General features: G+C 64.4%; 50 protein-coding genes and 1 pseudogene (1 of these 51 running past the window's edge). 15 read left to right on the forward strand and 36 right to left on the reverse strand.

Annotation, left to right across the window (positions count from 1 at the left end; all coding sequences use genetic code 11):
- Positions 1–1,121, forward strand: a pseudogene (locus tag N799_RS05925) (DEAD/DEAH box helicase); the annotation flags it as partial.
- 180 nt (positions 1,122–1,301) lie between these two features.
- On the opposite strand, the gene N799_RS15920 reads toward N799_RS05925, so the two are convergent.
- From N799_RS15920 to N799_RS05935, 3 genes are read right to left on the reverse strand one after another with little or no spacing between them, the layout of a single operon-like run.
- Positions 1,302–1,547: a GDCCVxC domain-containing (seleno)protein gene (locus tag N799_RS15920; protein ID WP_081974720.1), complete on the reverse strand. Its 246-nt coding sequence runs from the start codon at positions 1,545–1,547 to the stop codon at positions 1,302–1,304.
- The gene (locus N799_RS05930; RefSeq protein ID WP_036209372.1) at positions 1,507–1,794 is read right to left on the reverse strand and encodes a heavy-metal-associated domain-containing protein; all 288 of its coding nucleotides are present in this window, start codon (positions 1,792–1,794) and stop codon (positions 1,507–1,509) included. The genes N799_RS15920 and N799_RS05930 overlap by 41 nt, the downstream gene beginning before the upstream one ends.
- A gap of 10 nt (positions 1,795–1,804) precedes the next feature.
- Complete coding sequence (locus tag N799_RS05935; protein ID WP_036209374.1) at positions 1,805–2,161, reverse strand: mercuric transporter MerT family protein; 357 nt, start codon at positions 2,159–2,161, stop codon at positions 1,805–1,807.
- Positions 2,162–2,202: 41 nt separating this feature from the next.
- Between N799_RS05935 and N799_RS05940 the strand changes: the two genes are divergently transcribed.
- The 3 genes from N799_RS05940 (at position 2,203) to N799_RS15210 (ending at position 5,912) form a co-directional block, all read left to right on the forward strand.
- Entirely contained in the window at positions 2,203–2,631 is a 429-nt protein-coding gene (locus N799_RS05940) for a MerR family transcriptional regulator (RefSeq protein WP_052101283.1), read from the forward strand.
- A gap of 110 nt (positions 2,632–2,741) precedes the next feature.
- Positions 2,742–5,312 carry an SPW repeat domain-containing protein gene (locus N799_RS05945; protein WP_036209375.1) on the forward strand — a complete coding sequence of 857 codons (2,571 nt, stop codon included), beginning with the start codon at positions 2,742–2,744 and terminating at the stop codon, positions 5,310–5,312.
- A gap of 138 nt (positions 5,313–5,450) precedes the next feature.
- Positions 5,451–5,912: an EF-hand domain-containing protein gene (locus N799_RS15210; RefSeq protein WP_036209378.1), complete on the forward strand. Its 462-nt coding sequence runs from the start codon at positions 5,451–5,453 to the stop codon at positions 5,910–5,912.
- Positions 5,913–6,027: 115 nt separating this feature from the next.
- On the opposite strand, the gene N799_RS05955 is transcribed toward N799_RS15210, so the two are convergent.
- A complete protein-coding gene (locus N799_RS05955; RefSeq protein ID WP_081974722.1) occupies positions 6,028–7,953 on the reverse strand; it encodes a glycoside hydrolase family 15 protein in 1,926 nt (641 codons plus the stop codon).
- Between the two features lie 507 nt (positions 7,954–8,460).
- Here N799_RS05955 and N799_RS15215 point away from each other — a divergent pair.
- The 3 genes from N799_RS15215 to N799_RS05965 all read left to right on the forward strand — a co-directional run bounded on the left by N799_RS15215 (position 8,461) and on the right by N799_RS05965 (position 10,825).
- On the forward strand, positions 8,461–8,751 hold the full coding sequence (locus N799_RS15215; protein ID WP_152597834.1) for a hypothetical protein: 291 nt from the start codon (positions 8,461–8,463) through the stop codon (positions 8,749–8,751).
- Positions 8,752–9,080: 329 nt separating this feature from the next.
- On the forward strand, positions 9,081–9,476 hold the full coding sequence (locus N799_RS05960; protein ID WP_203225029.1) for a DUF4440 domain-containing protein: 396 nt from the start codon (positions 9,081–9,083) through the stop codon (positions 9,474–9,476).
- Between the two features lie 338 nt (positions 9,477–9,814).
- The gene (locus N799_RS05965; RefSeq protein WP_036209516.1) at positions 9,815–10,825 is read left to right on the forward strand and encodes an SDR family oxidoreductase; all 1,011 of its coding nucleotides are present in this window, start codon (positions 9,815–9,817) and stop codon (positions 10,823–10,825) included.
- Positions 10,826–10,983: 158 nt separating this feature from the next.
- Here the strand turns inward: N799_RS05965 and N799_RS15225 are convergent, their stop codons facing one another.
- The 7 genes from N799_RS15225 to N799_RS05995 all read right to left on the reverse strand — a co-directional run bounded on the left by N799_RS15225 (position 10,984) and on the right by N799_RS05995 (position 19,225).
- Positions 10,984–11,238 carry a hypothetical protein gene (locus N799_RS15225; protein WP_152597835.1) on the reverse strand — a complete coding sequence of 85 codons (255 nt, stop codon included), beginning with the start codon at positions 11,236–11,238 and terminating at the stop codon, positions 10,984–10,986.
- A 198-nt stretch (positions 11,239–11,436) separates the two neighbouring features.
- Positions 11,437–12,186 (reverse strand): MBL fold metallo-hydrolase, encoded by a 750-nt coding sequence (locus tag N799_RS05970; protein ID WP_036209382.1) that lies wholly within the window; start codon positions 12,184–12,186, stop codon positions 11,437–11,439.
- A gap of 160 nt (positions 12,187–12,346) precedes the next feature.
- A complete protein-coding gene (locus tag N799_RS15925) occupies positions 12,347–12,796 on the reverse strand; it encodes a copper-binding protein (RefSeq protein WP_081974726.1) in 450 nt (149 codons plus the stop codon).
- Positions 12,797–12,955: 159 nt separating this feature from the next.
- Complete coding sequence (locus N799_RS05980) at positions 12,956–16,108, reverse strand: efflux RND transporter permease subunit (RefSeq protein ID WP_036209385.1); 3,153 nt, start codon at positions 16,106–16,108, stop codon at positions 12,956–12,958.
- Positions 16,105–17,505, reverse strand: coding sequence for an efflux RND transporter periplasmic adaptor subunit (locus N799_RS05985; protein ID WP_238978789.1), 1,401 nt, complete (start codon positions 17,503–17,505; stop codon positions 16,105–16,107). Before N799_RS05985 ends, N799_RS05980 begins: the two co-directional genes overlap by 4 nt.
- On the reverse strand, positions 17,502–18,794 hold the full coding sequence (locus N799_RS05990) for a TolC family protein (RefSeq protein WP_238978791.1): 1,293 nt from the start codon (positions 18,792–18,794) through the stop codon (positions 17,502–17,504). The genes N799_RS05985 and N799_RS05990 overlap by 4 nt, the downstream gene beginning before the upstream one ends.
- Before the next feature lie 74 nt (positions 18,795–18,868).
- On the reverse strand, positions 18,869–19,225 hold the full coding sequence (locus N799_RS05995) for a hypothetical protein (RefSeq protein ID WP_052101285.1): 357 nt from the start codon (positions 19,223–19,225) through the stop codon (positions 18,869–18,871).
- Between the two features lie 183 nt (positions 19,226–19,408).
- Here N799_RS05995 and N799_RS06000 point away from each other — a divergent pair, with 183 nt between their 5' ends.
- Positions 19,409–20,236 carry an alpha/beta fold hydrolase gene (locus N799_RS06000; protein WP_275040608.1) on the forward strand — a complete coding sequence of 276 codons (828 nt, stop codon included), beginning with the start codon at positions 19,409–19,411 and terminating at the stop codon, positions 20,234–20,236.
- Here the strand turns inward: N799_RS06000 and N799_RS06005 are convergent.
- The 3 genes from N799_RS06005 to N799_RS06015 all read right to left on the reverse strand — a co-directional run bounded on the left by N799_RS06005 (position 20,226) and on the right by N799_RS06015 (position 24,877).
- A complete protein-coding gene (locus N799_RS06005) occupies positions 20,226–22,061 on the reverse strand; it encodes a 2Fe-2S iron-sulfur cluster-binding protein (protein WP_036209387.1) in 1,836 nt (611 codons plus the stop codon). The two genes, N799_RS06000 and N799_RS06005, sit on opposite strands and share 11 nt — an antisense overlap.
- Positions 22,058–22,753 (reverse strand): PepSY domain-containing protein, encoded by a 696-nt coding sequence (locus N799_RS16065; RefSeq protein ID WP_036209388.1) that lies wholly within the window; start codon positions 22,751–22,753, stop codon positions 22,058–22,060. The genes N799_RS06005 and N799_RS16065 overlap by 4 nt, the downstream gene beginning before the upstream one ends.
- An 81-nt stretch (positions 22,754–22,834) precedes the next feature.
- Positions 22,835–24,877, reverse strand: coding sequence for a TonB-dependent receptor domain-containing protein (locus N799_RS06015; protein WP_203225030.1), 2,043 nt, complete (start codon positions 24,875–24,877; stop codon positions 22,835–22,837).
- A gap of 10 nt (positions 24,878–24,887) precedes the next feature.
- Here N799_RS06015 and N799_RS14645 point away from each other — a divergent pair, with 10 nt between their 5' ends.
- Positions 24,888–25,235, forward strand: a complete 348-nt coding sequence (locus N799_RS14645; protein WP_238978793.1) for an arginase family protein — start codon at positions 24,888–24,890, stop codon at positions 25,233–25,235.
- Positions 25,236–25,319: 84 nt separating this feature from the next.
- Here N799_RS14645 and N799_RS15935 read toward each other — a convergent pair whose 3' ends face one another.
- The 15 genes from N799_RS15935 to N799_RS06080 all read right to left on the reverse strand — a co-directional run bounded on the left by N799_RS15935 (position 25,320) and on the right by N799_RS06080 (position 39,695).
- Positions 25,320–25,817 (reverse strand): DUF305 domain-containing protein, encoded by a 498-nt coding sequence (locus tag N799_RS15935; RefSeq protein WP_081974728.1) that lies wholly within the window; start codon positions 25,815–25,817, stop codon positions 25,320–25,322.
- Between the two features lie 24 nt (positions 25,818–25,841).
- Positions 25,842–28,319 carry a heavy metal translocating P-type ATPase gene (locus N799_RS06025; protein ID WP_081974730.1) on the reverse strand — a complete coding sequence of 826 codons (2,478 nt, stop codon included), beginning with the start codon at positions 28,317–28,319 and terminating at the stop codon, positions 25,842–25,844.
- On the reverse strand, positions 28,316–28,714 hold the full coding sequence (locus N799_RS06030; protein ID WP_036209390.1) for a heavy metal-responsive transcriptional regulator: 399 nt from the start codon (positions 28,712–28,714) through the stop codon (positions 28,316–28,318). Before N799_RS06030 ends, N799_RS06025 begins: the two co-directional genes overlap by 4 nt.
- Before the next feature lie 223 nt (positions 28,715–28,937).
- Positions 28,938–29,294, reverse strand: coding sequence for a four-helix bundle copper-binding protein (locus N799_RS06035; protein ID WP_036209392.1), 357 nt, complete (start codon positions 29,292–29,294; stop codon positions 28,938–28,940).
- Positions 29,295–29,366: 72 nt separating this feature from the next.
- Positions 29,367–29,861: a DUF411 domain-containing protein gene (locus N799_RS06040; RefSeq protein ID WP_425476971.1), complete on the reverse strand. Its 495-nt coding sequence runs from the start codon at positions 29,859–29,861 to the stop codon at positions 29,367–29,369.
- Positions 29,862–29,907: 46 nt separating this feature from the next.
- Entirely contained in the window at positions 29,908–30,429 is a 522-nt protein-coding gene (locus tag N799_RS06045; protein WP_036209397.1) for a YybH family protein, read from the reverse strand.
- A gap of 17 nt (positions 30,430–30,446) precedes the next feature.
- Positions 30,447–31,307, reverse strand: coding sequence for a c-type cytochrome (locus tag N799_RS06050; protein WP_425476960.1), 861 nt, complete (start codon positions 31,305–31,307; stop codon positions 30,447–30,449).
- Between the two features lie 23 nt (positions 31,308–31,330).
- Positions 31,331–32,446 carry a copper resistance protein B gene (locus tag N799_RS06055; protein WP_036209545.1) on the reverse strand — a complete coding sequence of 372 codons (1,116 nt, stop codon included), beginning with the start codon at positions 32,444–32,446 and terminating at the stop codon, positions 31,331–31,333.
- Positions 32,447–32,451: 5 nt separating this feature from the next.
- Positions 32,452–34,293: a copper resistance system multicopper oxidase gene (locus N799_RS06060; RefSeq protein WP_036209403.1), complete on the reverse strand. Its 1,842-nt coding sequence runs from the start codon at positions 34,291–34,293 to the stop codon at positions 32,452–32,454.
- A 108-nt stretch (positions 34,294–34,401) separates the two neighbouring features.
- Positions 34,402–34,836 carry a CopL family metal-binding regulatory protein gene (locus N799_RS15230; RefSeq protein ID WP_152597836.1) on the reverse strand — a complete coding sequence of 145 codons (435 nt, stop codon included), beginning with the start codon at positions 34,834–34,836 and terminating at the stop codon, positions 34,402–34,404.
- A 153-nt stretch (positions 34,837–34,989) separates the two neighbouring features.
- Positions 34,990–35,886 (reverse strand): cation diffusion facilitator family transporter, encoded by an 897-nt coding sequence (locus N799_RS06065; RefSeq protein ID WP_036209406.1) that lies wholly within the window; start codon positions 35,884–35,886, stop codon positions 34,990–34,992.
- The gene (locus tag N799_RS06070) at positions 35,886–36,506 is read right to left on the reverse strand and encodes a cation efflux transmembrane domain-containing protein (protein WP_036209408.1); all 621 of its coding nucleotides are present in this window, start codon (positions 36,504–36,506) and stop codon (positions 35,886–35,888) included. Before N799_RS06070 ends, N799_RS06065 begins: the two co-directional genes overlap by 1 nt.
- 58 nt (positions 36,507–36,564) lie before the next feature.
- Entirely contained in the window at positions 36,565–38,508 is a 1,944-nt protein-coding gene (locus N799_RS06075; RefSeq protein WP_238978798.1) for a cytochrome c/FTR1 family iron permease, read from the reverse strand.
- Complete coding sequence (gene lspA / locus N799_RS14650; RefSeq protein ID WP_152597843.1) at positions 38,505–39,044, reverse strand: signal peptidase II; 540 nt, start codon at positions 39,042–39,044, stop codon at positions 38,505–38,507. The genes N799_RS06075 and lspA overlap by 4 nt, the downstream gene beginning before the upstream one ends.
- A 24-nt stretch (positions 39,045–39,068) precedes the next feature.
- Positions 39,069–39,695, reverse strand: coding sequence for a cation diffusion facilitator family transporter (locus tag N799_RS06080; RefSeq protein WP_052101301.1), 627 nt, complete (start codon positions 39,693–39,695; stop codon positions 39,069–39,071).
- Positions 39,696–39,783: 88 nt separating this feature from the next.
- Between N799_RS06080 and N799_RS06085 the strand changes: the two genes are divergently transcribed.
- Positions 39,784–40,188, forward strand: coding sequence for a MerR family transcriptional regulator (locus N799_RS06085; RefSeq protein ID WP_036209411.1), 405 nt, complete (start codon positions 39,784–39,786; stop codon positions 40,186–40,188).
- 116 nt (positions 40,189–40,304) lie between these two features.
- Here N799_RS06085 and N799_RS06090 read toward each other — a convergent pair whose 3' ends face one another.
- Genes N799_RS06090 through N799_RS14655 form a run of 5 tightly spaced genes read right to left on the reverse strand, consistent with a single transcriptional unit; the run spans position 40,305 to position 46,870 of the window.
- On the reverse strand, positions 40,305–43,487 hold the full coding sequence (locus N799_RS06090) for an efflux RND transporter permease subunit (RefSeq protein WP_036209414.1): 3,183 nt from the start codon (positions 43,485–43,487) through the stop codon (positions 40,305–40,307).
- 25 nt (positions 43,488–43,512) lie between these two features.
- Positions 43,513–44,790 carry an efflux RND transporter periplasmic adaptor subunit gene (locus tag N799_RS06095; protein WP_425476961.1) on the reverse strand — a complete coding sequence of 426 codons (1,278 nt, stop codon included), beginning with the start codon at positions 44,788–44,790 and terminating at the stop codon, positions 43,513–43,515.
- Complete coding sequence (locus tag N799_RS06100; RefSeq protein WP_036209417.1) at positions 44,787–46,067, reverse strand: TolC family protein; 1,281 nt, start codon at positions 46,065–46,067, stop codon at positions 44,787–44,789. Before N799_RS06100 ends, N799_RS06095 begins: the two co-directional genes overlap by 4 nt.
- A gap of 56 nt (positions 46,068–46,123) precedes the next feature.
- On the reverse strand, positions 46,124–46,516 hold the full coding sequence (locus tag N799_RS06105; protein ID WP_036209420.1) for a hypothetical protein: 393 nt from the start codon (positions 46,514–46,516) through the stop codon (positions 46,124–46,126).
- Between the two features lie 30 nt (positions 46,517–46,546).
- Complete coding sequence (locus N799_RS14655; protein ID WP_081974736.1) at positions 46,547–46,870, reverse strand: helix-turn-helix domain-containing protein; 324 nt, start codon at positions 46,868–46,870, stop codon at positions 46,547–46,549.
- 1,051 nt (positions 46,871–47,921) lie between these two features.
- Between N799_RS14655 and N799_RS15235 the strand changes: the two genes are divergently transcribed.
- Both N799_RS15235 and N799_RS15240 read left to right on the forward strand, forming a co-directional pair.
- On the forward strand, positions 47,922–48,605 hold the full coding sequence (locus N799_RS15235; RefSeq protein WP_152597837.1) for a hypothetical protein: 684 nt from the start codon (positions 47,922–47,924) through the stop codon (positions 48,603–48,605).
- Positions 48,602–49,318, forward strand: a complete 717-nt coding sequence (locus tag N799_RS15240; RefSeq protein WP_152597838.1) for a hypothetical protein — start codon at positions 48,602–48,604, stop codon at positions 49,316–49,318. Before N799_RS15235 ends, N799_RS15240 begins: the two co-directional genes overlap by 4 nt.
- Here N799_RS15240 and N799_RS06110 read toward each other — a convergent pair.
- Entirely contained in the window at positions 49,263–54,338 is a 5,076-nt protein-coding gene (locus tag N799_RS06110; RefSeq protein ID WP_152597839.1) for a hypothetical protein, read from the reverse strand. The genes N799_RS15240 and N799_RS06110 overlap by 56 nt on opposite strands.
- A gap of 672 nt (positions 54,339–55,010) precedes the next feature.
- On the reverse strand, positions 55,011–55,373 hold the full coding sequence (gene fdxA / locus N799_RS06115; RefSeq protein ID WP_052101302.1) for a ferredoxin FdxA: 363 nt from the start codon (positions 55,371–55,373) through the stop codon (positions 55,011–55,013).
- Between the two features lie 144 nt (positions 55,374–55,517).
- Here fdxA and azu point away from each other — a divergent pair, with 144 nt between their 5' ends.
- From azu to hemN, 3 genes are all read left to right on the forward strand, one after another.
- Complete coding sequence (gene azu / locus N799_RS06120; protein WP_152597840.1) at positions 55,518–55,988, forward strand: azurin; 471 nt, start codon at positions 55,518–55,520, stop codon at positions 55,986–55,988.
- A gap of 111 nt (positions 55,989–56,099) precedes the next feature.
- Positions 56,100–56,525 carry a group III truncated hemoglobin gene (locus tag N799_RS06125; protein WP_036209427.1) on the forward strand — a complete coding sequence of 142 codons (426 nt, stop codon included), beginning with the start codon at positions 56,100–56,102 and terminating at the stop codon, positions 56,523–56,525.
- A gap of 44 nt (positions 56,526–56,569) precedes the next feature.
- Positions 56,570–57,671, forward strand: the 5' portion of a protein-coding gene (gene hemN, locus N799_RS06130; RefSeq protein WP_036209430.1) for an oxygen-independent coproporphyrinogen III oxidase. It continues 311 nt past the right edge of the window; 1,102 of the gene's 1,413 nt are visible here — the first part of the coding sequence; its start codon is at positions 56,570–56,572; its stop codon lies beyond the right edge, outside the window.

Consider the following 57,671-nt stretch of genomic DNA (forward strand, 5'->3'; position numbering starts at 1 on the left):
TAAGTGTCCGTGAAAACGGGGGTGAACCCGAGGATGCCCTGGATAAGCAGTCGGGCCTAGCGGCGCGCTTGCGGCTTGATACGGTGCAAACCGCCGCAGTGATCTCGCTTTTGCTGGAAAACTGGTTCGAGCCCCCCGTCATCCACGGCGCCCACTTCTCGACCTTGATCCAACAGTTGCTCTCTGCTATGGCGCAATATGGCGGACTGCAGGCCGCGCAAGCCTACAAACTCCTCTGCGCGCCCAACGCCCCCTTCTCCGGCGTGTCAAAAGAGGCTTTCGCCGAACTCCTGCGCCACCTGGGCCAAGAGGAGATCCTCACCCAAGACAGCTCTGGCTTGCTGCTTCATGGGCGCGTCGGCGACAAGCTCGTCAATCACTACTCCTTTTATGCAGCCTTTACGTCGGACGAAGAATTCCGGGTCGTTGCAGGCGGAAAGACGCTCGGCACGCTGCCGGTGGAACAAATGCTCACCGTCGGCCAGCGCATCCTGTTTGGCGGTCGCACGTGGCTCGTAGAAGACATCGATGAGGCACAAAAAGTCATCCACGTCTCGCCAGCCAAGGGCGGTGCACCCCCGTTGTTCAGTGGCGGCATGGGACGGGTCCACACCCGGGTTCGCCAACGCATGCGCGAGATCTACGAGGCGACCGACCCCCTCCCCTTCCTAGATTCGACTGCTCAGCGCTTCGTGGAAGAGGGGCGGCAGACCTATCAGCAGGCCGATCTCGGTCAACGACTGATGCTCGACCAAGGCAGCAACACACTGCTCCTGACGTGGCTAGGGGACAGCGCGAACGAGGCCCTCGCTTGCCTGATGATGTCTCGTGGATCCCAAGCTGCGGGGGGACGATTGGGCGTGGAGATCACCAAGTCCGGCAAAACGCTCGGCGATATCGAGGACATGTTGGCCGACGCGGCATCGGAGTTGCCGCCACCCCCTGTCGAGGCGATGCTGGCCAGGGCTGGAAACCTTGCGCGTCAGAAGTGGGATTGGTTGCTCTCCCCTCAGTTGCTCCGCGCTTCCTATGCGAGCTTGAACCTCGATATGGGTGAGGCGGTGGAGTGGCTAAAAGGCCTTACCAGAACCTCCTGTCCGGTAGACACCCGCGAGATATGAGATACCGAGCGATTTGCGCTGCAGTAGTAATCGGGGCAGGCCCGACATCAAGCGCAAGTGCCGGGGTCGATGTCCCCTAGGCTGGAATAGCGCACCGGTCGTAGATCACCTTAGGGTGGCTCGGCGGCGTAACGCGGGTGTGTCAGTGAGGCTCATGCACCGGCCGCGCATGACCAGCCGTTATCCGCAGCAGGGCCTTTGTTGCTGAATCGGTGGGCACGGCACTGTGCCGTATGAACAGAACACGCAGCAATCGCCTTGTTTGGGGCGCATCACGATGCTGCAGCCGGGGCACTCGTAGAAAAACTGGCAGGCAGTCGTGGGCATCGTCTCACTGGCCTGATGTCCGCACTCCGGGCATGTCAGGGTGCTGAGTAGCTGCAGGTCAGTCACCGTTCGCCCTTGCCTTGGCCGGGAACCCGGCATCGGTGATGGCGCGTGCCACGGCCGGGATGCTCGTACGTTCCGAATCGAAGGTCACCGTCACCGTGGCGGCCTTGGTGTCAATCTGCGTATCGGTTACACCGGGTACCTTTTCAAGTGCCTTCTCGATGGTGATGCTGCATGCCGGACAGGTCATGTTCGCAGCGTCGAGCACCACCTTCTCCGGCGTGCTCCCTGTCGCCGTTCCCGCCAACATCATGAGCATCAGGCCCAAAGTCCACTTGCGCATAGATCACCTCCTAGAAAAACCAGATCACGTAATAAGGAAACAGCAATAGCATCGCGATCACGAGCGTCGCCAGCCACAACCAACGCCGCCGGCGTTTCAAAGTACGCGGATCGATGCATGCACCGTCAGCGCGACATTGGGAGGTCGGCCCATACAGGCTCCAGAAGGCCAGTCCCAACAAAAGCAGGGTGGCTCCAGTGAACCAGGGCCGCCAAGGATCCAAAGCGGTCAAGTTGCCGATCCAGGCGCCACTGATCCCCAGCAGGACCAGCACCAACGGCACGACACAGCAGATCGACGCGCCGATGGCGGCGAGGCTTGCGCCCAGGATGGCGGGCACCGAGGATTTGGCGGGATTCGTGCGCATGGGTGCATACTAGCTTCCGTACTTGGGTACGGAGTCAAGCGATGAGTCCAAGAACGTTCACCATCAGCCGACTGGCGGCTTCGGCCGGCGTGCACATCGAGACGGTGCGCTACTACCAGCGTCGCGGCCTGCTGCATGAGCCGGAGCGCCCGGCCGGCGGCGTGCGACGCTACGGACCGACCGATGTCACCCGACTTCAGTTCATCCGGCGGGCGCAGACAATGGGCTTTGCCTTGGACGAGATCGCCGATCTGCTGAAGCTCACTGGTGAGCGCTCCTGCGAACAGACCCGGCAGTTGACGGAGCGAAAGCTTGCCGATGTTCGTTTGCGCCTCGATGAATTGCGGCAGTTGGAGCGCGATTTAGACCAGATGGTGGCGAAGTGCAGCCAAATGCCCGTGGGAGCGTGCTGTCCTACGCTCGATTTGCTGGAGCACGCGAGGTGCCACGTGTCAGCCAGGCTTGAATAGGGCTCAGCAGCACGTCCACGCGTTGCAGTGCCTCGACACGGCACGAACAGGATTTATGAAACTGTGACGATTCAGTCTCACCGGCATGAGGCGACTCAGCGGCCTGAATTATGGAAACGCGCAAGCCCGTAGTCCTCGTCACCGGCAGCAGCGGCTTCATCGGGTCGGCGGTGATCGAGAAGTTCACCGGTCATTTCGACCTGGTCGGGCTGGACCGGCAGACCTCGCCGGAGCCGCCGGCTGCGGCCGAGTTCGTCGGCATCGACCTGACCTCCGATGCCAGTATCGAAGCTGCGCTGGCGCGCGTCCGTGCCGCGCACGGCGACCGGATCGCGTCGGTGATCCATCTGGCGTCTTACTTCGATCTCACCGGCGAGCCCAGCCCCAAGTACGAAGAGGTAACCTTGGGCGGCACCGAGCGCCTGCTCAAGGCGCTCAAGGCGTTCGATACCGAGCAGTTCGTGTTCGTCAGCACGATGCTGGTGCACGCACCGACGCAGCCGGGCCAGCCCATCGACGAAGACGCGCCGCTCGATACCGAGCCGCTGCCGTACCGCCAGTCCAAAATTCATACCGAGCAACTGCTGCGCGAGCAGCATGGGGACATTCCGGTGGTGCTGGCGCGGCCGGCCGGGATCTATGACGACATGGGGCACTCGGCGTTCCTGGCCCAGCAGATCGCGCGCATCTTCGAACGGCAGGTGGCGAGCCACGTGTATCCGGGCTCGCTCGAGACCGCGCAACCGTCGCTGCACCTGGACGACCTGACCGACGCACTGCTGCGCATCGTCCAGCGCCGCGCGGAGCTGCCCGCCGAACTGCCGTTGCTGCTGGCGGAATCCGAGGGACTGAGCGTCGACGAGATGCAGCGCACGCTGGGACGGTTGATCCATGACGAGGCCTGGGAGACCAAGGAGATTCCCAAGCCCGTCGCCAAGGCCGGCACATGGGTGCAGACCGATGTCCTCGACGAGGATCTGTTTATCCGGCCATGGATGGTGGATATCGCCGACGACCACTACGAGGTCGACACCTCTCGGGCGAAGCAGTTACTCGACTGGACACCCGCGCATTCATTGCACGAGACGCTGCCGGGGATCATTGCCGCGCTCAAGGATGACCCCGTCGGCTGGTACCGCGCCAACAAGCTCAATGCCGCGCGGGTGGCGACACTGGCGGTCGAGGCCAAAGCAAACGAAGCCGGCAGCCAGGATGACACCGGAGCCGACGCAACTTCCGATGATTCGGCCGCGCCTCACGAGATGCAAAAGCACATGCAAGGCATGCGCAAGATGCATTTCAGCATGCTTTGGGTGCACTACCTCAACATCATGCTGGGCGCGTGGCTGATGTCGAGCCCGTTCGTGTTCGGCAGCTTCGAGGCCTCCGGCTTCAGCGATGCGGTGCTGCGCGTCACCGCCGATCGCGGCCTGGCCGACCCGGCGCTGCGCAGTGCGTGGCTCGGCCGCAGCGACGTGATCAGCGGCTTGCTGATCATGCTGTTCGGCGCGCTGTCGCTGTCGCCGCGGTTCTCCTGGGCGCAATGGGCCAATGCCGCAGTCGGCGTCTGGCTGCTGTTCGCCCCGTTGGTCTTCTGGACGCCGAGCGCGGCGGTCTACGCCAATGACACCCTGGTTGGCGCGTTGGTCATCGCCTTCGCGATCCTGGTGCCGATGATGCCGGGCATGGGCATGGCCGGCATGATGGACAAATCCGACGTACCCCCGGGCTGGAGCTACTCGCCCTCCACCTATCTGCAGCGCTTACCGATCATCGCTTTGGGGCTGTTTGGGCTGTTGCTGTCGCGCCACCTGGCCGCCTACCAGCTGGGGCACATCGACACCGCTTGGGAGCCGTTCTTCGCCGGTCGGGCAGGACTCAATGGCACCGAGGACATCATCACTTCGGATGTATCCAAGGCCTGGCCGGTCGCCGATGCCGGTCTCGGCGCGGTGACTTACATGTTCGAGGTGCTGATGGGCGTGATGGGCGACCGCCGGCGCTGGCGCACGATGCCGTGGATGGTCGCAATGTTCGGCTTCGTGGTGGTGCCGCTGGGCGTGGTCAGCATCTATTTCATCATCATCCAGCCGATCATGCTCGGCACCTGGTGCACGCTGTGCCTGATCACTGCCTTGGCGATGCTGATCATGATTCCCTACAGCCTCGACGAGCTGGTCGCGATGGGCCAGTACCTTGTGCAGGACCATCACCGCGGCGGGCGCTTCTGGCGCACGTTCTTCCGCGGCGGCGCACAGCCCGATGGCGGCCGCGACGACAAGCCGGGCTTCGATGCACCGTTAGCGGCGGCGTACGCATCCGCGGCACGCGGTATCACGGTGCCGTGGACGTTGGCGGTGAGCGCGCTGCTCGGGGCAGCGCTAATGTTCACCCGGCTGCTGTTCGACACCCGCCCCCCGATGGCCGACAGCGATCACTTGGTCGGTGCGCTGATCGTCACCTTTGCGGTCATGGCAATGGCGGAGGTGGGCCGGACCTTGCGCTTCGTCAACGTCGCGCTAGGGGTGTGGCTGGTCATCGCGCCTTGGGTGCTAGGCGGCGCCGGCACGACAGCGTCGTGGGTGGGCGTGGCGATCGGCGTCGCCGTGATCGTGCTGAGCCTGCCGCGCGGCACGCGCAGTCAGGAGCACTACGGCAGCTGGGACCGCTTTGTCGTGTAGCCAAACCGCCGGCCGTCGAGGACTGCCGGCGGGTCGCTCATTGAGCGTACACGTCTGCGGTGGACAATAAATCCTGAGCACCATGGCGCGTGTGTATCCCCCATCCGCCACCCCCGTTTGCTCAATCCAGGAGATTCCATGCGTAATTCCCAGATACTTTTGCTCACCGCGATTATCGCAGCGGCGCCGGCGGCGTTTGCCCAGAATCCTGCCCCTGCAGCCGATCAGGAGACAGCGGGCAAGCAGGACATGAAGCCGTTTGCCCAGCTGGACAAAAATCAGGACGGTCAGCTGACCCAGGCCGAACTCCCGGCCACTAGCATGCACAGCCAGCATTTCGCCAAGATCGACGTGGACGGCAATGCCAGTTTGTCGAAGACGGAAGTCGACAGGCACCTCGTCGAAGACATGGGCATGAAGCCCGGCGATATGGAAGGCATGAATCACGACATGAAATGCATGGAGGGCATGGAGGGCATGGAGGGCATGGAGGGCATGGAAGATATGAAATGCATGGAAGGTATGAAAGGCATGAAGGACATGAAAGGCATGGAGCATGGCGACATGGACATGGGCGCCGATGAGGACGACGGCAACTAGAGCCACTCTGCAATTGGACAAGGCGTCCGACGACCGCCGGCGTCTTGTCCAGTTGGGCTTCGCCTAAATTCACACGCAGTTTTTTTCAACTGGTGGCGCAGGTGAAGGTGGGTACTTACCGCGCGATCTCCGAGTCGCGCTTGCCACGCCGGGCCTCGGCCAGCGCATAGCCGGCGATGACCAAGCCGACGTGCGAGAACGCCTGGGGAAAATTTCCCAACGGCACCTGACTGCGGACATCCACCTGCTCCGAGAACAGTCCGACGTGGTTGCCCAATCCGATCAGCCGTTCGTACAGCGTTTCTGCGCGCTCGAGATCGCCGCGCCGGGCAAGGTAGTCGACCAGCCAATAGCTGCAGATAACGAACGCATTCTCGTCTCCCGGCAACCCGTCGTAGCCACTGTCGGGCGGATAGCGGTACAGCAGTCCGTCGACGGACAGTGTCTGCTCGATGTAACGGCAGGTGCCGACCATGCGCGGGTCGTCGGCCGCCACGAACCCGTAGCGCGCGAACAGCAGCAGGCTGGCATCGGCGGTCTCGCCGCCGTAGAAGCCCACATAGCTGTTGTGACCGGTGTGGAAGCCGTTGCTCTCGATATCGGCGCGGATTGCATCGCGCTCGACTGTCATTGCCGCTTCGTCGATGCCCATGCCGATGCGACGGTGCAGGTCGATCAGTCGGTCCAGTGCTACCCAGCACATCAGCTTGGAGTAGGTGTTGTGACGCGCGGGACCGCGGATCTCCCAGATTCCACTGTCGGGCTGACGCCATAGCTCGCAGACCGTTCGGCCTATGTCAGCCAGCAACTCGCGCTCCTCCGGTGCCAATACGCCGCCGCGGGAGACGAAACCGCAAGCCGTCAGCAGCATCTCGCCGTAGATATCCAGTTGCAGCTGATCGTAGGCGCCGTTTCCAATCCGCACCGGGCCTAAGCCTGCGTGCCCGCGCAGCGAAGACAGGCTGGTCTCCTGCAGTTGATCCCGGCCACAGACGTCATACATCACCCGCAGGCGAGGACGCGTCGATCCGGTGGCATGCAGCAGCCAGTGCAGAAACGCGTCGGCTTCGCCGCGGAAGCCCATGTCAGCGAACGATTGCAGCACCATCGAGGTGTCGCGCAACCAGCAATAGCGGTAGTCCCAGTTGCGTGCGCCGGTGTCGCTCGCCGGGAGCGAGGTGGTCGCGGCCGCGACGATGGCGCCGGAAGGGCTGTAGGTCAGCAGTTTGAGTGTCAGGCAGCTGCGCATCACCACATGCCGGTATGAACCGTCGAAGCAGCATTGGCTGCACCAGTCGCGCCACCAGCGCATCGTCGCGGCCATGCGCTCACGTACCGGCGCGCCCAGCGACACGCCATAGTCAATATCGCTTGCTGCGTGGACCACCGCGCACTGGCGCTCGTTGCCGGCAGTCAGCGTCTCGTTGGCGTAGAGCGTCCCGGCGTCGAGCGCGGCGAACGGCAGATCGCTGCGCAGCAACGCGGTGCCGTCGCACCCGTCGCAGAGCCAGTCGGTGTCGCCATGGCGTCGCAGCGCCGGCTGGCTCCGGGCGTAGTCCGGACGCGGCGCATACAAAGCTTCCAACTGCACCTGCCCCTGGATGCACCGCGCGACGCGCAGCAGCTCATGCGGCGACTTGGCGACCGAACCTGGCTCGCCGGCCGGCATGGTCATAGCGTCCGTCAGTTGCAGTACGCCGCCGCTGCAATGAAACGTGGTTTCCAGCACATTGCTATCGTGCAGATAGCGCTGCTCGACGCGCTCGATGGCGCGCGGCCGCAGCGCGAACCGGCCGCCTTCGCGGCGGTCCAGCAGCGCTCCGAAAATCGACGGGCCGGAGAAGTGCGGGAGGCACCACCAGTCGATCGAGCCCTGCTTCGACACCAGTGCAAGCGTGCGGCAGTCGCCGATCGCAGCGTAGTCGCCGATCGGTTGTTGCGGTGCATCTTCGAGCAGTGGCTGGTCGGGACGAGGCTGAGGGGCCATGAACTGCGATCTCCAGCTGCGAGCCTGGGTTCGGCTCAGGATGCCCGCGAACATGTCCAGTGGATGTGCATGCCGTGTGCACACCGTCCAGCCCGTAGATATATATCCCCGTCACGGCTCGTAAGGTACGGGCATGAGCTTGCGAGACAACCTTCCGCACCGCCTCGCGCCAGTGCTGCAGCACTTGATCGGATGCATCGGAAGCTCTAGGAATCCCCCGACGTCGCAACCAGATGGAAGACGGCAGGCAGGCTGCTAAGGCGCAGCCTCATATCTTGAACCCCTCGACGAATCGTTGATCCGCGCTCGCTTAAGTTCGACGTTTGATAGGCGTAATTTGTACGGCATCCGGGTCGAAGCCACTCTAACGCTCTTGGAGGCGCCAGCTGAAATGCTCTCAATGAGCCTAAGGCTCAACCACGCGTTGTTTCGGGGCAAGATGCCGTCCAGACGGCAGAGGTTGCTACAACAGATCTGTCTGAGCTCGACGAGGCGGAGGTCGAGCGTGTGCTCGGCCGCACGTCCTACTGCAGCTTCAGTTACGCCAGTACTGCTGGGCCGATGCTTGCTGCAACAATGCCGACCGGGGGCACCAGCAAGGGCGTCGTAAAGATCCACGGCCGTCTGGTCGAGATGCAAGCCCGCTACGAAGGTTCGCCAGAACTACCCTCAGCGATGGGACTGACGTTGGTAGCAGATGGGATTCGCATCATTGTCGAACCTCCGACCGATGGCAACGCGGCGGTGTCCAACGGATCGCAATTGCGCAAGACCACTGCGCAACTGCAGCTGGAGGCCGGTCTACGCGTCGGCTATCGCGGGTTCTATGGCTGCAACTCGCAAGGGGACTAAAAATCTCGACGGCCGTCGCTCTGAGGCTGAGCAGCACTCGTCGACCATGGGGCTTTGAGCGTCTGTCGCATACGGTCACTGCTATGTCGGGGCTCCTGTCGCTCGTGGCGGCATTGGGATCCACCATGTAAGCTCGGTGCCAGTCTTCGAGCACGCTGAGCTGCTCGACGACTGACATCCTCATGAGGCGTCGGGCTGCCGACGCCGCCTATTCCTGATGCGAGGCGCCAATGATATCTGCCCTGCTCCGCCCATTGATGCTGTCCGTGCTTATGTTGAGTGCTCCTCTCCATGCGTCAGAGCGATCGGAGGCTGCGGATGAGGCAGCAGTGAAGTCCGTGCTGGGCCAGTACAAGCAGGCGCTCGAGCGGCTGGACCTGACGGGGGTCGACACGCTGTTTGCCCCAAAGAACACCGTGGTGGAGTCCGGCAAGGTGGAAGGCGGCTATGCGGACTATCTGGCCAATCACATCGGACCGGAACTCGGTCACTTCCGGTCCTTCGAGTTCTCCGACTACGCCGTCGACGTGCGCATCGAAGGCGACACCGCACTCGCCACCGAGACCTATCGCTACACCATCGAGCTGAAGGACAAGCCTGAGCCGATCGTTCGGCAAGGCGTGGCGACAAGTGCACTCAAACGGTCGGGTGACACGTGGCAGATTCTCTCCATGCACAGCTCGTCCAGGACGCCGAAGGCGGCCGCCCCTTCATCGAGGAAGTAAGCCCCGCGCGTTGGACAGATGGCCGGTAAACGCCGGCCATTACGCATCTGCCTTCGAGCAGTGGCTAGTCGGGACGGGGCTGGGGGGCCATGAACTGCTATCTCGAACTGCGAGCCTGGGTTCGGATCAGGATGCCCGCGAACATGTCCAGTCGATGTGCATGTCATGTGCGCGCCGTCTAGCCCCGGCGAAACCCGTCACATGGCCTGGATGTTCGGCTCGTAAGGTACGGACATGAGCTTGCGTGACATCCTTCCGCATCGCCTCGCGCCGGTGCTGCAGCGCTTGATCGGATGCATCGGATCATTCACCCGCGCAGTGGGTGCGCCGGGGTCGCCGTGAGCACCGAAACCGGCGGGAGGGTCGTGGTACTGACGGGCGCGTCGGCCGGCGTCGGTCGCGCCACCGCCATCGAGTTCGGCAAGCACGGGTGGCGGGTCGCCTTGCTCGCGCGTGGGCGGGACGGACTGGAGGGGGCCCGGGAAGACGTCGAGCGGGTCGGCGCCCAGGCCATGATCGTCGAAACCGACGTTGCCGACCACGCTCAGATCGAGGCGGCCGCAAAGCACATAGAACAGGAATGGGGGCCGATCGAGGTCTGGGTCAACAACGCGATGGCGACGATCTTTTCCGAGTTCCTCGATGTGTCGCCCGAAGACTTTCGTCGCTCCACCGATGTCACCTACCTGGGCGCGGTGTGGGGCACTCGCACCGCCCTTCTGCGAATGAAGCCCCGCGACCGGGGCGTCATCGTGCAGGTCGGTTCGGCGCTTGCGTACCGCTCGATCCCGCTGCAGGCGCCTTACTGCGGCGCCAAGAGCGCTTTACGCGGGTTCACCGACTCCATTCGCAGCGAGCTTCTGCATGCCCGCAGCGGCGTGCACATCACCATGGTGCATCTGTCGGCGTTCAATACGCCGCAGTTCGAGTGGGGACGCACGACCATGGGTTGCCGACCGCGCCCGATGGGAAAGATATTCCAGCCGGAGGTGGCGGCGCGGGCGGTGTACTGGGCGGCAACGCATCGCCGCCGTGAGCTGTGGGTCGGGTGGCCGGCGGTGCAGGCAACCCTCGGCACCCGGATCATTCCCGGCTATCTCGACCGCATGCTGGCCAGGACTGCCGTCGACGGCCAGCACACCGATGAAGCGTTGCCCGCTGGACGCGAGGACAACCTCTACACCCCGGTCGACGGAGACCACGGGGCGCATGGCCGCTTCGATTCCGTGGCGGTCGCTACCAGCGTGCAGCTGTGGTTGACGACGCACCGCGGGGCCATAGCCGCAGTGACGCTCATCGCGTTGGCCATCATCGGCACGTGGCTGGCGCTGTACTTTCGATCGGCCTGATCGCCCGATCTGATAGCAGCGGTGACGCCACATGCCGATGACCGAACGTTCTACTCAGTCGAGGGACAGCCGAGTGATCGCCGCGCCCCACGCGGCCAATGCCGCGGTGAGCACAATGACGCACGGGTGAGGCTGGCCAGCGCCGGGCTGCAATCGGCTCAGGGTCGGGGATGCCGATCGCTCCGTAGATACTTGATCAGCGCGAATACCGCCAGCACCAGAAAAATGATGAGCAGCACGCCCAGCAACATGCAGCCGGCCATCATCCAGCCGCCCATCATGCTGCTACCCATCATGCTGCTACCCATCATTCCGTCACCCATCATGCCGTGGCGAGATCCGGGGCTCGCATGCGTAGTAACCGGGGCCAAGACTAACCACATCGGAAATAGCGGTGTATGCGACAACTTCATGTTATCTCTCTCCAGTGGGCCGACTGCCGTCGGCAACGGTGCTGCGGGCAGCAGCTGAGCAGGCGATCCAATCAAGGTCCTCGCTACAATCGCGCGAGCCGCACGCTACATGGGTTTAGGTGAAGGGTCTGCGTCATCAACGCACACCGAAGTACAGCGGGGATGCCGAGCGAGTGCCGCTTCAATAGAGGCAGCAGGCTAGCCCTGACGGTTCGGCTGCATTTGCTCCCGATACTTTTCCAAGTGAGGGGGAAGCAGTTCTGGACAGCGGCCGCACTGCCTGTTGGCAGGGATGGCGTAGTCCATGAACTCGGGGTAAGGCAGACCGAGCCCCGCCATGATCTCCAGAAACTCTTCCAGCGTGCGGTCATCCCCCAGGCGGGGGTTGCGGTTGCGCTCCTGCGCGATCGTCGAGACACGCCGCTGTTTGTAGTCGTGTGCGGGGTACACCAGCGTTTCACCTGAGAGCCGAAAGAGCATGTCGCGCACGCTGGAATAAAGGGTTCGTGCGTCGCCGCTCTGGAAATCCGTACGGCCACAGCCGTCGATCAGGAGCGCATCGCCCGTGAAGACCCGGTCCCCGGTCAGGACGCTGAAATGGTTGTCGGTGTGCCCCGGAGTGTGCAGAGGGAGCAGTTGCAGGCTGCCGATTTGCAAAGGTACGCCGTCATCCATCGCAACATCGGCACACGGCAAGCCATCAAGCCCGGGCGTCGCAATCCGACTGCCCACCTCGCGCTTGAGTTGCAATGCGGATGTGATGTGATCGGCGTGTATGTGGGTGTCGATCGTCATCACAAGGCGGAGTTCCAAGTCACTGATTACCTCCAGATCCCGTCGCCACGCAGGCAACACGGGGTCAATCAGGGCCGCCTCCCCGGTTTCCGGGCATCCGATCAGGTAGGTGTATGTCGATGAAACCGGTTCGTACAGTTGGCGAAAGATCATCAGTGGAACTCCTATCCCGCAAGACGGGGCCTCTTCAACGTAGTTCGCTTCTTTCAATGTTCGAGTCCGCGACCGAGCTGACCCCGGGGTGTCGGGAGCAAACCGGCGGAGATCCCGCAGCGCGATGGCCTTGAAGACCTTCGCGCTGCGGGGTGTTCACTTACTGGGCCGGCGTGATGCTCGTAATCGTGTTGTTCGCGCCTTCCGACAGGAATTCGAAGTTCACCTTCTGGCCGGCCTGTACCGCGTTGACCTGCTCAGGCGTAGCGGTGAACCCCATGGTCATGGCAGGCCACTCCAGGGCCTCGACCGGACCGTGCGCGATGACGATCTTGCCGGTGGCCGGATCGACAGATTCGACCGTGCCACTCGCCGTGGCCGTGGTGCCGGCCGCAGCCGCGTCACCGGTGGCCATGCCCATGGCCTGATGATCGGCCTCGGACATGTCCATCGACTGAGCGTCAGCGCCCGCCACTGGTGTCGTGGCCGGCTCGGCGGCGGCAGGAGCCGTGGTTTCGGACGGGGTGACGGCGGTGTCAGCGTTGCCGGACTCTTCGGAGCAGCCAGCCAGCAGCGCAATCGACAACAAGGGAGCAATAAGCATTTTCATATGAGTTTCCTCAGGAGTGGTGGGATGGAGCGACTGCGGGCGATTCGGCGACGGCACAGCAGTCGACATGCCGCCGGATGATCAACATTGAAAGGAGCGGAGCCGTAACCATGCCGCCGATCATCGGGGCCGTTCATGGCGTCCTCGCAGAGTTGGTCTTCATGAAGTCTTCCTCGAATTGCTGGATCGGTTGCGAACCAGTTCGCGGCGTCGCAGCAGCCAGTACGCCGCCGGGATTCCCAGCATCGACAGCAGCGGCGCGGTAATCATGCCGCCGACCATCGGTGCGGCGATGCGTTGCATCACTTCCGAGCCCGCGCCGCCGCCGATCAGGATCGGGAACAGACCGGCGAGGATCACCGCCACGGTCATCGCCTTGGGCCGGACGCGTTGTACCGCGCCTTCGCGGATGGCGTCGGCCAGCTCTGCGTCGCCGGCATCCGGATTGGCCGCCAGCTGCCGTTCCCAGGCTTGGCGCAGGTACAGCAGCATGATGATGCCGAACTCCGCCGCCACACCCGCGAGCGCGATGAATCCGATCAGCGTGGCGACCGAGATGGCATGGCCCAGCAGCCAGATCAGCCACAATCCGCCAATCAGCGCGAACGGCAGGCTGAGCATGATGATTCCCGCCTCCGAGCCGCGCCGGAACACCAGCCAGATCAGTCCGAAGATGATCAGCAGCGTCGCCGGCACCACCACGCGAAGGCGTTCGGCCGCGCGTTGCATGAATTCGTACTGGCCCGACCAGCCGACCGAGTAACCCGCCGGCAACGGCACCTGTGCGGCGACCGCCTCTTGCAGGTCTTCGACCACCGAACCGAGATCGCGCCCGGCGACATCGACGTAGACGTAGCTGGCCAGGCGGGCGTTGTCGCTTTTCAGCATCGGCGGACCGGCCTCGTAGGACAGCTCGGCCACCTGCCCCAGCGTCAGTTGCACGCCGTTGGGCGCTATCAACGGCAACCCCGCCAGCTCCGCCGCCGAGTCGCGCAGCGGGCGCGGGTAACGGACCACCACGGGGTAGCGTTCGCGGCCCTGGATGGTCTGGTCGACCGGCTGGCCGCCGATGACCGTCGCGATCAGCCGCTGCACGTCGGCCTGGGTGAACCCGTAACGCGCGGCGGCCTGCGGCTTGACCTCGACATCCAGGTAGCGACCGCCGGTGATGCGCTCGGCCACCGCGGAGCTGACGCCCGGCACGGTGCGCGCGACCTGTTCGACGCGGCCACTGATCTCCGCCAGCACCTCGATGTCCGGTCCGAATACCTTGATCCCGATCGGGCTTTTGATTCCGGTGGCGAGCATGTCGATGCGGTTGCGGATCGGCGGCACGAACAGGTTGGTCAGGCCGGGCACCTGCACGGCTGCGTCCAGTTCCTGCTGCAGCTTCTCCATGGTCATGCCCGGCCGCCACTCGCTGCGCGGCTTGAACGTGATCGTGGTTTCGAACATCACCAGAGGCGCCGGATCGGTCGCGGTATCGGCACGCCCGGCCTTGCCGAACACGTGCGCGACCTCGGGCACGGTCTTGAGCATGCGATCGGTCTGCTGCAGCAGTTGTCCCGCCTTGCCGGCCGACAGCCCCGGTAGCGCGGTCGGCATGTACAGCAAGGTGCCCTCGTCGAGCGGTGGCATGAACTCGCTGCCCAGCTTCGACAGCGGCAGCAGGCTGAGCAGCAGCGCCGCACCCGCCAGCGCCAGGGTGATGCGCGGATGGCGCAGCACCGCATCCAGCGCCGGTCGATAGACCGCGATCAGCACGCGATTGATCGGATTCTCCGCCTCCGGACGGATCCGTCCGCGAATCAGGTAGCCCATCAACACCGGGACCAGGGTGATCGACAGGATCGCGGCGGCGGCCATCGAATAGGTCTTGGTGAACGCCAGGGGCGAGAACAACCGACCCGACTGCCCCTCCAGCGAGAACACCGGCACGAATGACAGCGTGATCACCAGCAGGCTGACGAACAATGCCGGCCCGACTTCGCTGGTCGAGGCTCCCATCAGCTGCCATCGCTCCTGGCCCTTGGGATCGCGGCCGTTGTGCTCGCGAAATTCCTCCAGGCCCTTGTGCGCGTTCTCGATCATCACCACCGCCGCATCCACCATCGCGCCGATCGCGATCGCGATGCCGCCCAGCGACAGCAGGTTGGCGCTGATGCCCTGGTAGCGCATCACGATGAACGCAGCGAGGATGCCCAGCGGCAGGCTGATCACCGCGACCAGTGCCGAGCGCATATGCCACAGGAACAGTGCACAGACCAGCGCGACGATCAGGAACTCTTCGCCCAGCTTGACCGCAAGGTTGCGCACGGAGGCCAGGATCAGCTCGGAGCGGTCATACACCGGCACCACTTCGACGCCCGCCGGCAGGCTGTCCTGCAACTGCGCGAGCTTGTCCTTGACCGCGTCGATCGCGGCCAGCGCGTTCTTGCCCGAGCGCAGCACGATGATGCCGCCGACGACCTCCCCTTCGCCGTCGAGTTCGGCGATGCCGCGGCGCAGGGTCGGCCCGCGTATGACCCGAGCGACCTCATTCAGCAGCACCGGCACGCCGCCGGTGGTGACCGGCACGTTCTCGAAGTCCTCGCGGCTTTGCAGGTAGCCCTCGCTGCGGACCATCAACTCGGCTTCGGCCTGCTCGATCACCGAGCCGCCGGTCGCGCCGTTGGCGGCGCGGATCGCCTCGACCAGTTGCGTGACGGTGATGCCGCGCGCGGCGAGCGCCTGCGGGTCCGGCACGATCTGCCACGCCTGCACCATGCCGCCAAGACTGGCGACCTCGGCCACATCGGGGACGGTCTTGAGCTCGTAGCGCAGGAACCAGTCCTGCAGCGAGCGCAGCTCGCCGAGGTCGTGCTGGCCAGTATGATCGACCAGCGCGTACTGGTAGACCCAGCCCAGCCCTGTTGCATCTGGACCGAGCGACGGCGTGATGCCCTCAGGCAGCCGGTCGCGCACCTGGCTCAGGTACTCCAGCACGCGCGAGCGCGCCCAGTACAGATCGGTGTCGTCGTCGAACAGCACGTAGACGTACGAGTCGCCGAAGAACGAATAGCCGCGTACGGCCGTCACTCCGGGTACCGACAGCATCGTCGTGGTCAGCGGATAGGTGACCTGGTCCTCGACGATGCGCGGCGTCTGCCCGGGCCATTCGGTGCGGATGATGACCTGGGTGTCGGACAGGTCGGGCAACGCGTCCAGAGGCGTGCGAAAGACCGACAGGATGCCCCACACCGTCAGCAGCAGTGCGGCGAACAGCACGATCACGCGGTTGGCGATCGACGCGCGGATGATTGCGGCGATCATAGCTTCGGCTCCACAGCGGATTCGTCAGTGGACGGAACGGCAGCTTCGGGTGCTGCTTCGGCCTCATCATCTGCAGCCTCTGTCGCGTCCATTCCTGGCATGTCATCCATGCCCTCCATCTGGGACTCTGGCGCTTCCTTGCCGCTCGGTTGGCTCTGGTCAGACGCATTTCCGCCCAGGCGCTCCAGCGCGCCGGAGAGATTCGCTTCGGAGTCGATCAGGAATTGTCCCGAGGCGACGATGCGCTCACCGCCTTTCAGGCCGGACAGGATCTCCGTGAAGCCGCCACCGCTTTGCCCGGTCTGCACCGCCACCGGGCGGAACTGACCGCCCTCCTCCATCACGATCACCCGTGCTTCGTCGCCGGCGCCGATCACCGCGTCCGAGGGCACCAGCGGTTGCTCCGCCCCGCCCGTCGGTTCCAACGTGATCTGCGCGAACATGCCCGGTGCCAGCACACCATCGGGATTGTCGAGCACGATGCGCGCCTGTTGCGTGCGGCTGCCGGTCTCGATCTGCGGCAGCAGGGTTTCGACCCGCCCCTCGAACACGCGCCCGGGCATCGTGCTGACCCGCGCCTCGACCGGCGTACCGGGCACGATCGCGCCCACCGCCGCCTGCGGGATCGCCGCCTCCAGCCACACGGTATCGGTACCGTTGACGCGAAACAGCAGCGTGCCGGTCGACGCCGCCTGACCCTCACGCACACCGATCTCGCTGACCACGCCGTTGACCGGCGCGGTCAGCACGATGCGGCCGTCGCGTATCGCCGCGCCCGGCGGCACTCCCAGCACGCGCAGCCGCTCACGCGCGGCTAATTGCAATGCCTGCGCCGAGGACGAACTGGCCTGCCCCAGCGCCCGGACTTCGGCCAGCGCGGTGCTCCATGCCGGCGCCAGGATCGACGCCAGCGGCTGGCCGGCACGGACCGGCTCGTACGGTGCCTTGACGAACAGGCGATCGACCACGGCGTCGACGCGGGCGCTGACTACGTGCTCCTGACGCAGATCCCAGCCGATCGTGCCGGGCACACTGACGGTGCCGGCGAGGCTGCCACGCTCGACCTCAACAGTGCTGATGCCGAGATTCTGGCGTGTGCCGGGCGCGATGCTGATGCCGCCCTCGCTGACTTCGTCGGCGTACTTGGGCACCAGTTGCATGTCCATGAACGGCGACTTGCCGGGCTGGTCGAAACGCTGGCCGGGCACCATCGGGTCGTACCAGTACAGGACCTCGCGTTCGGAGCTCGCGGGTGTGGTTGCACCGCCGGCGGCCGCGGCTGGTGGCGAGACGGCAGGATCAGCGGAACGACTTGCCCACCAGTAGCCCATTCCAATCCCGCCGGCCAGCAGCGCAAGCGATGCCACGACGATGTAAATACGTTTGCTGTGGTTCATTGCTGCGGCTCCTGCGGAAGCAAATAAGCGAGCGCCGCCCAAGCACGTCCAAGCGCCCCCAGCCGTTGCGTGTGGTCGATCAGGATGTCGATCTCGTCGCGCCGGGCATCCAGCCATGGCCTGACCGGAGCGCCGGCGCGGTAAGCCGCCAATGCGGTCGCGGTGCGGTCGCGTGCCAGCGGCAGCAATGCCTCGCGGTCACGCGCCACCTGCCGCTTGAACCCTTCCCATCGTGCGATGTCGGCGCGGATGCGGGCGGCTTGCTGGCGACGCAGATCCTCCCGCGTCGCCAGCGCGGCGTCGTACTCGGCCTGGCGCGCGGCAACGCCGCGGTCCTGCCGGTTGCGAGTGAACAGCGGCAACTCGATCCCGAATTCCAGCATGAACATGTCGCTGCGGCCGCCGTCGCGCTGGCCGTACGAGGCGGCCACGCTCCAGTCCGGGCGTTTTTCCGCACGGGCGACATCCACCGCCGCCGCCGCGGTTTCAATTTCCGCGGTCGTCGGCAGCAACGGTCCGAGTCGATCCAGCGCAGCCAGCAGCTGCGCCTGGGAGACCGGCAGCGCGGTGAAATCCGGCGTCTGTTCCGTAGGCAGCAACATCTCGTCGCCGATCCATCGAGCCAGGCCCACCTGGGCGGCCTCCTCGGACGCGCGGGCCGCTTCGATGCGGTTGTCCAGCTCCAGCAAAGCCGCTTCGGCCGCCAGCGCGTCGGCCACGGGGTCGGCACCGCCCGCCACACGTGCGCGGGCCAGGCGACTGGCGAGTTCGGTTTCCTCGCGCAACGCCATCAGTTCGTCGAGCTCCCGCTGCGCGGCCCACAGATCGATCCACGCCTCGGCGGTCTCGCGGCGCACTTCAAGCCGCTCCGCTTGGGCATCGGCCTGAGCTTTGTCGATATTTCGAGCCGCCAGCGAGCGTTCCGCTTCGCGCTCGGCCCGTGCTGGAACCTCCTGCCGCAGGCCGATGCGCTTCATGGTCATGAAGTCGGCCTGGACATCGAATGCATCCGCACCGGTGACGGGGAGGTTGTCGATGCCGACCGTCAGCATCGGATCCGGCAAGGCGCCGGCACGGCGGGATTCCTGCTCCGCCGCTTCGATCTGCGAGCGACGGGCATTAAGCATGGGCGCGCGCTCGACGGCGAGGCGGGTCGCCTCCTCCAACGACAGCGCAGGTGAGGCGGCGAAGCTCGCCACCGGCATCGCCAGCAGCAGGAGCAACGGACACGCCCTTGTCGCGCGAGCAAATGAACGCGCAACACAGACAATCTGGGTGTGGAACAGCATGGGACCTCCGAAACGAAATCGTCAGAAACGCACGACACACATGGCCGGCGCAGATTCGCGACGTCGTTCGGGGTCTAGATCAGCAAGCTGCAGTAGCGCAGTCGCGGTGGTGGACCGGAGTGGTCAATCGGTCCGTGGGCTGCGAATGCAATTTGGGCGTCCGGCGAAGCGAGCACCGGCTCGAACAGCAGCGGCGGCAATGCCAAGGGGGGTACATGCAGTGCGCCCAAATCGGCAGTAACGGCGTGGCCGGGCGAGCAATGCTTGGCGCAGAGCGCCGGCGCCTCCTGCACCACTTCCATGTCCATGCTGCTGCAGTCCGCGGTCATGGCGACCGGATCCGGCGGCATGTCCGGAATGGTGCAAGCATAGGCCGCCACCGCGATCTGCTGGAACAGCAGACACAGGACCACCGCAAGGGCGATGCGCATGCAATGGCGTCGACGGAACGGCATAAGCGTGATGCTACTACGGGACATCTGAAAGTGTGAGGATACTGGCTCGCCAGACCACCTGAACGGGGCGGCCCTTGACCCAGGTCAAATTGGGCGGCTCAAGCGCCACTCCAGCCAAGGTTGCAGGTGCGGCCTCCCAGACTGAGTTCACGCGACATGATGCCCATCAGATACACCGGTCACGACGGATGGCCGCTGACCGCCTTCGTTCCAGAAGATGCCTCCCCTGATGCACCCGTCCTGGTGCTCATGCACGGAGGTGGACCGGATCACCGCAGCCTCGTTCCGCTTGCACGGCGGCTGGCTGGCAGCGCCCACGTGATCCTGCCCGACATCCGCGGCTATGGCCGTTCGGTGTGTGCGGATCCCGCGCGGCACACCTGGGCGCAGTACGCACAAGATGTCATTGCCTTGCTGGACCATCTCGGCGTGGATCGTGCTCTCGTTGGGGGCGCGGGGTTGGGAACGACCATCAGCCTGCGCACGGCCTTAGCTAATCCCGAGCGCGTCGCTGGCTTGGTGTTGATCAGCTTGGAAGACATCGAAGACGCCGCCGCGAAGCAAGACGAAATCGCGTTCATGGAGGCTTTCGCGGCGCGTGTACGCGAGGGCGGGCTGGACGCGGCTTGGGATCCCATCTTGCCCCACCTCTCCCCGGTGATCGGCGCGATGGTCCGCGAAGCGCTGCCGCACGCTGATCCCGCCAGCGCCGCGGCCGCAGCCGCTATCGGCTACGACCGCGCATTCTGCAGCGTGGACGAACTCGTGGCGATCGATGTCCCCACCCTGATCATTCCTGGGGCCGACTGGCGCCACCCAGCCGGCCTCGCGCGACAACTGGCGGAGGCCCTGCCCTACGGTCGCCTAGCGGCGGTTGCCATGTCTACCGATCTCCAGAGCTCTGGCGATTTCGGGCGCTCATTTGCGCCCGTCATCCAGAAGTTCCTGATCGAATTTTCCGACATCTTCTCCAACATCAAATCTTAAAATCGTCGTACGCCGCCATGGCTTCATCGACGCCCAGTTTGTTCAACAACTGGCGCGTCGCCGAGAGCATCGCAGGCGGTCCGCACAGATAGAATTCGCAGGAATGGATGTCGGGGTGGTCGCGCAGCAAGGCATCGTGCGTTGCTTCGTGCACGAGACCCTTTATCAGCCCTGCGCCATGCTCCGCTTCCTCCGACAGCACCAGGTGCCAAGTGAAATTTGGATGGCGTTCAGCCAATTCAGCCATCTCCGCTACATACGGCGCTTCACGCAGGTTTCTCGCGCCGTACCAGAAGTGAATACGCTCGTTGGCACCACCGTCGAGAAGCGCATGGACCATCGCTCGCAGCGGCGCCATGCCGGCGCCACCACCGATGAAGATCTTCTCGCGATTGCCCGGCTGGAGCGCGAAATCACCGAATGGCCCGCTGAAGCGGACGGTGTCGCCCGGTTTGAGTGAATACAGGTAAGTCGAGCCCTTGCCAGTGGGATGACGCTTCTTGCCTTGACCACCCGGACTGAAACGCGCAAGCAGCGTCAGATGCCCTCCTGCCTTTTCGACCGGCAGAGCCAATGAATAGGACCGTCGAACCGGTTCTTTGTTGGCCAGGGTTGTCGGCAGGTCGAGGGCCGCCCAATCACTGCGATGATGTTCGGGGTGGTCGATGTCGTGGCGCTGCAGCGTATAGTCCGGCACGTGCACCTGAAGGTAGGCGCCCGGCTGGAACTCCGGTCCGGGTGGTGTATCGGTCGCAAGCACGATCTCACGCAGGAACGGCGTCACCGCCGTGACTGTCTCGACCTTGGCCGTACGCTCGGTCCATAGTCCGGCACCACCAGCGACCTCGATCTGCGTATTGGCAGCAACCGTAAGATTGCAGGCCAGTCGATGGCCCATCTTCAACCGGCTCTGCGAAAGATGCTCCCGATCGGAACTCGTCGGTGCTGGCGCGATGCCGCGGACGCGTACTTCGCAAAGTCCGCAACTCTGGCCGCCCCCGCAATTGGACGGCAGCTGCAAACCATTTCGCGCCAATGCCAGGTAGACGCTGTCGCCGGTGTGTGACTCGACCGACCGTAGTTTGGTGCCGTCGGGATCGAACACCGTCAACTCGCGAGCCGGACGCCAGCGCTTCGGAACAAACTCGCCCAAGCGGAAGCTCGTGACCAGCAGCCAGAACCCTGAAAGCGCAATCCACAATCCGCCGGAGCCCGCCATGATCACCAGTGGGTTGTTGAAATCCTGTCGCCCGGTGTAATCCATGATGTGCAACATCCATACGAAATCGAAGATGCGCCACGTGTCATTACGGCGCTCAAGGACGCGGCCGTCCTGCCCCGAAACATAGAGCGTGGTGTCTTCGCTATCGCTGAACGGCACACGCCACATCGGTGCTTGGTGGTCGCGCACTTCCAAAGTGGCAGCCTTCATCCATTCGGGCTCGCCCGCTGCACCGTTGCCTGAATAATCTTCAGCGGCGATCTCGCTCGCAGTCACCGAATCAACCAATACAGGTTGCCCATCGGCTGCGTCGACGAGCCATGCGGTGGACTCGTAAACCAAGCGATATACCGGGCGATCCTGCAACCAGAATGCCTCGACGGTCTGAACGGGCCGCTCGGCCACCGCCACGATCTGCGCCGGCGACAGCATGCCCGTTGGCCACATCCGGGGCTCATCCAGGTTTTTGGTCCGATGCTGCTGCCCCGCCACGGTATCGGCATCGAGCAGGCTCATCGTCAGGCCGCTCGCCGTCCAGATGACGAATTGCAGGGCGATGATCAGGCCCACCCATTTGTGCAGCTTGCGGGTCCAGGGCGTCATGCGCTGCGCCTTTTCTTGCTGAAACTGTAAAAGAGCAACCAGACCCCGCTGAGCGCGAATATCAGGCCCAGCGACGCGGCCACGCGCAACAGCGTGTTGTTGACGTCGGCGCGCTCTTCGTAATCCATGATGTGGAACATCCAGAGAAAGTCGAACCAGCGCCACAGGTCGTGGCGCTTGGCGATCAGTTCGCCGGTTTGCGGTGAGAGGTAGAGCGTGCTTTCGCTGTTGTCGGCAAATTCCACACGCCACATCGGCACGGGTGCGCCACCGACTTCCTGCGGTGCCTCCGTAACCAACTCGGTCTTCAGGATCGGTGCGTCGCCGGTATAGAGCGACTGCGCCAGCTGACGCGCGGTCCTCTCGTTCAATGGACTGAGTCGAACGCCGGACCGCGCGTCGATCAGCGTAATGGTGTCGGCCTGGTGCAACTCGTACACCGCGTCGCCCATGAACCGTTTCAGCCGGAACGAAGTCAGGCCGGCGTATTGCTGCGCCAGTGCATCGGAATCGATAAGCGGTCCGGATGCCGACAGCGGCTTGGCCCCGGCGTGGGCGAGATGGTCACCGTGGATGATGTCGATCGAGATCACGGTCATGTAGACGCCGCTGAGCATCCACAGCAACGCTTGAACGCCGATCACGAGGGCGATCCATTTGTGGGCACGACGTGCCCAGAATGCGGGTTTCATGGGAGGTAGCTATCCATTACAGGGCGGACCGGAACGACCCGATCCCGCCGGCGTCTCGGCGCCGACGGGATCGCGGACTGGCTACCAGCGGTAGGCCAGCTTGGCGTTCCAGCGACGGCCCAGCAGATCGTAGGTCATGGTGTCGGTATTCGCGTCCGTCCAGCTCTGGATGAACGGCGGCTCCTTGTCGAACAGGTTGTCGACGCCAACGGCGATATCGAACGACGGGCTGAACGCGTATTTCACCTGTGCATTGTGGTAGGCCACGCTTGGCGAGTGATCGCCAATGTCGCCGGGCGATGCGTTGATGTCTTCCGCCGACCCGATGTACTGGAGGGTGTACGTGCCCGACCACGGTCCTTCGACCAGGGTCAACCCACCGAATGAACGCCATTGCGTGTAGCTGCCGCTGCCGCCCGTGATCATTCCCGCGTAGCTGATCTCATCCGCGCCCAGGAACGGACGCACGTCGTAGTTCTTCAGGTACGACACATCCCAGTTCACGCTGGCGTCGATGCCGGCCATGGTGAACCGATAAAGCATGCCCAGGTCGACACCGGAGACGCGTTCGCTCGCCGCGTTGACCGGCTGCGACGAGAGGAAGTTGATCTCGCCGGTCTGCGGATTACGGGTGAAGTTGGAGCCGTCGCAGAACGGATGAGTCAAACCCGGTGTCTCATAGCAGATCGCCAGTTTGGTCGAGCCTTCGATACGCTGGATCGCGTTGTCGATCTTGATGTTGAAATAGTCGAGCGTCAGGGTCAGGTCCGACAGGAATGTCGGGGTCCACACCGTGCCAATCGTGAGGGTCTCGGCATTTTCCGGCTGCAGGTTCGCATTGCCGCCGACCGTGGTGAGGATCGAGTTGCCCAGCTGGGTATAGCCGGCGGGAACGCCGGAAGCCTGACAGTTCTGGTAGACCACGGACGATGGCGGCAGGCTGCTCCATCCGCTGCACGGATCGGTCGTGGTCAGGTTGCCTTCGGCGACACCACCGAAAAGCTCCGGCACGTTCGGGATGCGGAACGCGGTTGCGTAGTTGGCGCGGACCTTCAGCGATGGCACGACCTGCCAGTCGAGGCCCACCTTGTAGTTGGTGTCGGCGCCGAACAGGTCGTAGTCCGAATAGCGCACCGCCGCATTGAGGGTGAGCATCTCTGCGAACGGCACGTCCTTCAGCAACGGCACCGCAACTTCCGCGAACGCTTCCTTGGCGGTGTATTCGCCCGCGATCGGATCCTGCTGGTTGGTGTTGGCGATACCGAGCACGGTGAGCTGGTCCGGATCGCGCCAGCCCCGCTCGGTGCGAACCTCGATGCCGGTCGCCACGCCCAACCAGCCGGCAGGCAGTTCGAACGGCTGGCCGCTCAGGTTGGCGGTGAAACTCTTTTGTTCGTTACCGCCGTTGTCACGGGTGGTGAACAGGATGTAGTCCAGCACCTCCGGGGTGATATCTCCATAGCCCAGGTAGTCGGCGCACGGGATGGCCGCTCCGGGCGCATTGCTGCAGACCGACGTATCGAGGGTCTGGTCGACGCGGTCGAGGTTGGCGACATTGGTCGACCCGTCGATGCCGGTGTTCCGGCCCCAGTTCAGGGCTGTGCTCCAGTCCCACCAACCCCCGCCCGCTTCGAACTGGCCTTCCAGTCCCAATACCGTGCGGAACGTGTTGGTCTCCTGGTAGAAATCGCGTACACCAGCTTCCAGCAGGCGGCGGCGCTGCAGCAGCAAGTCCTGCCCGGTCGGATTGGTCGGATGCGTTGCGGCGATGTTGATCGGACGGTATTGGCCAATGCCGCCGGGAGTGGCGACCTGGTCGGACTGGCGATTGGTGAACATCAGTTCGCTGAACAACGTCGTATTTTCAGTCAGCGACAAATTGCCGAAGCTGCTGAAGCTCAGACGCTTGATCGGATTGACCGCGTTGAGGTACGGATTGGAGTTGAAGTTGTGCAATGCCGGCGAATAGATCTCGTAGGCATCGCCGTCGCCGCTCGGGTCCTGGTTGAAGTTGACGCGACTGCCGTCGGCGAGCACCGCGCGGCCACCGATGGTGGTCGAACTGCCTACGCAAACCAGCTCGCCGTCGACTTCGCCCAGGCCGCATGCCGCGCGGTCGGCCATGTTGGCAAGCGTGGACGCGAAGATCGCGCAGCTGTTGCAATGGCTCGAGCCCGCCCAGGTCATCTATTTGACGATTTGCTTGGATGTCCTGCCGCCGTCCACCGCGCCGGGCGTCAGCGCTCCGAGTGCTCGGGGCGTGGCTATCGAAGTCGCCGAAGCGCTGCTGACTGGAGTCGTCGGCACTGGCCGGGTCAAGCTATGCGACGTCGCAGAACTTTCTCCCGCGTTTGACCGTGACGGCACTACAGCCCGCGTAGCCGCACGTCTGTTGCACCAAGTCACGTCTTGTCATCCGATGGCCATCGAAGGCTGCGTCTCGGTCCCTGTGGATCGCCACGCATTCAGTAAGCATCTCTAGGTCGTGCGGCACGGCGACAACAGAGATCCCTCAGTTCCCAAATGTTTGATCCTGACCACGCCGGGCCGGACCCTCTCCACGCGGTTAGTACCGCTCCAGCATGGCCTCCATCTGCGCAATCTCCCGACGCTGCGCCGCGACGATTTCGCGGCACAGTGCCTCGATCTCCGGATCGGTAATCGAGGCCTCCTGGCACATCAGAATCGCGCCGGAGTGATGGGGAATCATCGACTTGAGGAACTGCTCGTCCCCGACCGCCCACTGCGTGCGCATGCCGTAGTAGCTCACGCCGAAGACCACGAGCGCGCCCGCGACGACTAGAAGATTGCGGTTCCGCGAGGGAAACATGCTTCGCATGGCCACCATCATCACCAGCGCCATGGGCGTCACCATCATCAAGGTCATCCAGACGTTGTTGATGTTTAGGTAGAAATGATCGAGTGAGCGGATCATGGTGTACATCACCAGGTACATGATCACGAAGTCGATCGCCAACTCGATAGCCAAGCGGAGATAGTGATTCGGATCTCCTCGTTTCATGCTGGCGTGTGATCCGGACGTGTGCTCCCGCTGCGTTTGCATGACGTGCCTCCGTTGAAGTCGAACCTAGTCCTGGGCTGCTCCCGGTGCGCGTTCGGGCGATCGGGAGGTCGATGGCGCAACTGACAATGACGTCTTGGCCAGGCGCAAGGCATTGGCGACCACGGACACCGAGCTCAGGCTCATGGCCAACGCCGCGATCATCGGGCTCAACAGCAACCCGAACACTGGATATAGCACGCCGGCTGCGATCGGCACGCCAAGCGCGTTGTAGGAAAACGCGAAGCCGAGGTTCTGCTTCATATTGCCGACCGTCGCCGCGGACAGCTCGCGGGCGCGCAAGATTCCGCGCAGGTCGCCCCTGACGAGAGTGACTTGGGCGCTGGACATGGCGACATCGGTGCCGGTGCCCATGGCGATGCCGACGTCGGCTGCGGCCAACGCGGGAGCATCGTTGATGCCATCGCCGGCCATCGCCACGCGGCGACCTTCCGCCTTGAGCTTCTGGACCAGCTCGGCCTTGCCCTGCGGGCGCACTTCACCATGCACCTCGTCGAGGCCGAGTTCGGCGGCCACGGCGCGAGCGGTGGTTTCACCATCGCCGGTGGCCATCACGATGCGCAGCCCGGCGGCCTGCAGGGCGTCGATGGTTGCAGCGGCACTCTCCTTGATGGGGTCCGCAACCGCGACGATGCCGGCCAAGCGGCCGTCGATGGCGAGGAACATCGCGGTCGCGCCCTGCTTGCGCAACGTCTCGGCGATATCGTGTTGCGCCTGCAGTTCGATATCCAGTTCGCGCATAAGCGCGCTGTTGCCCAAGGCCAGTTCGTGTCCGTTGACGCGACCACGCACACCGAGGCCGGTGACGGAGTCGAACTCCTCGGCCTTGTCCAGCTGCAGGCCACGCTCGCGCGCACCGGCGACGATCGCGGCGGCCAATGGGTGCTCGCTTCCCTGGTCTAGGCTGGCGGCCAGTTGCAGCACCTGCGCTTCGACAAAGCCGTTAAGTGCGATCGCCTCGCGGAAGGCCGGGCGCCCCTCGGTCAGGGTGCCGGTCTTGTCGACGATGAGTGTGTCGATCGTGCGCAGTCGCTCAATTGCCTCGGCGTCGCGGAACAGAACGCCATGCTGTGCGGCGCGGCCGGTGGCCACCATGATCGACATCGGCGTCGCCAATCCAAGCGCACACGGACAGGCGATGATCAGCACTGATACCGCGTTGAGCACCGCGAACGTCCACGCCGGTTCGGGGCCAAACAGCCCCCAGACGAAGAACGTCGCTGTCGCGGCCGCCAGCACGGCGAGAACGAACCAATACGCGACCTTGTCGGCCATGCGCTGCATCGGCGCGCGCGAGCGCTGTGCCTGCGCCACCAATTGCACGATCTGCGACAGCACGGTGTCGGAGCCGACCTTGCCGGCGCGGATCACCAGTGCACCGGTAGTGTTGAGGGTCGCGCCGATTACGCTGTCGCCGGTGGCCTTCTCGACCGGGATCGGCTCGCCGGTCAGCATCGACTCGTCGATGCTGGAACGGCCCTCGACCACGTCGCCATCGACTGGCACCTTCTCACCCGGGCGCACGCGAAGACGGTTGCCTACGTGCACATGCTCAAGCGGGATGTCCTCTTCGCTGCCGTCGTCGTTGATGCGCCGCGCTGTCTTCGGGGCCAGCCCGAGCAGCGCCTTTATCGCCGCTCCGGTCTTGCTGCGGGCGCGCAGCTCCAGCAACTGGCCGAGCAGCGTCAGCGAGACGATGACAGCTGCCGCCTCGAAATAGACCCCTACCCGTCCGTGCTCGCGGAACGACGCTGGAAATAGGTCCGGCGCGATGGTTGCCACCACGCTGTAGCCGAACGCGGCAGCCACGCCAATGCCGATCAGCGTGAACATGTTGGGGCTGCGGTTGCGAATCGATGCCACGCAACGCTCGAAGAACGGCCAGCCGGCCCAGAGCACCACGGGCACGGCCAACGCGAGCTCGATCCAGGTGCGAGCCGTTACCGACAACGCCGGCCAGTAGTGGCCGAACATCGCCAGTACCAGAACGATCAGGGTCAGCGGCAACGTCCACCAGAACCGGCGCGAGAAGTCGCGCAGCTCCGGATTCTCCTCGTCGTCCAGGCTCGGCATTTCCGGCTCCAGCGCCATGCCGCAGATCGGGCAGGTGCCGGGGCCGATCTGGCGCACTTCCGGATGCATCGGGCAGGTGTAGGTGGCGCCGGCCAGCGCCGGGTCGGGTTCGGAATCGGATGGCGAAAGATATTTGTCGGGGCTGGCGAGGAAGCGCTCAAGGCAGCGAGCCGAACAGAAGTAGTAGTCGTCGCCATCGTGCCGTGCGTGGTGTTGGCTGGTCGCAGGATCGACCTGCATGCCGCAGACCGGATCGGTGACCGTGCCGTCGCTTCCGGGCGACCGCGGCGGCGTCGAGCCGCCGGATGCGCAGCACGAATGCGCGCCCTGCCCGTCCGCGGCCCCACCGGTGCTGCAGTGCGACTGGCCCGCCTTGTGGTCGTGCTTGTGTTGATGGTCGCGAGCGTTCATGCCGACTCCTCCGACAGGGCCGCCAGGATCGGGCAACGTGCCAACGCGCCGTGGCCGGGACAGGACCTCACCAGCGTCTGCAGACCATCGCGGATGCGGGTCAGCTCGGCCAGCTTGTGCTCCACATCGACGAGCTTCTCGTTGGCCGCGGCCTTCAGCCCTGCCATGTCGTCGGCCGGGCGGCTGGACAAGGCCAGCAGGTCGCGGATCTCGGTCAAGGTAAAGCCCAGCCCCTTCGCACGACGGACAAAGCGCAGCCGCGCAACGTCGTCCTCGCCGTAACGACCGTAGCCGGACGCCTGTCGTCGCGGCTCAGGCAGGATTCCATGGCGTTCGTAATAGCGCACGGTGTCGATGGCGACCCCGGCGTGCTGGGCGAGTTGTCCGATTTGCATGAGCCGCGCTCCTGACTGGATACCGGCAGTCTGCGGTCTTGACCATGGTCCAGAGTCAAGCCTTTCTCGTTCATTGAGCGTGGTCGCAGGACGCCTGCCGAAGTCACTGCGCGGCTTGAGTGGGCGGATGTCGATGCGAAAAACCTTCCCTTCAAGGATGCCGTATAGCCGCTTCGTGTATTGCAAAGCGCCCTTGAAGGGAACCAGCGGTTCACGCAAACCGTTATTGGCTTGCCATCGCCGCACAGCTCTCCGCACAACGGCGGCAGGCATCGGCACAGCGCTTCATCTCGCTGTCGTCGTTCATGCGGTCACAGGCATCGGCGCACTGACGGCAGATCTCCGCACACGCGCCGCAGGTAATCGTGTGAACGGCAGCGCCGCGCAGCATGGCGTCTGCGCTGGTGGCGCAGATGTCTGCACACGTCGCCAGCAGGCCGATGTGCTCGGGCGCGGCATGCTGGCCGCCTTGGCCGAGGCAGTAGTTGATGGTCTCCAGGCAGATCGCATGGCACTGGGTGCAGTTATCGATGCAATCGTTCATGGCCTGGGGTCGATGGGCTGCAGTGTGGTGGGTCATGTCCTACTCCTTGTTGCGATAGCGGGCGAGAATCGGCGCGCCCGCATCACCGCCCCCTTTTAACTGCCTGCTTCAATGCTGGGCAAATGCCTCCGTGGTGCCATCGCGGGTGACGAGTTCGACCGTATAAGACTGGGTCTGGCCATCGGGCATCTCCATGCCGGGCGAACCCAGCGGCATGCCCGGAAGGACCAGCCCCCTCGCGTCCGGTCGCTGCGCCAGCAGGCGCACGATGTCCCCAGCCGGCACGTGACCTTCGATCACGTAGCCCGCCACTTCCGCGGTGTGGCAGGAGCCCTTACCGTACGGTACGCCTAGCCGTTGCTTGATCGGATGAAGGTTCTGGACGTTGCGCACATCGACCGGGAACCCGGCCTCGCGCACGTGTTCTACCCATAGCTCACAGCAGCCGCAGGTCGGGCTTTTGTGGACGACCATCAACGGCAGCGCGTCGCCGGCAGGAACATCGGCAGCGGCTGGAGCCGCCTCCGAGATAGTGGATGTCGAGCCGTTCGGTGGCGAGGGCTGTTGATCGCAAGCCGCCAGTGCTGCACTGGCGGCAAGCATGATCGCGATGCCAGCGGAATGCCGAAGTTTCAAGACCACCTCCGAGTCAGCGCTTCGGTCGCGAGGACCAGTGGATGTGCGCGATGCGCCAGCCGTCCGGCGTCTGCTTGAGCACCATGGTCTCGGTGCTGAGTAGCACCAGCGGCTTGCCGTCCTTTTCGGCGTGCAGTTCGCTCTCACTGCCGATCCAGACGAGGTCGCCGGCAGCGCGTGCGCGCCGACGCAGCAGTTGCCGGTGCGCGCCCTTGAGGAACTTCGCGTCGCTGATGGCGTGATGGCCCAGGTATTCCTCGCGGCTGCGTTCGGCACCGCCCGACTCCAGGATCAACACGTCCGGCGCCAACAGCTCCCCCACCGTTTCCAGATCGCCGCTGGACAGGGCGTCGCTGAAGCGCTCGGCCACCGCCGTAGCTGCTTCTGCTTCGGCCGGGACGTCCAGTTGCGGCTGGTTCGGTGGTGCGGGCGCGTGATGCGCGTGCGAAGCCGCGTCCGGCTGCGTCTGGGCGGATGCGACGCTGAGCCCGCCAGCGGCGAGGATGAGGACAAGAAAGGTTGCGACAGATTTCATGGGTCGTGGCTCCGTGGTCAATGTTCGTGGCCGTCATCCGCCGGCGGGTTCTGCGGTGCGGGGTGCGACTCCACGGTGCCGTCGGCATGGTGGTGCTCGACCATCTCCGGCTGCGCATCGGGTTGCGTCCCGGTCTCGTGGTGATCGGCAGGCGTGTCCGAATGCGGCGCGTCGCCGCCAGCGCCTTGGTGGTCGTCCATGCCGGTCTGGGGTTCGGCCGCCGCATCGTCGTGCGGCGGCGTACCCGGTGGGTGCTCATGCCCTCCGGCACCGTCGGCCGCGTCCGCGCCTGCTGCGGGGTTGCCATGATGGTCCGGCGCGGCGTTTTCCCCGTCGGCATGAGGCTGCGTTTCACCGCCGCCGTGCGAATGGCCACCGCTGCTGTCGACCATGGCCCGGTACTCGGCTGCGTCGAGTGTCGGCAGCACCTGCAGGAACCCAGCCATGTTCCAGATGTACTCGTCGGCCATGCTCTCGCCCCAGGCCGGCATGCCCGATGCCTTGATGCCGTGCTTGATGACCCAGAACGCTTCGGCGGCGTCGACCCTATGCTCGGTCAGGTTCGGCGGCGCTGGATACAGGCCCCGGCTCATCTCGGTTTCCGACATGCCCGGTGCCAGGTGGCAGCCGGCACACATGGCGGCGTAATTACCCGCGCCTTGAACAATCCGAACCTGATCATCCAGATTCGGCACCTGCAACTCATTGGCCCGAACCGCGATCGAGCGTTCGCGCAGGGTTTCCAGCGCCGCGTAGACCGGCCCGGTATGCGGATCATCGGCACCAATGTTGTACAGGCCCGACCAGATGAATCCCGCCACCGCCAACACGGCGATGACGGACAGTCCGACCAGGATGAACAGCGTTTTGCGTTTCACGACTGCCATGGTGGTGGTCTCCCCTAGAACCAGATTCGGACGCCGGCGACGACGCGGGTGTCCTCGATGTCGTCCAGTTGTTCACGCCGGTAGTCGGCAGTACCGCCGTAGGCGCGCTCCCACACCACGCCGATGTACGGCGCGAACTGGCGATGGAACTCGTAACGCAGGCGGAAGCCGGCCTCCAGTGTGCTGAGGCCATCACCAATACCCCGCACCGGATCGTCCTGGCCCCAGGCTTCGGCTTCGACCAGCCACTGTCCGATCAAGCGATTGGTGAACAGCGTCTCGTACTCGGCCTCAAGCGCGAGACCGGTCTGGCCTGACTCGCCGAGATAGGCGGTCGCATCGACCTCGAACATGTACGGCGCCAAACCCATCACGCCGAAGGCGGCGAACGTCTGCGACGGCCCTTCTCCAAAATCGTGACGAACGCCGGCGACCAAGTCCCACCACCGTGCGATTGCGCGGCCGTACAGGACCTCGACATCGGCAGACTCTGTAGTGCCATCCACGCGCTCGCCTTCGCTGCGCAACCAGACGCGATCAAGATCGGTGCCGATCCAGGCCAGCGCCTCCCAACCCACGCCGGTGCCTTCCTCGTCGCCGTCCCAGGTCTCCAGCCGGTCGAGCAGCCAGTACGAATGGATCGCCGTGTCGTGCACCGCGTGCCCATCAACATCCGGAAACGCCGCGGCGCGATCGCCCGGTGTCACCGGCGGAATCGGATCGAGCGGCGGTGCGGTCGCGGGCAGGTCCTGGTCCATGGCAGTGCCATGTCCCATGGCCGCATGGTCCATCGGCTCGGCTTGCGGGGTGGCCGGTGCCATGTCGTGGCCCGCATGGGGATCAACCGGCGCGTCCGCTGCTTCAGGTGCTGGCTGAGCCTGTTCGGCAGGCGCATGCATGGAGTGGTCTACAGGCTGCTCCCGTTCCTGCTCAACGGGTTCGGCAGGCGGCATTTGGTGGCCAGCGTGGAGATCTTGCGGTTCGGGCGCTTCCTGTGCCGGCGCGGTGAGCTCCACCGGCTGGTGCATGGAATGGTCCATCTCTTGGGCCCAGGCCGGTGCCAGGCCGAGCGCCAGCAGCGTGGCGGCGGCAATGGCGGCAATACGTGGACGAGGGACGGATAGGTTCATGGCGATCACTCCTTCACCTCCACTTCCCGGAACATGCCGGCTTCCATGTGGTAGAGCAGATGACAGTGGTATGCCCAGCGGCCGAGCGCGTCGGCGCGCACGCGGTAGCTGCGCTTGCTGCCGGGCGGCATGTCGATGGTGTGCTTGCGCACCTGGAAGTTGCCGTCGGCGTCCTCCAGGTCGCTCCACATGCCGTGCAGGTGGATCGGGTGGGTCATCATGGTGTCGTTGACCAGCACGATGCGCATGCGCTCGCCGTAGTTGAGTCGCAACGGTTCCGCGTCGGAGAACTTCATGCCGTCGAACGACCAGGCGAAGCGTTCCATGTGGCCGGTCAGGTGCAGTTCGATTTCGCGGCCGGGCTCGCGGCCGTCCGGGTCTGGAAAGGTGCTACGCAGGTCGGCGTAGGTCAGCACCCTGCGCCCGTTGTCACGCAGGCCGATGCCGGGGTCGTCGAGCTTGGGCACCGGGTTCATGGTCTGCATGTCGACCAGTGGGTTGCCAGTCTCGCTGGCGGGATGCGCCTGCATGCCCGCGGCGCCGTGATCCATGGTCGCCATCGGTCCGGGCTTCATCGACGTGGTGCCGTGCTGGCTGTGATCCATGCCGCCATGATCCATGCCGGCCATCGCGCCGACCGACATCGCCGACATGTCGTGCCCGGCCCCGCCCATCATCCCGTGGCCCATGTCGTCCATAGTCAGGATCGGCTTGGGGTCGACCGACGGCACCGGCGCGCGCAAACCTTCGCGCACGGCCAGCGTGCCGCTGACATACCCCGTGCGACCCAGGTCCTGCGCAAAGATGGTGAACGCATCCTGCCCGGTCGGCTCGACGATCACGTCGAACGTTTCGGCGGTGGCGATCCGGAACTCGTCGACGGTCACCGGGTGCACATACTGGCCGTCGGCGGCGACCACCGTCATCTTCAGCCCCGGGATGCGCACGTCGAAGTGGGTCATCGAGGAGCCGTTGATGAAGCGCAGGCGCACCTTCTCACCGGAGCGGAACAAACCGGTCCAGTTGCCAAGTGAGGTCGTGCCGTTCATGAGGTAGGTGTACGTGTTGCCGTTGACGTCCGACAGGTCGGTCGGCGTCATCCGCATCTCGCCCCACATCTTGCGGTTCTGAAGCGTCGCCGACAGCCCGTGCTGCTGCACGTCGTCGAAGAAGTCGCCAACGGTCTGCTTGGCGAAATTGTCGAAATCGGACATCTTCTTGAGACGATCGAACAGATACGTCGGGTCGAGATCGGTCCAGTCGGTCAGCATGACCACGTAGTCGCGGTCGTAGCGGAACGGCTCGGGCTCCAGCGGCTCGATCACCAGCGGGCCGTACAGGCCGGCCTGCTCCTGGAACGCGGTGTGGCTGTGATACCAGTAGGTGCCGCCCTGCACCACGTTGAAACGGTAGTGGTAGGTCTCGCCGCGGTTGATGCCGTCGAAGCTCAGTCCCGGCACGCCGTCCATGTTGGCCGGCAACAGGATGCCGTGCCAATGGATCGAAGTTGAATGGCCGTGGATCGAACCGGGTGGCAGCGCGTTGGTGACCCGCAGGTTGACCGTGGTGCCTTCGCGCCAACGCAGCAACGGCGCCGGAATGGAGCCGTTGACGGTGATCGCGGTGCGGGTCACGCCGGTGAAATTCGCAGGCGTCTCGCCAATGGTCAGGTCGAACTCGGTGCCTGACAGGACGTTGGGCACACCTTCGGTGCGCACAGCCCAACTTTGCCGGGGCCACAGCCCCAGCCCGGCAATGGCGCCACCAGCGGCCAGCCCCTGCACGAAACGGCGCCGCGACGGCTGCGGCAACCCGCTGGCCCCGCGGCCAAAAGGATCGGATGACATGAACAGGACTCCGGAAAACGTCAGGAAACTCGCCCGATACGCAGGCGACGGAACGGCCTGTCCGGGTTCCGGTCAGGCCGAAGAGCGCCTTTGTGGCGCTGGGGACGTTTAGCCGATGGGTGGTCGGATCAAGTGAGGCAGCGCGGGCGAGGCGTGCACCGAGAACATCGGGCGCACGCTGTCGCTGCGCTCGATCGACCCGAGACCTATTACCGCGTCCACGGTGGCTGCCTGGGCCGGGTGCATGCACGCGCAACTGCAGATGCCCGATTCGCAGCAATCCGGCGATGGTGTGCCTGCGTCGGCGGGGCCGTGCGGGTGTCCGCCGGAATCGGGATGGGCGGTCGCGACTTTCGTCTGATCAGCACCGTGACACGGCGCCTCGTCCTCTCCGTCGGCGTTCGCGGAGAACGCCGCCACTGGCGAAGTTGCTGCGAGGATGTCGGCATGGCTCATGTGTACCGCCGCCATGGCTGTCGCGGTCCCGTTCAGTACAAGAACGAGACCGAGGAACAGCCGCAGTAGCAGTGACCGGATCGACATAGGGCTACTTTACCAGCACGCGTAAACCACGCGTGATGGTCTGGATTTCACTCCAGAGTTGCTGGGAATTTCTCATCGGAGTCCCATCCCTAGGGCGTTTGCCACAATGTGGCGAGCCCGTGTTCCTTGTGGGTTGTCATAACAAGCCCGCAGCTAGACATGGAAGGTCTCTGTGGTGCAGGCGAACCGTTCTACCTGCAGGGTGGCATGCGCGATACCGAACTGCTCATCGAGCGCAGCGGCCAACGTCCCTCGCACCTGGTCGACATCGTCTGTCGCACTGGCAAGGACGATATGAGCGGTAAGAATCGGCTCTTTGGATGCCAAGGCCCATGCATGCACGTCATGGATGGCCTCGACGCTTGGATGGCTGAGCATCATTGCCCGCACCGCTTCGAGATCCAGCCCGTCAGGGACACCCTGCATCAGCACCTGCCCGGCCGCGCGCAGGAGCGTCCAGGTGCGCGGCAACACCCATAGTCCGATCAGCACCGCGATGATGGGATCGGCGATGTAGAAGCCGGTGAACTGGATGATCAGCGCGCCGATGATCACTCCGACCGAACCGAGCATGTCGGCCCAGACTTCCAGGTAGGCGCCCTTGACGTTGAGGCTCTCGCCGCTCCCGGCTTTTAGCAAGCGCATGGCAATCAGGTTGATCACCAATCCCAGTGCCGCAATCACCAGCATCCCGGTCGAGGCTACTGACGGGGGCTCGCTGAAGCGGCCGACCGCCTCCCAGAGGATGTAGCCGGCAACAAGGAACAGCATGCCTCCATTGACGAGCGCGCCGATCGCTTCCATGCGCGCATAACCGTAGGTGCGTTTGGCATCAGGTGGTCGCCGGCTCAGGCGCACGGCGACCAACGAGATCGTCAAAGCGATCACGTCGGTCGCCATGTGCGCCGCATCCGACAGCAGTGCCAGGCTGTTGGTCAGAAGGCCGCCGATGACCTCGGCGACCAGGAAGGTGGCGGTAAGGCCGAGTGCCCACCACAAGGGCTTCTCGTGCTTGACCTCGCCACCGCCATGATCGTGTCCGGCGCTCATCACGCATCTTCCCGCTTGTAGCTACGCCACGCCGAGCGCAGCACCCGCCACGCCGAGCGCAGGAACATCACCAGCAACGCCGCGGCGATGAGCAGATCAGGCCAGCCAGCGTCGAACAGCCAGACGCCCACGGCTGCCAGCAGAACCGCGAAGCCTTCGAACACATCGTTGCGCGAACACTCCCATGCCGAGGCCATGTTCACATCTCCATGGCGATACGGAGTCAACAACCATAGGCAGATGCCATTGAACGCTAGGTTGAGCAGCGCGGCGATGCCGATGGCTTCGAAGATCGGCACCTCCGGATGCGCGAGACGCCAGCCGACTTGGACCGCCACCGCCATTGCGGCCCCAAGGATGAGCAATCCCTTGAGCAGCGCGACTTTGGCCTTGGCCCGTGTGCTGGCGCCGATCACAGCGATGCTCAACAGGTAGGTGAGTGCATCGCCCAGGTTGTCGAGGCTGCCCGATAGCAGCGACGACGATCCGCTGTAGATGGCCGCCGAAAGCATCATCACGAACGTGGCGATGTTGATCTCCAGCACGATCATCAGCACCCGCCGCTGCCGCGCCTCCATGGCGCGGATATCGACAGTGCCGCTGCAGCATGAATCGCCCATGGGTCAGCCCTCCAGGACTTTCTGACTAGACTCGGTGTCGCGGTGCCAAGGTGAAGGGTTAGCGCTCTGCCGCGGCGGCAGTTCGGCGGTTGTAGATCAACCCGGCTATCAGGAGGAGCAGCGCGGCCGCTTGCGCAAGAACCACCTGCAGCGACGGATGCACACCAAGCCAGTCGATCCTCGGGAAAGAGATCGGCGCCACACTCAGCCATCCGGCCTCCTGCAATGCGGCTACGCCCTTGCCGGTCAGTACGACCGCGAGGATCGCCATCAGCAATGAACTCCAGAAGAAGAACCGCCCGATCGGCAGCTTCCGCGAGAACTGCAACATGGTCACCGCGACGACCACAAGAATCACTACACCCACGGCAAAGCCGGCCAGAATCATGCTGTTGTCGCCACCGCCGTGCCACATCGCCGAGTAGAACAGGATTGTCTCGAAGACTTCCCGGTACACCGCGACGAAGCTCAGGACCAGCAGGAACCAGGCCGACTTGCCGGACAATACGCGCGACAGCTTCTGCTGTAGATATTGCTGCCAGAGACCGGCATAGCTCTTTTGATGCAGCCAAAGCCCCACGCTCACCAAAACAACTGCGGCGAACAGTGCCGAGAATCCCTCGACGACCTCACGTTGTGCACCGCTGATGCTGACCACGTACGTGGCCAGAGCCCAGGTTCCGGCGCCAGCCAGCAAGGCACCCACCCAGCCGGCGTGGACGTAGGGCAGCACGTCTGGTCGTTCCGCCTTGCGCAGGAACGCCACGATTGCGATCACGATCAGCAACGCCTCCAGGCCTTCGCGTACGAGGATCGTCAAGGCGCCCACGAAACCGGCCCAGCCGGCATTGTCGGCTGTGCTCGACAGTACCGTTTCCGCCTTGTCGAGCAGCGAGGCGGCCGTGACTGCACGTTGCTTCACTTCTTCAAGTCCGGCTTGTTGGTCGATGCTGGCACGCAGACTCAGCATGCTCTGCTCGATGTCACGCATGAGGTCCGGCGCCCGGGTCGCCAGTTGCGGTTCGACGGGCTCAAAACCATCCAGATACGCCGACAGCGCAGCCGACTTGGCGGCCGTTTGGTCGCCTCGGCCGTACGCCGCCACGGCATTCGCGAGGCGAGTGTGCGCGAGCGACAACTGCGAGCCCGTGGCCGGCACGGAAGCCGCAGGGTGGCGCCGCAGAAAGGCGGTGATCGCACGCGCCTGTTGCTCACCCACTTCATTCGCCAGCGTTGCGGGCGTGATCTGCACCAGTTCTTGCAGCGTGGCAAGCGGGTTTTCGGCGCCTTTCGGTGGTTCGGACGTCTCCTCGGCCGCGTACGCGAACTGCCCTACATGGAAGGCGAGCGCCCAGCGATCCTGATCGGACAGATGCGCGTAGCTGGTCATCGCCGTGCCTTCCAGGCCCTGCGTGATGACCTGATAAAGCCCGAACAGACTGCGTTCTCGCGCACGCGCCTCATCGGTGAAATCGATCGGCGGCGGTTCCATTCCAGCGGCGGCCGGACCATCGCCCGCGCCGGCCACTCCGTGGCACGCCGTGCACATCTGCTGATACAGCGCGGCCCCGCGATCCACGTCCGGCGGCTGCGAGGGCGCGAGCGGGACGGGATACGCCGCAACGAGAGCCGTTGCCAAGGAGCGCGCCTGACGGGCGACCTCGTCAGGCGGAGCATGGGCTTCGACCAGTCCGGTCAACTGCGCAGCGTCCTCGCGTAGCTCGGGTTTTTGGGCATTCGCAGGTAGCGCCGCGATCTTCTCGCTGGCCGTGGCGGAAAATTCCTGCATCTCCGCGTATTCGGCAGGGCTGATCACCTTGCCACCCTGCACGGCGCTTGCGTAATCGACGGCGATGTAATCGAGCAGGCGCCAGACCACGGCCGCCTCCTGTCCGGGCGACTGCGCATAAGCGACTGGTACGGAAGCAAGCACCAAAAGGGTGGCGAGGAGCCACTGCAAATGCGCGCCGCTTCGGAGTGCATGAAACTGCTTCTTCATCATCGGATGTGAGTCTCAGAACTACGGCTCTGTGCAGCGCGATGGTGTTGATCACGCGGCGAGGCGAGCAACCCGACGAGGAACATGCCGCTCGCGCCGGCGACGATAGCCATATCGCTCAGATTGAACACCGGCCAATAATGGTCGCGCCAGTACCACTGGATGAAGTCGACCACATGGCCTCGCAGCAAGCGATCGATGACGTTGCTTAGTGCGCCTCCGATCACCAAGGCGTAAGGAAGTGCAGTTTTCCAGTCGTCTGTTGGCGTCTTGCTCAACCAATAGCCGAGCAACCCCGTGATGCACAATGCCAAACTGACGAGTAGAGGTTGTTGCCAGCCGCCTGCATCACTGAGAAGGCTGAAAGCTGCACCGGTGTTGTAGCTGCGATACCAGTTCCACCAGCCCTCGACGACAGGGACAGCTGTGAACTCGGGGAGCGAAGTCAATACCCAGGATTTGCTCAGCTGGTCCGCCACGATCACGAGGAGTGATGCGAGCAGCCAAGCAAGTGCTTTTGGATTGGGATTGCGGAGCAGTGTCTTCTTCATCAGGTGTGAGCCTTATGGCCCGGCCGTATCAGACCCGTGTGCTTTGCGCTTGGCCTGACGAGCTTCCGACAGGATTTCAAATGCCTCGCGGATCACGTACAGGCCGATCAACGTGCCAATGATCAGGTCCGGATAGCGCGTGTTCGTGACTGCGACCAGGACGCCGGAGAGGACGACGCCGACGTTGGCCACCACATCGGCACGGGTGAAGATCCAGCTTGCGCGCAAATGCACACCGCCAGAACGTAGCGGACTCAACATGCGCAATACGGTCATGTTGACCACCAAGGACAGCAGCGCCACGCCGATCATCCAACCGCTCGCCGGCTCACTGCCGAAGATCGCCCGACGTCCAACCTCCACCAGCACGCCCAGTCCCAGCAGCAACAGCACGCCGCCACTGCCATAGGCGGCGTTGGCCTTGAACCTCGCGCTGCGTCCGATCGCAATGAGGCCAATGGCGTAGGCGCTGGCGTCCGACAGCATGTCCAACGCGTCGGCTAGCAATCCAGTCGACTGGGCCATCCATCCGGCGATTCCGCCGATCAACGCCATCGCGGCATTGAGGGCCAATGCAATCCAGAGAACACGCCGCTGTTTCGGGTTCTCGGCTTCGGGATGGCAGCCACAGTCACTCATGTTCATTCTCGGTTGATTGACCGCAGCGATTTGCGGCCAAGGGGGCAACATCGCATGCTAAAGCCTGTAGCCACTACAGGGTCAAGCCATGAAGATCGGGGAGGCCGCCGCCGCGAGTGGTTGTCATCTGGAAACTGTGCGTTATTACGAGCGGATCGGGCTGCTGCCCGCGCCCCCGCGCACGTCCGGTGGCTACCGCGACTACCGGCCGGCGGATGTCGACCGGTTGCGGTTCGTCAGTCGCGGTCGCGACTTGGGCTTCTCGCTCCCGGAAATCCGCAGTCTGCTGCGTCTGGCCGAGAATGAAGCGCTGTCCTGCCAAGAGGTCGACCAGCTGGCGCGGGGTCATCTGAAAGACATTCGGACCCGGCTCGATGACCTGCAGCGGATGGCATCGGAACTGGAGCGCGTGATCCACAGCTGCGACGGAGGAGAATGCGGTCAATGCACCATCTTGGAGACGTTGCGCCATGCCCCTGCCAGCCATCCCTGATCTGGGTAACCGGTGTTCGAACACAACCCCTCCAGCACGATCATCGACCCGTGTGATTGCCGCGCCCGTTCCAGGGCGCGGCAATGATCCACCGCTGCACATGAGACGATAGGGGTTCAACCGCTCAGCACCTTCTGGCCGTTCTCACTGTCACGGTGCAGCCAACGGTAAAGCGCGGGCAGCACCAGCAGCGTGAGCAGGGTCGAGGACACGATGCCGCCGATCACCACCGTTGCGAGCGGCCGCTGTACCTCCGAGCCCGTGCCGACGTTGAACGCCATCGGCAGGAAGCCCAGCGAAGCCACCAGCGCGGTCATCAACACCGGACGCAGGCGTCCGAGGGCACCGTCGACGATGGCATCCTCCAGCCGGTCGCCCTGTTCGCGCAGCTTGCGGATGAAGGCGATCATGACCAGGCCGTTGAGTACCGCCACGCCGGACAGTGCGATGAAGCCGACGCCGGCGGTGATCGATAACGGAATCCCGCGCAGGGCCAGTGCGAACACGCCGCCGGTCAGCGCCAGCGGCACCCCGCTGAACACGATCGCCGCGTCCTTGGCTGAGCCGAACGCCATGAACAGCAGGCCGAAGATGAGCACCAGGGTCACCGGCACCACAACCGCCAGTCGGCGGCTGGCCGAGATCAACTGCTCGAACGTGCCGCCGTAGTCGACCCAGTAGCCTTCCGGAATGTCGACCTGCTGCTCGACGCGTTGCTGCAGCTCGGCCACGAAGCTGCCCAGATCGCGGTCGCGCACGTTGGCGGTGACCACCACGCGGCGCTTGCCGTTCTCGCGGTTGATCTGGTTCGGACCCAGTATCTTCTCGATCGTCGCCACCTCGCGCAACGGAATGGTCTGCGGAGTGTCGTCCGACCATGCGGGATCGCGGCTGGATTCGTCGGCGTTGATATTGCCGCCCAGGGGAATGGGCAGGTCTTCCAGCGCCGTCGGATCTGCCCGCATCTGTTCGGGCAATCGCACCACGATATCGAAGCGACGATCGCCGTCGTACAGCTCGCTGGCGACCTGTCCGCCCACGGCGGTGGCGACGGTCTGCTGCACCACGCTCGGGTTCAACCCGTAGCGCGCCAGTGCTTCCCGATCCGGCACCACCGTCAGCAGTGGCAGGCCGGTGGCCTGCTCGGTTTTGACGTCGGCGGCGCCGCTGACCTGCTTGGTCACTGCCTCGATCTGCTCGGCCACCTCCACCAGCGTATCCAGGTCATCGCCGAACACCTTGATCGCCACATCCGCGCGCACGCCGGAAATCAGTTCGTTGAAGCGCATCTCGATCGGTTGGGTGAACTCGTAGTTGTTGCCGGGGATCGTCGACACCGCTTCCTCGATCTCCGCGATCAGCACCTCTTTGGGCTTGCGCGGATCCGGCCAGGCATCCCGTGGTTTCATCATCAGGAACGTATCGGCCACGTTCGGCGGCATCGGGTCGGTGGCGACTTCGGCGGTGCCGATTTTGCTGAACACCCGCTCGACCTCGGGGATCTGCATCACGCGCTCCTCCACCGCGATCTGCATCTTCACCGCCTGTTCGATGCCGGTGCCGGGGATGCGCATCGCGTGCATGGCGATATCGCCTTCGTCCAGGCTGGGGATGAACTCGCTGCCCAGCCGCGTCGCCAGCAGGCCGCTGACCACGACCAGCGCCAGCGCACCGCCGAGTACCCACCGGCGGTGCCGCAGCGACCACGCCAGCGCGGGCGCATAGCGGCGCTTGGTCCACAGCATCACCCGGTTTTCCTTTTCCTCGACCTTGCCGCCGAGAAACAGAGCAACCGACGCCGGGACGAAGGTCAACGACAGCACCATCGCGCCGGTCAGCGCCAGCACCACGGTGATCGCCATCGGGTGGAACATCTTTCCCTCGATGCCCGTCAACGCAAAGATCGGTAGGTACACCGCGGCGATGATGAACAAGCCGAACAGGCTGGGCCGGATCACCTCGACCGTGGCGGTGGCGGTCAGATCCTTGCGCTCGTCATCGGTCATGACCCGGCCGAGCCGGTGCTGCATCTCGCCAAAGCGGCGCAGGCAATTCTCGATAATGATGACGGCGCCATCGACGATCAGGCCGAAATCGAGCGCGCCCAGGCTCATCAGGTTGCCCGACACACCGCCCTTGACCATGCCGATGATGGTGAACAGCATCGCCAACGGGATCACCGCGGCGGTGATCAGCGCCGCGCGGAAATTGCCGAGCAGCAGGAACAGCACCACGATCACCAGCAGCGCGCCCTCGACCAGGTTCTTGGAGATCGTCTCCATGGTGCGGTCGACCAGCTCGGTGCGGTCGTACACCGCGGTCGCCTCGACTCCGGCCGGCAGGCTGGCGTTGGCGTCTTCCAGCTTGGCGGCCGCGGCTTGGGCGACCTCGCGGCTGTTGGCCCCGACCAGCATCGCCACCGTACCGAGCACGACCTCCTCGCCGTTCTGGGTGGCTGCACCGGTGCGCAATTCCGGGCCTTCGCCGACTTGGGCCACGTCGCTGACCCGGATCGACAGGCCTTCGCGGCGGTCCAGCACGATGTTGCGGATTTCATCCAGCCCACCGACTTGGCCGGGCACGCGCACCAGGTACTGCTGGCCGTTGCGCTCGATATAGCCCGCGCCCATGTTCTGGTTGTTGGCGGCCACCGCATCGACGATGTCCTGCAAGGTGAAGCCGAGCGCGACCAGCTTGGACGGGTCCGGAGTGATGTGGATCTGCCGTTCGTAGCCGCCCATGGTGTTGACCTCGGTCACCCCGGGCGTGTTGCGCATCTGCGGCCGGATCACCCAGTCCTGCAACGTGCGCAGGTCGGTCGCAGTCCACGGCGTGCCATCGGGTTTGCGTGCCTCTGGCGCCGCGTCGACCGTGTACATGAAGATCTCGCCCAAGCCGGTGGAGATGGGCCCCATCTGGGGCTCCAACCCCTCCGGGATCTGCGATCGGATCTGCTGCAGGCGCTGGGCCACCTGCTGACGGGCGAAGTACAGGTCGGTGCCGTCCTCGAATACCACGGTGACCTGCGACAGCCCGTAGCGCGACAGCGAACGGGTGTAGTTCAGCTGCGGCAGACCGGCCAGCGCGGTCTCGATCGGATAGGTGACGCGCTGCTCGGACTCCAGCGGCGAGTAGCCCGGTGCCTCGGTGTTGATCTGCACCTGGACGTTGGTGATGTCGGGCGTGGCGTCGATCGGCAGCTTGGTGAAGCTCCAGATGCCCACGCCGATCAATGCCAAGGTCGCCACCATCATCAGCCAGCGATGGTGGATGCCGAAACGGACGATCTTTTCCAGCATGCCCGGGGCTTCATCGTGGTTTGTGTCAGTGCGCATGCGAGGCTCCCGACTTCTCGATGTCGGCCTTGATCAGGTAACTCTCCTCGACCACGACCTGATCGCCCTTGGTCAGCCCTGACAGGATTTCCACCCGTTGGCCGTCGCGTTGGCCCACCTCGACGGGCTGGGCCTGGTAGGCCTCGCCGACGCGCACGAACACCACTTCTTCACCGCCCATGGTCTGCAGCGCTGACAGCGGCACCATCAGCTCGACGGGCTGCTGCTCGACCGTGATCCGCGCCTTGACTGCCGAGCCAGGCCGCCAGAGGCCATCGGCGTTGTCGATCGTGGCGCGGGCGACGGTGCTTTGGCTGGCGGTCGCCATGCCCGGCAGCACGCGTTCGAGGGTGGTTTGGACGGTCTTGCCGTCGCTCATGCGGGTGACCGTGACCGGCACGCCCGCCTGGATGTGCTGGGCGTCGGCACCGAAGATGTGCAGGTCGACCCACAGCTGCGACAGGTCGGCGATCTCGAACAGGGGCATGCCTTCGCCGGCCAAGCCGCCGACGGAGGCGTTGCGTGCGGTGACGACGCCGGAAATCGGCGCGGCGACGCTGTAGATGCTCAGGCTGAGGTTGCTCTCGATCGTCGCCAGCGTTTGCCCGGCACGCACCTGGTCGCCGACGTTGGCGCGCAGTGAGCGGATCGGACCGGGGAAGCGGGCCGTGACCTCGGCGACGCGGCCCTCGATCGGCGTCAGCAGGCCTTGAACCTCATGCTCGTCGGCGATCACACCGGGGCCGGCCGGTTGTACCTCGATGCCCGACTTTTCTGCGGTTGCCGCGGCGATTACTGTGCGGCCCTCGTAGCTTGGATATTCCCAGCGCAGCATCTTGTCGCCGATGCTGGCCAGCACCTCGACCTCGAACGAATGGGGTTCGGGGACCGTATCGGCCGCGGCCAGGCTGCCGTCTTCCTGCGGGGTGAGTGTGTAGCTCGCGGTCTGGCCGCCCAGGCGGGTGACCCGTACTTCGACCTTGCCAGTGGTCGCCGGCAGTGGCTCGCTGTCTTCGTACAGCCAAGCCTGGAACCGCGGCGGCGCGCCGTCCTCGGCCATCGCAAGTTCGACCGTGTAGCCATCTTGTTTGAGCAGGCGGCCGCCGTGCTCACCGATTTCGGCTTTCGCTTCGGCGTGTTCGCCGGATGCTTCCGCCGCATGCTCGCCGGCGGCCTCGTTGGCGTGGTCATCGCCGCCGGACTCTCCACCACAGGCGGCCAATGACAATGCCAGCGCCAGCGCGCTGATCAGGTGGATGGGCTTCACGGTGAAACTCCTTGTTCGGGTTTGGACTCGGCGCCGGCGACGAACGCCTGGCCGGTGAGTCGCTGGATTTCGATCAGGGCGCGCTGGGCATCCAGCGCGGCCTCCAGTTGTTGTTTGCGCGCGGCGGTGCGCTCGGCCTGCAAGGTCGCCCATTCCAGGTAGCTCGCCGCGCCGGCGCGATAAGCCTGCCGCGTGGCGGCTTCGGCTTTGTCCAGCCGAGGCAACACGTCGTCCTGCAGGCGCTCGACCTCGACCTCGGCGACGCGGTAGCGGCCGTGGGCCTCGGCCAGCGTCGAGTACAGCGACAGGCCCTTGGCCTCGCGCTCGATTTCCAGCCCGGCAAGCTCAGCTCGCGCGGAGCGGATGCCCGGCTGGGCCCGGCTCGCGCTGCCCAGCGGGATCGAGACGCTGCCGATCAGCCCGAAGTCGTCGCTGCCTTGCAGCCGGCGCACGCCGAGCTGCCAGTCCAAGTCGGGCGTGGCTTGGCTGCGGGCGAGTTGCAAACGGGCCTCGCGGATCCGCGCCTCGCCGACGAACTGCGCCAGTTCCGGCGTTCGCGCCAGCCAGTCGGCCAGCACCGCGAAGTCGGCGACGATGGGCAACGCCAAGGGGTCGCCGCCGGCCACCTCAAACGTGGGGGCACGTTCGCCCCATAGTGCCGCGAGGTGCTGGCGTGCGGCCGTCTCTCGCTGCTGTGCTCGCGCCCGGTCGAGTTCAGCCCGGGCCAACGCCGCTTGCGCCGTCAGCACCACCGATTCGGGCGAGGCACCGGCCTGCAGTCGCTTGCGGGCTTCAGCGACGGTGCGTTGGCGCTGCTCAATATCGAGTTGCGCGATCGCGCTTTGCCGCTGCGCTGCGACGATCGCCAGGTACCGACGCGCCACCTCGGCCAGCAGGTCCAGCCGCTGCGCCTCACGTTCGACGGCCAGCGCGTCGATCCGGCTTTGCGCCAAGGTACGACGCGCATCCAGCTTGCCGCCACGCTCCAGCACCGACGCCAGGCTCAAGGTCAGCTCGGCACGTTGCAGGCCGTTGGCCTCACCGGTGCCGAAGGCGTTCTCGATGCTGGCGCCGGCGACCAGCGCCGGGCGCAGCGAGGCGCGGTCCAGTTCGGCCTCCAGCACATCACGGCGGGTCCCGAACAGGCGCAGGTTGGGATGGGAGTTGGCGACGCGCTGAAAGGCGTCGTCCAGAGTCAAAGGGTCGGCGGCGTGCGTGGGAAAGGCCACGGCACACACGACGACGAGCACGGCCAAGGCCGCGAGTCGCAAACGCATGGGGATTGCTCCGGTTATTCGAGATGACAGGTGCCGGCGTCATGCCGGCGGCGCGGTCACACGAAAATCGGAGGCTTAAACGGTGAAGTCAGGCGGGCCTGCAGCGGGATTGGCGTCTTCGCGATCGCCAGACGGCCGTTCAGCGGCATGACGGGGAGCGGTTTCAGCACGGGCAGCAGAGCCGCGGTCGCACCGCAGCAGTGCGAAAAATGCAACAGCACATGCAGCGTCCTCGCCCCGTCCTCGTCTTGCTCGTCACCCGCGTCCAGCTCCGTGTCTAGGTCGTCGGCATGCTGGCCATGGGCATGGGTGCCGGTCGGGTCGTGCGCGAGCTCATGCATCTCGCCGGCGGCCGCCATCACCGGCTGCAGCACCAGCCCCAGCGCAAACAGCCCCAGCGCGAGAACGCGCAGGAACGGCAACAAGCGGCGGAGGCGCAAACGGGTCATGGTCGCGCAGGGTACCTGTGGACGACGGCGTTACACAATTTCATTGTGGCGTAGCGAAACGGCCACCGTTTCGGGATTGTTGTGCACGAATGCCAGTCTCAAGCCGAAGATGCTCGCAATACGCGTCAAGGTCTCGACGGTGGGGTTGCCGGCCCCGCTTTCCACACGCTTGAGGGTGAGCAGACTCACTCCGCGGTGTTTTGCGAACTGTTCCTGAGTCAGGCCGCTGATCTGGCGCATGCGCTTTACCGCTACGCCGACCTCCAGTGTTCCCGCTGCGATGTCGGCGTCGAATCGATCACGCATGGCACATACCGAAGCCGGGTCACGAGCTTTGCGTGGGGCGCGAGCCATCGTCTTCTCCTAGGATGTGCTGATGGTGCAAAGGAGTTATTGGTACACCAGACTAGGCCATTAGCCTAAATTAGGCTGATTATTAGTACACTAAAGTGGCTAGTATGAGGCAGCGCGCGATCGCGGCTGGGTAGGGACACTGAGCGGCTGCACCCTTCCTGCCGACCAGGAGCCGTCCTGCAGCTGATGGCGGTCAACCACATCTGGCACAAGGTTTTTGGCATGCTCCCGCGTGCTAGCGCCGAGCGGCGACGACGTGCTTGATCCAGTCGTCGCACGCCGGAATTAGACAGGTCGACACATGGACGGACGCTTATACAGCGCTTCGAAGGCAGACAGCTCACATGCCGGCGGGTGCTCGCTCGGCGCTGCGTTAGCTACCGTACCGCGCTCGCGTAACGTGGTGGCAAGCGGCCTCTTTCAACTCACGTTCGAAGCGTGTTGACGCGCTTCCGGCCGAGGTGATAAATATCCATTTGCGGGCTTCACGGTATTACGGCCTGCCTCACGGGCGAGTGTGCCCGCACATGCAATACACAATCGCCATCCGCGTCGCTATTGCAGATACGTTTCAACACGTTGGAACAATGATCGCCCATCCACGGGGCGGGCGAAATCAGATGGGCTCCCGTTGCCCGCAATGTGCGCGCTGAGTATCAACGCACGTACATCTACCCAAGAACCGTACCGCGATAAGCCCGTCCTCGCGACGATCGGCTCGCCGGCATTCGACCTCGTTTGATCGGCTAACCGCGGCTATCGCGGGCCCAATGACCTGTGTTCGCGCGCGAACATCAGCCGGCAACCGTCTGCCGCAGTACGACCTATGAGCTAGTGGCTAGGTCGGTATTCACCCTACCCGCCCCCGGTAACTCCGTGACCCACACGTGCGCGCAGTGTGGGCAGTAATCGTACGCGCGCAACAAATCCCATCCACCCGTGGACACCGGAACCATTGCCCGGAACGGTCCACCACGATTGTGAGTACTAGAAAATGGACACGGATATACGCCTGAGCACAACTGGTCTCGATGATGGTGGAAGATCGACGGTGGCCGCCAAGTCGCTATTGCAGCACACCGTAGACGCACGCACGGTCGCCCTGCTCGTGTCGGCGACCACCCCCACGATCCTCGCCTCCACCTATCTCGAGCTGAGGCGCGACGGCACGTATTTGGTGATTGCAAATACTGAGTCGACCGAAAATATCAAAAATGCGCTGGCGGCAACGGCACGTCTCGTGGCAGCCGTCGAGGCGTGTGCCGCCAATCCGACCCGTGAGATGGAAACGGCGCTAGAGGGCGCCGAGCGTGCGTTCCAGCCAACGGAACTGCGCAGTCTGACGAATGCACTGGTCGACGTCAGCGGCGCGCACCGCCGCGTGATCGATATAGATATCGATGGCGTCCCCATCCAACACATCGTTGCCCATCGCAGTCAAACCACCGCCTATAGCGCGGGAGCGAAAGCTGTGGAGACAGCGGCTGCAAAAGCGGCAACGAGAAATGCTGTCACCGTCACCCGACTGCAATCTCAACGTGATGTCCAGTTCGTCGATGGCAGTGCCGCGCTCATGACATCTGGGCCGTCGACAGACGCGATTACTCCGGGGCAGCGCGTGCTGGTCCAGCATCGAGCGACCAGAAATTTTGTCCTGATGGGCCCATTGCTCCCCAATGACGGCGGTGGAAGGACCGAGATCGGCCACCACGTCACAACCCGGGCAACTAAATGACCGCGATGTATCAGACCGATTCACCTGTAGGCCAACAGACCATCATCACGTGCCGCATTGCCGGCATCAGAACGTACAGTGGCTCAGTCAGGATTCCTCTGGAGCAGGGCGCTCGGATTGAAAGGGCCGTGGCGGCAGTCCGCGTTCTCGCCGATCAGTTCGACGGATGCCGTATTGACGCAGTACCTCAGTACGCCGACGACGCAATCCTGATAGCCGTCCAACCGAAGGCACCTGCCGGCAGCGCGATTGATCCACACCTGTTTGGCGCATTCATGCGCAATGTTGCGGAGTACCTGGATGCCACTCGCGAAGGCCGCACGCCCCATCTTGGCCCTGGATCAGATGACGGATCGGAGTCCAACATCCCCGCAACCTGCAAAGCGTTGCAGGGGTGCGGCACCCTCGATCTCGCCGTTGGGGGCCGTCCGCCCATAACGCTCAAGTGCCAGAGCAAATCCACTTCTGACGCAGCGCCTCCAGTTGCGCAGGAGGTGCATCGCGTGGAGGACGTCGTTCTGGTGTCCCACGATCACGGAAGATTTCTGATCTCTGCCGATCAAGCAACAGGCCTACGGTTGGGGGACCACATCACACTGGACGACCTCCGCACCATGACGCAGATTCGCCGAGCGCGCGGCATATTGGTTCATGGATCTACGGCCCAGTGTCAGCTGTTCCCACCTGAGCCGAGCGTGGATGCGGCGGACTGAACGCGGAGGCCACCCCTAAGGCACCCAAGCGACTTGCGATCCACGCAGTCGCAATGGCACGCCTGACCACGCCGTCCAGTCGCGTCTCATTCCCGAAATCAGCTAGATCGTCAGTGTTGCGGCGACATGCCCGGAGCTTGGCGTGGGCATGGCCCATATTCGTGACCTCCAACCTGATTCGCGTTGGAGCGACCTGCTCCCACATGCGAACGAACCCATACAAAGCCGAGGTCTCGCCCACGATTCCATCGCGATCGACGGCGCTCATGGTTTCGACCATGGATTCGAGCAGCTGAAGGGCCCCCTCCCGCTCATCGCCGAGGAGAGTATCGAACCATGCGAAGAACGCATCCAGCAAGGCACTATCTTGGCGCTTCAATACGCGCAACGGCCCGTCTAATAACTCGCGGGTTTCCCGGTCCCGGAATAGGGCTCTCCCCATCCGTCGCTCGACGATGGACACGTGTCGCCGTATCGCCGTGACGTCTGCCGCTGTGGCGCCGTACACGCGGGCCGCTGATTCCAACCCTCCCAAGCGGTCGGCCATGCGGAACAGCGCGTCGAGTTCGTGACTGGTCCATTGGGTCCGAACAGTCGCGCCAACCGGATCCGTCGGCGCCGGAGCCAAAGGAACCTGCCGCGTTGTACGTACGTGGGCAAGCCACGCCAAAGCCGGAGCCAAATGTTTGGTCTGCTGGGTGATCTTGTCGACGGCCGGCAGGCTCACGCCCATGGCGAACGCGACTTCACGTCGATGCATGTACGTATCGGCCAGTGCGCGGTCCTGCCTCGATCGCATCAACCACGGCAGGTGCAGATAACTCCGAATGGTGGTCCGCCAATCCACATGACCTAAAGTGACAACCCGTTCCATGAGGTCGCGCGGCAGGACCACTTGGGGACCCGGCGGCGTCGGTACAGCGATACCACAGCCCTGCAACCAGACCGAATCGACATCGTCCAGAAACAAGGGCATGGTGCGCTCGAACGCTACCAGGTGCCGCAACCGGTGCAGCCGTTCGCGGCCACGCGACGTAACTTCGCGGACGAGTTCAACACAGGTACGCGCGATCGCGTCCCTGCCCTCCACAGCCATCGGCTCCCCGGCCGGAGAGAAAATGTATGCCCGCGCTCGCTGCCACGGCGCGCTGCGCAGGCCGTCAATGCCTATCCATTCGAGCGTGTGGCTGACGCCTCGCTGACGAGGGCTATCAAACAGCAAGGTACGGCGCGCTGCCGCAGTTTTGAGCCTGCGCGATCGATTACGTCGTACACGGATGCCTGCCTGCTCGCCCACGGACCAAACATCCCCGAGCCGCAACCCGAGTATTTCCGCGCGGCGCGCGCCACCCCATGCATACAGGGGCATTGCAACCGCTGCCTGTCGATACACCCTGACATCCTCTGGCGTGCGACCCGTACCGTCGCGTGCCCGCGCGAGGGCGTTGTCGAGAATGGCCACACGCTCCTGCGGCAGGATGAGCCGTGCATCCACCGACTGCGTGCTGTTGCGTAGATGGGACCGGACCTCATCAAGGTCGGCGTCGGGCATGTCGAAATGCCGCTGGCTGCAGCGGTGAAACTCCAGGATCGCCGATGCAGCCTGCGTGCGATTGCTGCCCCCGGCCAGAATTGCTGCTTGGTAGGTCTCGCTCAAATCGACGTCATCGAGGTCCGCCAGCGAGCTGTTCCCGAGCAGCTCGACCAGCGTTCCACCGATTCTTGTGAGATAGGTATTTACAGTCTTATCCGCGGGGTTCCGTTGGGCGGCCGTTCCCTCTACCAGCATCTGACGTGTCCACATGGCCAGCATTCTGACGACCGGCCGCAGGACCGTCTCGGGTCGCGACTGCGCCAGCAGCGCATCCACTTCGGCAATCACTTGGCGCCGCGTCCCTGCTTGGAACAACTGGCTCGCAGGAACCGTTACCTGCGTCAGCGGTAAGGCGAGCGTGGCGCCGGTACTGGGCAGCGTCCGGCACAGGGCCAGATACTGCGACCGCGCATTCGCTCTGGCACCGATCACAGACGGAAGGGGGCCTGCGGACCCGGCATCGGCGTCGGCATCCCCGTCAAGCTCCATCCGCGGAATGGTTCCCACGGGATCCCCATCAATCAGCGCCAATTGGTCGGTGATGCATGCGTTGGTGGCTCCCGATTTGGTGCCTAGCGCAAATCGGGCAGCCGGTGAAAGCTCGAAGCGATTCGCCACGCCAACGGTCTCGCACAACATGACCAGCAGTTCCGGTGGCCGTGGTCGGCCGATCGGAAGCTCCCAATCGGGGAGGAATTCTGCCAGCGCCGCACTGAGCGTCTTGCGATCAGGCATTGACTGCCCGACGTACCGCCGGGCCAGGCGCGCCAATGCAACTGCCGCTAGATTCCGCAGGGCCACGACCTGCTCGGGTCGATCACCCCACGGCACCAAGACCACATCGGACAGATTGGCCGGTCCCTTACAGGACTCCCTGTGCCGGATCACCCCCTCGATTTGGTCGGGGTCATCCAGATACCCAAAAACCGCCAGGACGTAGGCCACGCGTGCGCAAGCGCGGGGGAAGTCCCGCCAATCACCAGGGCCGGCGGAGCCCAACGCCGCGGCGTGGCGGCGCAGTGCGTCAACCTGCCGAACCGCGTGCATCATCCCGGGTACAAAAGCGTTGTCGAGCGGACGCCGGAACGTCCCCAGCGCTCCCGGATCCTGGCCTGTGATTCCCAGCCACTTGTTGACGCGGTGCAGAACTCGACGCAACGCACGCGACCGGGCGATTCCAAGGGCCACATCATCGTCTGCCGCCTCGAACAGAGTGTCCCGCAGTGCCTCGGCTTCCTCGAGTTGCAGCGGCTGGACCGCCCGTCCCTCGACCTGATCCCGATAAGCCTTGTCGATCCTGCGCTCGATCAAGATGGGGTGCGACAGCACGTCCTGCTCGGCCTGCCGCCGATAAATCGCAGTCTCTGCCAACTGCCCCTTGCGCCATTGGCGGACCTGAGCCCGAGCATCGGCCTGATGATCGGCGACGACGGTGCTCCAGCTCTGCAACGGAGGCAAATCGCGGATGCCTTTCGCATCGGCGTTTGTCGGGAGTCCCGACCGGACACGCCAGCCCATGCTCCGCGCCAATGCTTCCAGGTGCGGCGCGATCATCGTGATCGCCGCTGCCGGAGCGGTCGGGCTGGCATTCGAGAACGGATACCCTACCGCCTCCAGGTGACCGAGCTGCACCGAGGCCCATTCCGGCGATAAGCCCGCTTCCACACCACGCGTCCGTATCCAGACCCGGCCCCAGTTCAAGGGCTGCTCCGTCCATTCCTCCGGCAAAGTCCTGCGCCAAGTGGCCATCGTCAGCGGCGTAGGATTGGCATCCTTGTCAATGCCGAACAGCAACGGCTTACGGCCAGCGAGCACAGCGCGAACATGAGACTCCAGCCGGGGCTGGATCGCGACCAGTCCATGTAGGTGTTCCAGATACTTGGTGATCTGCCGGACCAGACATGGTGCCAATGCCGCAAACCTGGGGTCGTGGGCGGCGTCATGGACCTTGTCCCGGAACAGGGCCATGCCTCCATCGGGTCCAAGGTAGACCTCGCCCACAGTCAACGCGAATAGTGCGTCGACCGGACGATGTCCGGCCACCACCAGGAACATGCAAGCGGTGTGCGTGACCATGGCCTCGTGAACGGTCCGCCACTCTCCATCGTTCCGCCGAACAGCCATGCGTTTGTTTAGTACGCCTCCCGAGCCCGCAGCCAGACGCCGGGCACGGATGACTTCAGGGAGGCTGGCAGCTCCGGTTCGGGTGGGGCTGACGAACCCAGTTGGGATTGCCAGTCCGATCTGCAGCAATGACTGTAGGAAGGACCAATAGCCCTGAGCTACGTCACGTTGGCGTGGCGCGTAGTAATGCAGAGGAGCGTCGGACTGTCCAAGCGAATCCGCACAGATGAGTTGGGTCAACGCGACGTCACGGGTCTGCTCGTAGACGTGCACGGCACAGGATCGCCGTACCTGGCCTGCGGTGAACCGGAACCCGGCCTTGTCAGCAACATGGCGTGCGGCTCTGCGCAGAACTGTCGCCAAGGTGGCGCTGTCATCGGTCGCCAGCCGTTCGAACACCGCCACATGGGACCTGATCACATGCATGACAGCAGGCGCCAGTGGTAGCCGGAATGACGCATCCACGGATTCGAAGTGGTGCGCCGACTCGAGGGATGGCTCAAAAAAACCAGTGGCGCCTGAGTGATCTTCGGGCAGCACTCGCCAGAACACATCCATTTCCAGATAGCCCTTATGCAGTGACAGCGTGCAGGTTCCTGATGGACGGGCGCGTGCCGAAGTACCCGTCAACCGGATTGCAGCCAGCGTGCGGACCGTGCGGCCGGTAAGTGCCTGCAACAACAACCCAACCATTCCCAGTGCCAAATCTTCCGTGGTTTCCGGGGAATCCAATTCATCCAGCAGCACACGCACGACACGGCGGAACTGCTCTAACGGCAGCACCTCCGCGTGGTGGGTCAACAGCAGGAAGTTGACGCTCCAGATCGCCTGCTGCGCTTGGTATCTGGCCAGACGCCGCGCATCCGGGTTGGCACGTCGCTCCGGGATGGTGACGACAAAGTTTGGGATTGTGGCTTCGCTAGGTGGCTCTCCCGGCTCCAAGTCCGGAGTACCGACGCAGGAGCGGGGTACTTTCCGACGGATCGGCCCGGCCGGCCGATCTGGTTCGCCCTCTTCCTCCCCATCCTCAGCTTGAGATGGACGGATCGCCTGAGCTTCTGGCGGCTTCGGAGCGACAGGGCTTGAGTCATGTGCATGAGCCAGCTCGGGCCTGAAGTGGCGGGCCCACACTTCCTCGAGCCCGGACAGGCCACAGGTCTCCAGGATCAGCGAAGCATCTATGAAGTCCTGCAGCGTCGTGGCCGCACCCAACCTCGGCAACAGGGAGACTACGGGGGACTCCGCGCCTTGGTGTCGATCATGTTCCGTCACCTCGCGGATCGCGGCAGCGAGACCCTCCAAAGCTGTTCGCCTGGGCTTCCCGTCCCGATTCCAGCGCAAGCTGCAGATCAACAATGTGGCACGCAGGGACTCGGGCCCCGGCGCCGGGGCCGGCTCCTTCCCGATCAGAGCACGCGTGAGACGGAACCCGCCGGTCAGATCCCTGGGGTTTGCCTGTTGGATGCGACCTTGCGTTGAGACGAGTCGCCCGTCCATCTCGGCGACAACCTCCCCGAGCCCGGAGATGCCGAGGGCGGCCTCGAACCAGACAACTGAATTGGCAATTCGGGTAACGGCCCGCACCAACGGGAGCGCATGTGCCCGAGTAGGTATCGGATAGACGGTCACCAGATCATGCAGCAGTCGACTGGCGCCGGGCGTCATTTCGCCAAGTGCCTGGAGCAGGTCGCTGGGAGTGACGCGATGCAGTGCTGGGGTCAAAGCGGCCGATGCTGTCGTGACTGTACCGCGTCAACTTCTTATACTTTTAATGCACCGTCAACTACCTAATCACCCTTGGCCGCAACATTCGTCTCAAGAAGTCGTACTCTTTTATGTTGTTGATTAGAGTGATTTTTCTATACAAGATCTAGATCTTGTACTTTTTACCTAACGCTGCTTCCTCTCTCTCATAATGCTACCGCAAGCCCGCGATTCCGCGGGTTTTTCTGTGCCCGTGCCGAAGGCGCCGGGCTACTTTTCGGAGCCCGGTTCGGGGTCCGGCACCACCGCATCGCGGATCAGCAGCGCCAGCTTGTTCGGCACGCCGTCCCACTTGCCCGCGTCCGGCATCGCCGGGATCTTCCGGGTGATCACCGGCCACAGCGGCGCCAGTTCGGCGTTGATCTCGATGAAGGGTTCCTGGCCGGCGGGGACGTCCCCTTCCGGGTAGATCGCACCGACCGGACACTCGTCGACGCACAGCGTGCAGTCGATGCACTCGACGGGGTCGATGACGAGGAAGTTGGGGCCTTCGTGGAAGCAGTCGACCGGGCACACCTCGACGCAGTCGGTGTGCTTGCAGTTGATGCAGTTTTCGGTGACGACGTGGGTCATGGGGGTGTCGTCCATTGCTTTTCTGAACGGTACCCATGGTCGGTGCGGCGAGGTGGTGCGGCCCTGATCTGGATCAAGTCGCGCCGGAGCGCGCGGCGCGAGACTGCGCCCGACGAAACAAACCAACCCACTGGAGCAAGAACCATGATCCGCAAGCTTTCCCTCGCCGCCGTCCTGGGTGCCGTGGCCGTGCCGGCCATGCTGCTGTCCGCACCGGCAATGGCAGCAGACTGCAGCGCGACGGTCGAGAGCACCGACGCGATGAAGTTCACCACCAGCAGCCTGGTGGTGCCGAAGTCCTGCAAGGACTTCACCGTCACCCTCAAGCACACCGGCAAGCTGCCCAAGACCGTGATGGGCCACAACTTCGTGGTCGGCAAGGCGTCCGACATCGCCGGCATCAACACCGACGGCATGAAGGCCGGCGCCGCGGCCAACTACGTCAAGGCCGGCGACGCGCGCGTGATCGCCGCCAGCAAGGTCGTCGGTGGCGGCGAGTCGACCACGGTCAATATCCCGGTCGCCAAGCTCAAGGCCGGCGAGCAGTACAACTTCGTATGCACCTTCCCGGGCCACTCGTCCATCATGAAGGGCACGCTGACGCTGGGCGGCTGAACCTCCCCGGCACCGGCCAGCAGGCCGGCAGCGGCGGCCGCCGATGCGATCCATCGGCGAGCCGCCGCGTTCGTTTTACGGATACCCGCATCACCGACCGGAGCACGCCCGATGGCCGCCGCCCACACCCTGACCGAAGCCGACCTGGTCGCACTGGTCGACCGCTTCTACGAGAAGGTCCAGCGCGACCCGGAACTGGGGCCGGTGTTCAACCCGGTGGTGCACGACTGGGTCGAGCACAAGGCGACGCTGGTCGACTTCTGGTCGTCGGTGGTGCTGCGCACCGGGCGCTACCGCGGCAACCCGATGGCGATGCACCGCCCGCATCCGATCGACGCGGAACACTTCGACCACTGGCTTGCGCTGTGGCGCGAGACCGCGCTCGAAGTCACCGGCGAGGACAACGCGGCGGTGCTGTGCGACTTCGCCAACCGGATCGCCGGCAGCCTCAAGTACGGGCTGGGGCTGGACGGCCGGCGGCGCCCGCTCGGGTTGCCGATCGCGCCCGGCGGCGCTGAACCATCCGGGCGGAATTGACTGCGGTCAAGGCGGGGCTCCGCGGGCGGCCATAGCCTCTCCACATGCACACCAATCCCTCCTTCGACGCCGAGCTGCTGAAGCGTTACGACCGTCCCGGTCCGCGCTACACCTCCTACCCGACCGCCCCGCAGTTCAACGCCGGGTTCGGCGAGGCGCAGCTGCGCGAGGCGGCCGCGGCCAGCAACGGCGACCCGATCCCGCGCCGGCTGTCGCTGTACGTGCACGTGCCGTTCTGCATGAGCCCGTGCTTCTACTGCGGCTGCAACCGCATCATCACCCGCGACCTGGCGCGCGGCGAGACCTACCTGGTCCGCCTGTACCGCGAGATCGCGATGATGGCCGAGCTGTTCGACCGCGACCGCGAGGTGATCCAGCTGCACTTCGGCGGCGGTACCCCGAACTTCCTGGCGCCGCCGCAGCTGGCCGACGTGGTCGACACTCTGCGCAACCACTTCCGCTTCTCCGAGGCGCGCGAGCGCGACCTGTCGATCGAGCTGGACCCGCGCTTCGTCAAGCCGGCCGACGTGCTCGCGCTGGCCCGGATCGGCTTCAACCGCGCCAGCCTCGGCGTGCAGGACTTCGACCCGGCGGTGCAGGAGGCGGTCAACCGCATCCAGTCGGTCGAGGAGACCGTCGCGATCATCGACGCCTGCCGCGAGGGCGGCATGCGCTCGGTCAATGTCGACCTGATCTACGGGTTGCCGAAGCAGAACCACGCCGGCTTCTCGAAGACGCTCGACACGGTGGTCCAGGCGCGGCCGGACCGGCTGGCGGTCTACAGCTACGCCCACCTGCCCGAGATGTTCAAGGCGCAGCGGCAGATCAACGCCGGGGACCTGCCGTCTGCGGCCGACAAGCTCGGCCTGCTGCAGCTGGCGATCGAGAAGCTGACCGCGGCCGGCTACGTCTACATCGGCATGGACCACTTCGCCCTGCCCGACGACGACCTCGCCACCGCCCAGCAGCGCGGCGGACTGCACCGCAATTTCATGGGTTACACCACCCACGCCGACACCGACCTGGTCGGCCTGGGCGTGAGCGCGATCAGCCACATCGGCGACAGCTTCAGCCAGAACCCGCGCGACCTGCCGAGCTGGCAGATCGCGCTCGACGAGGGCCGCCTGCCGGTGTTCCGCGGCATGC

This window comes from Lysobacter arseniciresistens ZS79, from assembly GCF_000768335.1.
GTDB lineage: Bacteria > Pseudomonadota > Gammaproteobacteria > Xanthomonadales > Xanthomonadaceae > Novilysobacter > Novilysobacter arseniciresistens.

Coding starts and splice junctions, on each gene's coding strand:
- N799_RS05955 (WP_081974722.1), bottom strand. CDS start 7,953: ATGTTCGCGGGCATCCTGAGCCGAACCCAGGCTCGCAGCTGGAGATCG.
- N799_RS06090 (WP_036209414.1), bottom strand. CDS start 43,487: ATGCTGGAAAAGATCGTCCGTTTCGGCATCCACCATCGCTGGCTGATG.
- N799_RS06035 (WP_036209392.1), bottom strand. CDS start 29,294: ATGACCCACCACACTGCAGCCCATCGACCCCAGGCCATGAACGATTGC.
- N799_RS05990 (WP_238978791.1), bottom strand. CDS start 18,794: ATGCTGTTCCACACCCAGATTGTCTGTGTTGCGCGTTCATTTGCTCGC.
- N799_RS06005 (WP_036209387.1), bottom strand. CDS start 22,061: ATGACGCCCTGGACCCGCAAGCTGCACAAATGGGTGGGCCTGATCATC.
- N799_RS05945 (WP_036209375.1), top strand. CDS start 2,742: ATGGAAACGCGCAAGCCCGTAGTCCTCGTCACCGGCAGCAGCGGCTTC.
- N799_RS06075 (WP_238978798.1), bottom strand. CDS start 38,508: ATGATGAAGAAGCAGTTTCATGCACTCCGAAGCGGCGCGCATTTGCAG.
- N799_RS06065 (WP_036209406.1), bottom strand. CDS start 35,886: ATGAGCGCCGGACACGATCATGGCGGTGGCGAGGTCAAGCACGAGAAG.
- N799_RS16065 (WP_036209388.1), bottom strand. CDS start 22,753: ATGAAACCCGCATTCTGGGCACGTCGTGCCCACAAATGGATCGCCCTC.
- N799_RS06070 (WP_036209408.1), bottom strand. CDS start 36,506: ATGGGCGATTCATGCTGCAGCGGCACTGTCGATATCCGCGCCATGGAG.
- N799_RS06000 (WP_275040608.1), top strand. CDS start 19,409: ATGCCCATCAGATACACCGGTCACGACGGATGGCCGCTGACCGCCTTC.
- N799_RS06080 (WP_052101301.1), bottom strand. CDS start 39,695: ATGAGTGACTGTGGCTGCCATCCCGAAGCCGAGAACCCGAAACAGCGG.
- N799_RS06015 (WP_203225030.1), bottom strand. CDS start 24,877: ATGGCCGACCGCGCGGCATGCGGCCTGGGCGAAGTCGACGGCGAGCTG.
- N799_RS15925 (WP_081974726.1), bottom strand. CDS start 12,796: ATGAAAATGCTTATTGCTCCCTTGTTGTCGATTGCGCTGCTGGCTGGC.
- N799_RS05940 (WP_052101283.1), top strand. CDS start 2,203: ATGAGTCCAAGAACGTTCACCATCAGCCGACTGGCGGCTTCGGCCGGC.
- azu (WP_152597840.1), top strand. CDS start 55,518: ATGATCCGCAAGCTTTCCCTCGCCGCCGTCCTGGGTGCCGTGGCCGTG.
- N799_RS06030 (WP_036209390.1), bottom strand. CDS start 28,714: ATGCAAATCGGACAACTCGCCCAGCACGCCGGGGTCGCCATCGACACC.
- N799_RS05935 (WP_036209374.1), bottom strand. CDS start 2,161: ATGCGCACGAATCCCGCCAAATCCTCGGTGCCCGCCATCCTGGGCGCA.
- N799_RS15215 (WP_152597834.1), top strand. CDS start 8,461: ATGCTTGCTGCAACAATGCCGACCGGGGGCACCAGCAAGGGCGTCGTA.
- N799_RS06105 (WP_036209420.1), bottom strand. CDS start 46,516: ATGACCCGTTTGCGCCTCCGCCGCTTGTTGCCGTTCCTGCGCGTTCTC.
- N799_RS15225 (WP_152597835.1), bottom strand. CDS start 11,238: ATGAAGTTGTCGCATACACCGCTATTTCCGATGTGGTTAGTCTTGGCC.
- N799_RS06125 (WP_036209427.1), top strand. CDS start 56,100: ATGGCCGCCGCCCACACCCTGACCGAAGCCGACCTGGTCGCACTGGTC.
- N799_RS06040 (WP_425476971.1), bottom strand. CDS start 29,861: ATGCTTGCCGCCAGTGCAGCACTGGCGGCTTGCGATCAACAGCCCTCG.
- N799_RS06060 (WP_036209403.1), bottom strand. CDS start 34,293: ATGTCATCCGATCCTTTTGGCCGCGGGGCCAGCGGGTTGCCGCAGCCG.
- N799_RS06025 (WP_081974730.1), bottom strand. CDS start 28,319: ATGAACGCTCGCGACCATCAACACAAGCACGACCACAAGGCGGGCCAG.
- N799_RS05970 (WP_036209382.1), bottom strand. CDS start 12,186: ATGATCTTTCGCCAACTGTACGAACCGGTTTCATCGACATACACCTAC.
- fdxA (WP_052101302.1), bottom strand. CDS start 55,373: ATGACCCACGTCGTCACCGAAAACTGCATCAACTGCAAGCACACCGAC.
- N799_RS14655 (WP_081974736.1), bottom strand. CDS start 46,870: ATGGCTCGCGCCCCACGCAAAGCTCGTGACCCGGCTTCGGTATGTGCC.
- N799_RS15230 (WP_152597836.1), bottom strand. CDS start 34,836: ATGTCGATCCGGTCACTGCTACTGCGGCTGTTCCTCGGTCTCGTTCTT.
- N799_RS06045 (WP_036209397.1), bottom strand. CDS start 30,429: ATGAAATCTGTCGCAACCTTTCTTGTCCTCATCCTCGCCGCTGGCGGG.
- N799_RS05980 (WP_036209385.1), bottom strand. CDS start 16,108: ATGATCGCCGCAATCATCCGCGCGTCGATCGCCAACCGCGTGATCGTG.
- N799_RS15920 (WP_081974720.1), bottom strand. CDS start 1,547: ATGCCGGGTTCCCGGCCAAGGCAAGGGCGAACGGTGACTGACCTGCAG.
- N799_RS06100 (WP_036209417.1), bottom strand. CDS start 46,067: ATGCGTTTGCGACTCGCGGCCTTGGCCGTGCTCGTCGTCGTGTGTGCC.
- N799_RS05995 (WP_052101285.1), bottom strand. CDS start 19,225: ATGCGCATCGCCCTTGCGGTGGTCCTGTGTCTGCTGTTCCAGCAGATC.
- N799_RS06085 (WP_036209411.1), top strand. CDS start 39,784: ATGAAGATCGGGGAGGCCGCCGCCGCGAGTGGTTGTCATCTGGAAACT.
- N799_RS15935 (WP_081974728.1), bottom strand. CDS start 25,817: ATGCAAACGCAGCGGGAGCACACGTCCGGATCACACGCCAGCATGAAA.
- N799_RS06055 (WP_036209545.1), bottom strand. CDS start 32,446: ATGAACCTATCCGTCCCTCGTCCACGTATTGCCGCCATTGCCGCCGCC.
- N799_RS05930 (WP_036209372.1), bottom strand. CDS start 1,794: ATGCGCAAGTGGACTTTGGGCCTGATGCTCATGATGTTGGCGGGAACG.
- N799_RS15210 (WP_036209378.1), top strand. CDS start 5,451: ATGCGTAATTCCCAGATACTTTTGCTCACCGCGATTATCGCAGCGGCG.
- N799_RS05985 (WP_238978789.1), bottom strand. CDS start 17,505: ATGAACCACAGCAAACGTATTTACATCGTCGTGGCATCGCTTGCGCTG.
- N799_RS15240 (WP_152597838.1), top strand. CDS start 48,602: ATGACCGCGATGTATCAGACCGATTCACCTGTAGGCCAACAGACCATC.